Source organism: Blautia sp. HCP3S3_C4 (assembly GCF_052064095.1).
Taxonomy (GTDB): domain Bacteria; phylum Bacillota; class Clostridia; order Lachnospirales; family Lachnospiraceae; genus Blautia_A.
The window spans coordinates 57,672-115,342 of record NZ_JBQHWF010000011.1; the positions used below are offsets into that span (position 1 = coordinate 57,672).

Genomic DNA, 57,671 nt, shown 5'->3' on the forward strand with positions numbered 1-57,671 from the left:
CCGAGAAGATTTGGTAAAACATTGAATATGAGTATGCTGAAAGCATTTTTTGAATTAAACAGTGATAAGAACTGTTTTAAAGGCACAAGGATTTCCAGAGAAGTTTATCTTTGTGAACAATATATGGGAAAGTTCCCTGTGATTTTTATTTCCCTGAAGAGTATCAGCGCGCAAACTTATGAAAAAGCCTGTGATATGGCAATACAGATTGTAAATGGTGAGGCGCGTAGATTTCAGTATTTATTGGACAGTGAATGTTTGACAGAATATGATAAAGACGCGTTCAAATCATTGCTTCTGCCGAATATGAAGGAATCTGTTCTGTGCAGCAGTCTGAGAATTCTGTCAGAACTTTTGGAGAAACATCATGGTCAGAAAGTTATTTTGTTGATTGATGAATATGATGTGCCTCTGGCGAAGGCATATGAATTGGGATATTACAATTCAATGACTCTGCTGATCCGTAACTTGTTTGAAAATGCATTAAAAACAAATGACAGTCTGAAGTTTGCTGTGCTTACAGGCTGTATGCGTATCTCAAAGGAGAGTATTTTTACAGGATTAAATAATCTGAAAGTTTTGTCGGTAGCAGATGTACAGTTTGATGAATATTTTGGATTTACAGACAGTGATGTAAGAAATATATTGGAATATTATGAGCTTTCTGAGCATTATGATGAAATAAAAATGTGGTATGACGGATATCAGTTTGGAAATGTAGAGGTTTACTGTCCCTGGGATGTGATAAATTATTGTGACGAATTGCGTATAAACCATATAGCGCAGCCACAGAATTACTGGTCTAATACCAGCAGTAATGAAGCTGTGAAACGTTTTATTCAGGAGACTGATAAGGGAACTGTTAGAAAAGAAATTGAGAAACTGATAGCAGGAGAAACAATTGTAAAGGAGATTCATCAGGAACTGACATATCAGGATATGTATGCTTCAATTGAAAACCTATGGAGTGTCCTTTTTACTACGGGATATCTCACACAGACCGGAAGAAAAGATGCAAATACGTTCATGCTTACCATTCCAAATATGGAAATACGTAATATTTTTCTGACACAGATTATGGACTATTTTAAGAAAACCGTTTCTGAGAATGGAGAAGCACTTGAAAAATTCTGTAATGCACTAAAAGATGGAAATTCCGAAGTGGTAGAACAAAGTTTGAACAATTATCTGAAAAGGACCATCAGTATTCGGGATACCTTTGTAAAAAAACAGATGAAAGAGAATTTTTATCATGGGATTTTACTTGGAATTCTTGGATTTCAGCAGAACTGGAGTGTGTCATCAAATAAAGAATCAGGTGATGGATACAGTGATATTCTGATAGAAACAGAAGATCAGGAAACAGGAATCATTATAGAAATAAAATATGCCGAAACAGGGAACCTGGAGGCTGTCAGTGAAGAGGCATTAAAACAGATAGAAGACAGACGATATGAAGAGCAGCTGTTGGAAGAGGGGATAGAGCATATTTTGAAATACGGTATTGCATTTTACAAAAAGAAATGCAAAGTAATGGCAGTTAAATAAAGGAATCTCAGAGCATCCTCCTGACAAGATGACGAAAAGAATTAAGTGATGATGATTAGGGGGCACAAAAAATGGATAACATGAAAGTTATATTGCAATTTGCACAAAAAATAGATATAATAAAAAAAACAATTGCGCATAAGGTAGGAAAAAGCTGCTTATATGTAAACTGGTAAGTATGCTGGGATAAAGTATAGACAGTAAAAGTGAAGAATTGCGAAGGAGACAAGAATTATGGGAAAAAGAGCAGCAGGAATTTTAATGCCGGTCAGCAGTTTGCCGTCAGATTATGGAATTGGATGTTTTTCCAAGAGCGCCTATGAATTTGTAGACTGGTTAAAGGAAGCCGGTCAGACTTATTGGCAGATTCTGCCGCTGGGACCGACCAGCTATGGAGATTCCCCATATCAGTCCTTTTCTACATTTGCAGGAAATCCGTATTTTATTGACCTGGATACACTGGTGGAAGAAGGGGTTCTGGATAAAAAAGACTGTGAGAAAGTAAATTGGGGAAAGAAGCTTGATGATGTAGATTATGAAAAAATCTACAAAGGCCGTTATCCGCTTCTGAGAAAAGCTTACGAGAACAGTGAAATCAGTAAGAATCCTGATTATCAGAAATTTGTAGCAGAGAACAGCTGGTGGCTTTCTGATTATGCTCTGTTTATGGCAGTAAAGGATCGCTTCGAGGGTGTAGAATGGACAAAATGGGCTGAGGATATCAGACTTCGTTGGAATAATGCTATGGATTATTATCGTGAGGAGTTATATTTTGATATTGAGTTCCAGCAGTATATGCAGTTCAAATTCTACGAGCAGTGGATGAAACTGAAATCCTATGCAAATTCAAAAGGAATCCAGATCATCGGCGATATTCCTATTTATGTGGCAATGGACAGTGCAGATGCATGGGCACATCCGGAATTGTTTCAGCTGGATCAGGACAATGTACCGCTGGCAGTAGCAGGATGCCCACCGGATGGATTTTCTGCAACTGGTCAGTTATGGGGAAATCCGTTGTATCGTTGGGATTACCACAGACAGACAGGGTACCAGTGGTGGATTTCCAGAATGAGCTATTGCTTCAGGCTGTATGATGTGGTAAGGATTGATCATTTCAGGGGATTTGATGAATATTTCTCTATTCCTTACGGGGACAAGGATGCCACAGGCGGTCACTGGGAAAAGGGACCGGGGATTGATCTGTTCCGCAAAATCCAGCAGGCTCTTGGATGGAAAGAGGTTATTGCAGAGGATTTGGGATATATGACAGATTCTGTACGCCATCTGGTATATGAAAGTGGTTTCCCAGGTATGAAGGTTCTGGAATTTGCGTTTGACTCCAGAGATTCCGGATGTGCCAGTGATTATCTGCCTCATAATTATCCGGAGAACTGTGTGGCATATACAGGAACCCATGATAATGAAACGATCGTGGGATGGTGGAATAGCATCACAGCGGCTGAGAGAAAATTGGCAAGAGATTATCTGTGCGATCATGCCACACCGGAGGAGGAACTGTACAAATGTTTCATCAGTCTGATCATGCGCAGTGTTGCGCGTGTGTGTGTCATCCCGATGCAGGACTATATGGGACTGGATAACAGATCACGAATGAATCAGCCTTCTACAGTTGGTACGAACTGGAAATGGAGAATCAAGAAGAGAGAGCTTACAAAAAAACTTCAGAATGAAATCCATGATGTGACATTGCGTTATGGACGTAAGAACTGGGATTAAATACATAATGAAATAATTGGAATGATGACAGCGTTTCGGATATAAATAATATCCGGAACGCTGTTTTCGGATAAAAAATGCATTGATTTTCGGGTAATGTCTGATAAAATATTAACCAGAAAAATAATCAATTAAAACATAACCTGTCAGGAGGAGATGCAGATGAATTATAATAAATTAGAAACCAGTCTGATAGATGTAATTAAAGAAGAACAGGCGAAGCTTGGATATAGGAAGGAGAAGATTAGTCTCTATTATCCGCTTAGTTCCCTGAATCATTTCTTTGGCGGTGAGGCAGATGCAACAGGCATGATGGAGATTTTAAAAGATTTTCCTTCTTATATAGAAGAGAAATTTGGTGAAGTAGCAGTATCACACAGAGGAGATCGTTTCTGCTTCACTGTTTCGGAAAAAGCTTCCGAATATGTACATAATAATATGAAAGAGAATGAATTTATCAAGGCATTGATTGAACTGGTGGGCAGACATGGATGTACAATAGATGAAATTAAAGAACTGTTTCATTCTTATTCAGATAAAATCATTACTGAGCCGATGGATAACGGGGAATTTGATGTGATGATCCGCTTTGATGACGGATCAGATCCTTACTATTATTGTTTTAAGGACGAAGGATGCCATATCATTTACCATAGATTTCTGCCGGAAGACTATGCAGATTTTGGATTCTGATAAGAAGGAGTGAAAAAATTGTCGATTGCTGGATCAGCAAAAATATATGTGACATTTGCTATAAAAGTATGTTATTTTTTGCAAAATACTGACAAAAATAAGTCGAAATTCTATATTGACAGATAGTCTCAATAATGGTAATTTTTACTTGACTCCATGTTTTTATTTATAGAAACGAGTAACATTTTATTACATTATTTTACAGGAATAAATACTACATAAAATTGAATTGACAGTTGGAGGGAAAGATAGAATGAGAAAAACCAAAATTATCTGTACAATGGGACCGTCTACTGATAAAGGTGATGTTATGGAGCAGCTTGTGAGAGAGGGAATGGACGTAGCACGTTTCAATTTCTCACATGGACCTCACGATGAACAGAGAGGCCGTATCCAGAAACTGAGAGAACTTCGCGAGAAATATGACAGACCTGTTGCAGCACTTCTTGACACAAAGGGACCGGAGATCAGACTTGGATGTTTTAAGGAAGGAAAGGTTTCCCTGGAAGAAGGACAGCTCTTTACATTTACCAATAAAGATATAGAAGGAACTAACGAGCATGTAAGTATTACCTATAAAGAACTTTATAAAGATGTACAGCCAGGCGGACACATTCTGGTTGATGATGGTCTTGTAGATCTGGAAGTTCAGGATATTCAGGGAAGAGATATTGTATGTAAAGTTATTAATGCAGGCGTAATCGGTGATAAGAAAGGTGTCAATGTTCCAGGGGCAAACCTGAAGATGCCGTTTATCAGCAAAAAAGACCATGATGATCTTCTCTTCGGTATTCAGGAAGGATTTGATTTCGTTGCAGCATCCTTTACACGTACTGCAAATGATATCCGCGAAGTAAGAAAAATCCTGAAAGAAAACGGCGGTGAGGAGATCCAGATCATTGCAAAGATTGAGAATCAGCAGGGTGTTGACAATATTGATGAGATTATTGAAGCAGCAGATGGTATCATGATCGCCAGAGGTGACATGGGTGTTGAGATTCCGCCGGAATATGTACCGGTTATCCAGCAGAAGATTATCCAGAAGGTTTACACAGCAGGCAAACCGGTTATTACTGCAACACAGATGCTGGATTCCATGATCTCTCATCCAAGACCAACCCGTGCAGAGGCTTCTGACGTAGCAAATGCCATTTATCAGGGAACAAGTGCTACTATGCTTTCCGGAGAAACTGCAGCAGGTAAATATCCGGTACAGGCACTTCAGATGATGAGCCGTATTGCAGAGCATATGGAACAGAATATTGATTATAATGCAATTTTCAAGAAAACAGACAGAAATGAGAATCCGGATATTACAAATGCGATCGCACATGCAACCTGCCTGACAGCAATTGACCTGAAAGCCAGTGCAATCCTTGCAGTGACAAAATCCGGAAGCACAGCTCATATGATGTCCAAACACAGACCAGGATGTCTGATCGGTGCATGCACAAGCTCTGAGAGAGTTCTTCGCCAGCTGAATCTGTCCTGGGGTGTTTACCCAATGCTGATCAAAGAAGAATACAGTTCTGAGATTCTTTGCCTGAGAGCGATCGAAGCAGCACAGAAGCATAAACTTGTAAAAGTTGGTGACACTGTTGTATTCGCTGGTGGTGTACCGCTGGGAATTCCGGGAAGAACCAACCTGATCCGTGTCTGCACAGTTGATTAACCGAATTAATCAACCGAATTAATCAACCGCTTGACTAAAGACATAATTGCCGTAGTAACTATTTGAAAAAGTAGTTATTGCGGCTTTTTATGTTAAGAATCCCACATTGCAGGTTAATAGGGAATGTGATATACTGAAATCTGACTAAATCAGAGCAGCTCTCTGCGAGGACTGTTACAGAATAATATACAAAAGTCAATATTTGGAAAAAACGGGGGTTGGTTATGAAATATGCGGTGGCAATTGACGTTGGAGGAACGAATACAAGAGTAGCACTTGTGAATGAGCGGCTGGAAATCACAGACAGACAGCAGTTTTCTACGAATCCCGAAAATCCTGGGGAAACTTTGAGTAAGATTTCAGAGGTAATACGGGATTATGGAGAAAAAATCGTAGGTGTGGGAATGTCCTGTCCAGGACCGCTGGATCTTATTCATGGACAGATTTTAACTCCTCCAAACCTGCACGGAGATTGGCAGCATTTGTTTGTAGCCAGAGAACTGAGTACTCTTACCGGACTGCCGGTATATCTGAACAATGATGGAAACCTGGCTGCCCTTGCTGAGGCAGTTGCCGGAGAAGGAAAGGATTACCGCTATGTACAGTTTTTGACGGTATCTACAGGAATCGGTTCTGGGTTTGTAATTGACAGACAGATTTATCAGGGGGCTCATGGATGGGCGAATGAGGTAGAGAATACTGTTATGTGGGAAGGCGGACCTTGTCATGGCACGATCCTGCCCGGAGGTATCGAAGGAATCAGCAGTGGAACTGCGATTACCACCAGGGCAAAAAAAGCAGGATTGCAGGTAAAGCATGCAGGAGAGGTAAACGATCTGGCAAAGTCTGGAAATGAGGTTGCTGAGAAGATCATGACAGATGCAAAATTGCATCTTGCTAATTTTATTGCCGGAATATATAATCTGACAGATCCGGATATTGTAATCCTGGGAGGCTCTGTAGCGATTAAGATAGAGGGATTTGTAGAGGAAGTAGAGGTATTGGTGAAAAGTAAGGTTTATGAAGCACAGAGAAGCTTTATTAAAGTCAGAAAATCCATATTAAATGAGGATTCCGGACTGATCGGTGCGGCATATCTTGCTTTTTCAAAGGAAAAATAGAGCATTGTCTGAAGAGAAGGGGAAAAGTAGAATAAAGGAACAGTGAATGAAAATGGATATTTTACAGAAGTTGAAAAGATACAGAAAAAAATCTGGCTGTTTTTTCTGCTGACTGTTTTTTGTGTGGAGCCTGTAGAACTGCCTATGTGACCGGAGCCAGATCCGGACATGTTACAATCAGGGAACTGGATAGCCTGCAGCTGGAAGACTGCACCAAACTGATGGTTGTGGCACATCCGGACGGTGAGACTCTCTGGGGTGGTGCCCATTTATTGGATGGAAAATACTTTGTAGTATGTCTGACTGATGGATATAACAAGGTCAGGAGACGGGAGTTTTTGAATGCGATCAAAGAATCCGGGAATAAGGGACTGATTCTCAGATATCCGGATAAGGTTCGTGGAGAGCGCTCCAAATGGGTAGGAGATAAGAAAGATATTATCAAAGATTTGGATACAATCCTTACCTATAAACATTGGAATATGGTGGCAACTCATAATCCTGAGGGAGAATATGGACATATCCATCATCAGATGACCAGTCAGCTGGTCACACAGGAATATTATCGTAATTATCAGATAAATAACCTGTATTATTTTGGAAAGTACTATAAAAAGAAAGTTCTTCCGGATATTGCGGATTCGCTTCCGAGAATATCGGCTAAGAGTGAATCAGCTAAAAGAGAACTGCTGCTTAACTATAAATCTCAGAAAAAAGTTGAAAATATGTTTGCCCATATGATTCCTTATGAGGACTGGAGCCAGTCAGGGGAGATCTGGGCAAAATAAAGGATCGTTCAATGTCTTTATCATAAGATTTTGAACTGTGATAAATAATAATTGGAGAACAAAGAATGCTGAATCAATTTTCTAGAACAGAGCTTTTGCTTGGAAAAGAAGCTATGGACAAATTACAGAATTCCAGAGTAGCCGTGTTTGGAATCGGCGGGGTAGGAGGATATGTGTGTGAGGCACTGGTCCGAAGTGGAATAGGTGCCTTTGACCTGATCGATGATGACAAAGTATGCCTGACTAATCTTAACAGACAGATTATTGCTACCAAAAAGACGGTAGGCCAGTATAAGACAGAAGTAATGAGAGACAGGATTCTGGAGATTAATCCCAAGGCAGAGGTGATAATCCATAATTGTTTTTATCTTCCGGAGAATGCAGATGATTTTGATTTCAGCGAGTATGATTATGTGGTGGATGCGGTGGATACTGTAACTGCCAAGCTTGAATTGATCATGCGTGCCAAAGAGTCCGGGACTCCGGTCATCAGCAGTATGGGTGCCGGGAATAAGCTGGATGCCAGTGCGTTTCGGGTGGCGGATATTTATAAGACGAAGGTTTGTCCGCTGGCGAAGGTTATGCGCAGGGAGTTGAAGAAGCGTGGCGTGAAGAAGCTGAAGGTTGTTTATTCGGAGGAGCAGCCGATCAGACCGGTTGAGGATATGGCGATCAGCTGTAGGTCGCATTGTATTTGTCCTCCGGGGGCAAAGCATAAGTGTACGGAGCGCAGGGATATTCCCGGCAGTGTGGCGTTTGTGCCGTCTGTGGTGGGATTGATTATTGCGGGAGAGGTTGTTAAGGACTTGACTGCGGAGTGCAGGAGATAAAAATGTTTATGTGGATGTGTATTGTATCAGAGATGGTATGGTGCACATCTTTTTTTGTTTGGGGGCGGGGGACGCGCAGAAAAATAATTCATTTTGTGTGCGGTTTCGGACACAAAATGAATTATTTTTCTGCGCTGTGCACTGGCAGTGGAAAAAAATGTAGGTCTTAAAATTTTGTGTGCACACAAAATTTTTGCGGGGTGTTGAGGTGGGGAGAGGGATGGAGATGGAATAGAAGTGAAAGTTGGCTGCTATTCGGAGAAGTGTGGTGATGAGAAAGGGTCAACAGAGAGGGAATGTGTTGACTATCATAGGGTTTCAAAGTATAATGATGGCTGGTGAATTGGGCGGAAATATAGGGTGATTCATCAGATGTAGGCGATTGATTTTTAAGAGATAAAGGCAGGTTATATATGAATACAATTAGTGTGGAAGAGTTGGAGAAGATTGATGCTTCTGAGATTACGATCGTGGATGTGCGGCCGGCGGATCAGTATAGTAGGGGGTCTTTTCCTGGGGCGGTGAATATTCCGCTGGATGAGTTTGATGAGAAGATGGAGGCTGTTGATAAAGATAAAACAGTATATGTTCTCTGCCATACGGGGGACAGAAGCCGGGATTGTGTGGAGAAGCTGAGTGATGCAGGGTATGAGGCTGTGAATATTGAAGGTGGATATCGTGCCTATCTGAGACTTTCTCTGAGCCGTTTTATGGAGAATGATGCTAAGGAGCAGAAGGAACTGAAGACGAAAGAGATTGAGCACAGTATTATCAAGACGTTCAGAAAGACAGTCTGGAGACCGTTTACTAAGGCTTTGAATGAGTATCAGCTGATTCAGGAGGGGGATAAGATTGCTGTCTGTATTTCAGGTGGTAAGGACTCTATGCTGATGGCGAAGCTGCTTCAGGAGCTGAAGCGTCATGGGAAGATTCATTTTGAACTGGTGTTTCTGGTAATGAATCCGGGCTATAATGCAGATAACTGGAAGATTATTCAGGATAATGCAGAGCTTCTGGGAATTCCTCTTACGGTTTTTGAGAGTGATATTTTTGATACAGTGGCAGAAATTGAGAATAATCCCTGTTATCTTTGTGCGAGAATGAGACGTGGTTATCTGTATTCTCATGCCAAGGAGCTGGGATGTAATAAGATTGCGCTGGGACATCATTTTGATGATGTGATCGAGACGATCCTTATGGGTATGCTGTACAGTGGTAAGGTGGAGACTATGATGCCGAAGCTGCACAGTCAGAACTTTGAGGGAATGGAATTGATCCGTCCTATGTATCTGATCAAGGAATCTGCGATCAAGGCATGGAGAGATACCAATGGGCTGCACTTCATTCAGTGTGCATGCCGTTTCACCGAGAACTGTGTAAGCTGTGGGGGCGGACGTGGTTCCAAGCGTGATGAGATGAAAGAGCTGGTTGCACAGTTTAGAAATACAAGCAGCGTGATCGAGACGAATATCTTTAACAGTGTGCGGGATATTAATCTTCGTACTGTTATGGGATATCATAAAGATGGAGAATACTACAATTTCCTGGATGACTACGATCAGCGTGGAAATAAGGGCGCTGGTAAGGAAAAAGAATGATAACAGCAAAATCTTCATTTGTGGAAGAGAAATACACTGCTCAGTATTATAGTGGGAACGGTTGTCTGTATGTTTCTGGTGCAGGTGGTGTTCTAAAAGGAGGAATCCATGACCTTACAGGAGATTCTTGAAAGTGTAAAAAGTGGTTCTGTATCTGTAGAAGAGGCAGAGAGAATCCTTAAGAAAGAAAGTTATGAAGAAATGGGATATGCGAAGCTGGATACAAGCCGCAAGGCAAGAACCGGTTTCGCAGAAGTAATCTACTGCAGTAATAAGGCAGATGAACATCTTCTGAATATTTTTGAAAGATTATACAGAGAAGACGGCGAGGTATTCGGAACCAGAGCTTCCCAACATCAGTATGAACTGGTGAAGGAGAAGTTTCCGGAAGTGGAATATGATCCGATCTCACGCATCTTAAAGGTTGAAAAGAAAGATAAGAAGCGTATTGGTAAGATCGCCGTGTGTTCAGCAGGAACTGCAGATATTCCGGTTGCTGAGGAAGCTGCACAGACAGCGGAATATTTTGGCACAAATGTTGAACGGATTTATGATGTGGGAGTCAGCGGAATGCATCGTTTATTCTCCAGACTGGAGACGATCCAGAGTGCGAACTGTGTAATTGCAGTTGCGGGAATGGAGGGAGCTCTTGCCAGTGTGATGGGCGGTCTGGTGAGCAGACCGGTGATCGCAGTACCGACTTCTGTGGGTTATGGTGCAAGTATGCATGGTCTTTCGGCACTTCTTACCATGATCAATTCCTGTGCGAATGGGATTGCTGTGGTGAATATTGATAACGGCTACGGTGCCGGCTATCTGGCAACACAGATCAACCGTCTGGCAGCAGGTACAGATGAGAAAGGAAATTGATTATGGGAAAAACATTATATCTGGAATGTTATTCAGGGATAAGTGGTGATATGACGGTTGCGGCTCTTCTTGATCTGGGGGCTGACCGCTCAGTGCTGGACAGGGTGCTGAAGAGTCTTAAGGTATCAGGATTTGAGACAAAGATCAGCAGAGTTGTAAAGTCCGGAATAGATGCATGTGATTTTGATGTTGTGCTGGATAAAGAGCATGAAAATCATGACCATGATATGGAATATCTGCATGGACATCATCATGAAGGTCGTGAGTGCAATCACGCTCATGGCACAGGAACAGCGCAAGACCATCACCATCACGAACACCGTGGAATAAAAGAAATTACCTATATTATAGAGCATAGCGCAATGACTGAGAATGCAAAGAAGATCGCATTGCGTATATTTGAAATTCTTGCAGAGGCAGAGAGTAAAGCACACAATGTGCCTGTGGATCAGGTGCATTTTCATGAGGTGGGAGCAGTGGACTCTATTGTGGATATTGTGTCTGTGGCGGTCTGTCTGGATGATCTGGATGTTACAGAGGTTATCGTTCCTGTTCTCTGTGAGGGACGTGGAACTGTCCGTTGTCAGCATGGAATCCTGCCAATCCCGGTTCCGGCAGTTGCAAATATAGTAAGTGCCAATCATTTACATCTGAAAATGACAGAGGTAGAAGGTGAACTTGTAACGCCTACAGGTGCGGCGATAGTGGCAGCAGTAAAAACAAAGGATAAACTTCCGGAAACATTTGAAATCCAGAAGATTGGAATCGGTGCAGGTAAACGCCAGTATGAGTGTCCGGGAATCCTAAGGGCAATGATTATCTCACAGAGCGCAGAAATAGATGAAGAAAAGGCTCAGACAGAAGAATTCAAAAACCCGGAAATCGGAAATAATCCGAAAGCTGAAAATCAGGAAACCAAAGATACGATTATCAAGATGGAGACAAACATTGATGACTGCAGTGGAGAAGTTCTGGGATTTGTCATGGAACGTCTGATGAAAGCCGGTGCCAGAGATGTGCATTATGTGCCTGTTTTTATGAAAAAGAACAGACCTGCATGGGTTCTGAATGTGATCTGTAAGGAAGAAGATATAGAAGCGCTTCAGAATATTATTTTTGAAGAAACTACTACGATTGGAATTCGTTATAGCATAATGGAACGTACGATTCTTCCCAGAGAAACGAGAACCCTTCCGACTCCATGGGGAGAAGTTCAGGTAAAGGTATGCACTTTGAATGGAAAAGAGCAGCTTTATCCGGAATATGAGAGCGTCGCACAGTTGAGCAGAGAAAAAGAGATTCCGTTTACAGAAATTTACCGTTATATTGTTTTGGCAAATAAAGACAAAGAATAACAATGTAAAAGAAAACAGTCACATACTTGAGTGAATATCTCAATATTCATCAGATGCATGTGACTGTTTCTTTTTATTTTTTATGAGGTGACATCTCGTTCAATTCTAACTGCTGTCTGGTAATTCCTGCAATTGAGGCAGATAAATCTGATTGATTTGGTTAAATTACAGAGCACTTACTCCGTCATCATCATAACGGTCATATTCAGCTCCCTCATATCCGATCATGCGGATAGTAGCAGGATCGATATCTTTTACTGTCTGTGCAACATCAGCAACCGAGATTGCTTTTCCCTTGCGGATGAACAGTGGAACTTCATTCAGAGCAACTTCTACATAGTGATGTCCTTTTTCAAGGATTTCCTGAGAGATGGTTCCATCCGGCAGGAATTTTACGAACATCATTTCTTCCGGCAGATATACATAGCGGCCTTTTGCATTCTGTGTATAAACAGGTGCGATCATGATTTCGTTTCCGAGAAGAAGCTGATCTTCTACCTGAGTTGCGAATGCATCCTCTGTGTAGTCGAATGCCAATGGGCGGAACATCATGTCATCGTTTAATGCAGCTTTCATGTATTCACTGTACAGATATGGAACAAGGCGATATCTGACACCGATCACATGACGGAAGTCTTCGATATTTTCAAACTGGTAAGCTTCCTGTTCTCTGGTTCCCAGAGCGGAGTGGTTTCTCATAAGAGGTGTGAATACACCCAGTGCCAGCCAGCGAAGTACCAGGTCACGTGTGGTATCTGCGCCGAATCCGCCCAGATCTGCACCTGTGTAAAGGAAACCGCACATATTCAGGGATGGAAGCATCTTTAAGTTCAGAAGGATGTGTGACCACCAGGATTTGTTGTCTCCCATCCAGATTCCGCCGTATCTGTGCATTCCCACATAGGAGGAACGGGAGAACATCAGAAAACGTTTGCCAGGTGCGATTTTTTCAAATGCTTCACCTGCTGCACGGGTCATGTTATAGCCAAACAGGTTATGTACCTTGTCGTGGCGGATTTTCTGACCGTTTACATTGTGATAGAAGCGTTTGTAATCTTCCGGATTATTTGCAAGGGCGTTTACTTTATCACCGAGTGTAAATCCAGGTGCTTCTTCCTTGTCCATGAAGTTGTCTTTGATGTATTCTTTTAATTCAGCAACGCCTTCCGGTGTACAGAACATTGCAGGTTCGTTCATGTCATTCCAGAAACCGTCGATTCCTTTGGAAATGAGACGTTCGTATTTCTGTCCGAACCATGCTCTGGCATCTGCGTTCAGGACATCCGGGAAATGAGTCCAGCCCGGCCATACAGCGGAAACGAAATCACTGCCGTCTTCACGTTTGCAGAAGTAGTTCTTCTCAACGCCTTCTTCATAAACATCATAGCCAGCCTCTACCTTGACACCTGCATCGATGATCGGGACAAGATGGATGCCTTTTTCTTTCATTTCATTGACATAGGCCTCAAAGTCAGGAAAGTTTTCCTGATTGACTGTGAAATCTTTGTAGTCTTCCATGTAATCGATATCCATGTATACCATATCGATTGGAATATTGTTTTCACGATATCCGTCAGCAGCTTTTCTGAAGTCGTCAGCAGTTGTATATCCCCAGCGGCTCTGACCGAAACCAAATGCGAATTTAGGCGGGATATAGCTTCTTCCGATGATTTTCCGGAACTGTTTTACGATATCGTAAGGGGTTTCACCCTCGATCACATACAGATAAAGATCTGCATCCTCACAGGTGATCTTTAACTGGGAAGAGAGTGTGTAACCGATATCAAACTTCAGTTTTCCGGGATAATCAACGAAGAGACCGAAAGTCTGTTTTCCGGAGATTACGATGAAGTTGTGTGCTCCGTAGAGGGAGATTTTATCTTCTGTATGGTTTGGCTGGTCGGAACAGTTGCTTTCATAAACGTATCCACGTTTGTTGATTCCGCGGTTTGATTCGCCCAGACCATAGACAACATCGTTGTCATCCATGTCATAAGCAAAAGAGAAGCCGTTCTCTGTGGAGATAGTTCCGTATGCAGGAGTTCCCTCAGAAGTCGGGATAGAAGTTACGATGGCATCGGTTTCAAACGGGGTTCCGTAAGTATATTTCTGAATCATTTTGTCATATCCTCCTTAGGTTGAAAATGGTCAAGCGGATAAAATCATCCGCTTTGCTATGCGGCGCTACACCGAATAACTGAAACGCTTAAGTACTGTTAGAAAATACATAGGTGTTTTCCTTGATTTCATATTTACAATAATAGAGGTTTGAGTGGGGAAATGCTACTGAAATTATGACAAATTTATACGTTATTTTGACTTTTTAACCGAATCAAGTAAGTCCCCTGCTTCAATTACGAAAAGCAATGAGCAGTGGAGTGGATAATTTTAGCTGCTTGCGCTGGCAACTTGTTGTGCTTTAATGCTTTATCTTAATAGAATTTTTCTGTACATACGGTGAAAAAAGTGCTAAACTGTTATTATTACACGAAAGAAAGGTTTATTTAACATGCTTCAGACAATTGAATCCATCAATAACGTCGTAAATAATTTTATCTGGGGTGTCCCGGCTATGATTTGTATTATCGGCGTAGGGCTTTACCTGAGCTTGCGGACCGGTTTTGTCCAGATCCGCAAATTCCCGTATGCGCTTAAAACCACACTGGGAAGAATTTTTAAGAAGAAGGAGGCTTCTGACGGTTCCATGACACCTTTCCAGGCAGTCTGTACTGCGTTGGCAGGTACAGTAGGTACTGGAAATATCGCCGGTGTTGCCGGAGCTATCGCCATCGGCGGACCGGGAGCTGTATTCTGGATGTGGGTTTCCGCGCTCCTTGGAATGTGCACGAAATTTACAGAGGTTACCCTTGCAGTACATTTCCGTGAGAGAAACAGACATGGAGATTATGTAGGCGGACCTATGTATTATATTAAGAATGGTCTGGGAAAGAATTGGAGGTTTCTTGCAGTTCTTTATTCTGCATTCGGTGTACTGACTGTATTTGGAACAGGTAATGCTACTCAGGTAAATACTATTACAACAGCAATTGATACAGCTCTTATTAATTTTAATGTGATTTCAGAGTCTTCCACAGGCAGACTGAATCTAATCCTCGGAATTGTGATCACGCTGCTGGTTGGTATGGTACTGCTGGGTGGTATCAAGCGAATCGGAAGTGTTTCCGAGAAGCTGGTGCCCTTTATGGCATTGTTTTATATTGTACTTGCATTGGGCGTTGTGATCTTAAATATCGGAAGAGTTCCGGCAGTTTTCCGTGATATTGTTTATGGAGCCTTTAATCCGTCAGCAGTGACAGGCGGTGTGATCGGAAGCTTTTTCCTCAGTATGAAAAAGGGTGTTTCCAGAGGTATTTTCTCCAATGAAGCCGGACTTGGTACAGGCTCTATCGCTCATGCCTGTGCGGATACAAGCAAGCCTGTAAAACAGGGTATGTTTGGTATTTTTGAGGTATTTGCAGATACGATCGTGATCTGTACTCTGACAGCACTTGTAATCCTTGTAAGCGGCGTGCCGGTAAATTACGGTGCAGCGGCAGGTGCAGAACTTACAATTTCCGGATTTACTTCTACATACGGAGGCTGGGTTTCCATCTTTACGGCAGTTGCCATGTGCTGCTTTGCATTCTCAACGATTATCGGATGGGGACTTTACGGAGCACGCTGCATTGAATTCTTATTCTCTGCAAAAGTTATCCGCCCATTTATGATCGCATATTCATTAGTAGCAATCCTTGGCGCAACTGTAGATCTGGGGCTTCTCTGGAGCATTGCTGAGACATTCAACGGTCTCATGTCAATCCCCAACTTAATTGGTGTATTTCTGCTTTCAGGAACTGCCATTACACTTACGAAAGAATATTTTGCACAGAAGAAATAACAATAATAGCCCGGAGAGTTATTTTTCCGGGCTATTGTTTTATCAAAAGGTAAAAAGGAGAATAATACAATGATTCCAATCGCACATATAGAAAATGATTTTCCAACCAAATTCGGTATTCCCAGGCAGAGTGGACGTGTAGGGGCGCTTAAAGCGAGAATCGTATTCGAGCCGGAATATCGAAATGTGGATGCATGCCGTGGTCTGGAGGAGTTTAGTCATATCTGGCTGATCTGGGAGTTTTCGGAGGCAAAGAGGGCAAAGTGGTCACCGACTGTCCGCCCGCCCAGACTTGGGGGAAATGTGAGAAAAGGAGTTTTTGCCACAAGATCGCCCTTTCGTCCCAATTCCATAGGATTATCCTGCGTGAAGCTTGAAAAAGCAGCTCTGGATGAGCCGGACAGCCCTGTACTCTATATAGAAGGTGCAGATCTGATGAATGGAACACCGATTTTCGATATTAAACCATATATTCCTTATGCGGATTGCCATCCGGAAGCAACAGGAAGTTTTACCGAATATTCCAAAGATCATCATCTGAATGTAGAATTTCCCAAGGAGCTTCTGGAAAGAATACCCGGGGAAAGCAGAGAGGCCCTGATCGCAGTGCTTGCAGATGATCCCCGTCCTGCTTATCAGAATGATCCGGAACGGTCTTACGGAATGCCTTTTGGCGAGAAGGATATTCATTTTCGGGTGGATGGAGATATCCTTCGTGTTTATAATGTGACAGATTTTGTAAAAAAACAGCAGGAATCTTCGGCAGATTGTGGAAAATAACCATTTTCGGATATTTCTGTAAGAAAGGCTTGCAAAATTGGCGTTTATTCAATACAATATTAAACAGACTTTATGTTGGTAGAGTGACAAAGACTGATGGGAGATCGGTCTGAAAATATTTAGTGACATATGAGGAGCAGGAAAATGAAGAAAATTGTTAAATTCGGAGGAAGTTCTCTGGCAAATGCAGAACAGTTTCAGAAAGTAGGGGAGATCATCAGAAGTGATGAGAGCAGACGTTATGTGGTTCCGTCCGCTCCCGGAAAGAGATTTGACGGAGATACAAAGGTTACAGATTTACTTTATAAATGTTATAATACTGCAGTTGAAGGGGAGGATTTCATACCCATCCTGCAGGAAATCAAGGGAAGATATTATGAGATCATCCGCGGACTGAACCTTGATCTTTCTCTGGAAGACGAATTTGTTCAGATCGAAGCTGATTTCAAGGCACAGGCAGGCACAGATTATGCAGCATCAAGAGGAGAATTTCTCAATGGTAAGGTGATGGCAGCATATCTGGGTTATGAATTTGTTGATGCAGCAGATGTGATCCGTTTTGATAAGAACGGAAATCTGGATGCTGAGAAGACAGACAGACTTCTGTCCAAAAAGCTGGCAAAATGTGAACGTGCCGTTATCCCTGGATTTTATGGCGCTGGTGAAGATGGAAAAGTTAAAACTTTCTCCAGAGGCGGTTCTGATGTGACAGGTTCTCTTGTGGCAAAGGCTATCAAGGCAGATCTCTATGAAAACTGGACAGATGTTTCCGGTTTCCTGGTAACAGACCCACGTATTGTTAAAAATCCGGAAGTGATCGAGAGCATTACCTACAGAGAACTCAGAGAGCTTTCTTATATGGGTGCAACTGTTCTTCATGAAGATGCAATTTTCCCGGTTCGTAAAGAGGGAATTCCGATCAATATCAAAAACACAAACAGACCGGAAGACAAGGGTACTTTTATTGTTGAGAGTACATGCAAGAAACCGAAATTTACAATTACAGGTATTGCAGGTAAAAAGGGATTCTGCTCTATCAATATTGAAAAATCCATGATGAACAGTGAGGTTGGTTTCGGACGTAAGGTACTTCAGGTATTTGAAGATCAGGGAATCAGCTTTGAGCATGTTCCATCAGGAATCGATACAATGACTGTATATGTACATCAGGATGAATTCGAAGAGAAAGAGCAGCAGGTAATCGCAGGAATCCATCGCGCAGTACAGCCGGATTTCGTAGAAATGGAATCTGACCTTGCACTGATCGCTGTTGTAGGACGTGGTATGAAATCCACCAGAGGTACAGCAGGAAGAATCTTCTCAGCACTTGCCCATGCAAATGTAAATGTGAAGATGATCGACCAGGGTTCCAGTGAGCTGAATATCATTATCGGTGTGGAGAACAGAGATTTTGAAACTGCGGTAAAGGCAATTTATGATATCTTTGTAATTACTCAGATCTAATTGAGAATTGCAGGAGCTCCTTCACAGCGGAGCAATTTGTGGATATGATGTTTACCAATTATAGGATAAATAAAATAATGGACCGTCAGAAATCAGCATAGAGATTTCTGGCGGCTTTTTATATTATAGGAAATTACTCCGTAATGTTCCTATAACATAAAAAAGCCCTCCGGGCAGGATCGCACTGCGACGGAGCGGAATTATGTCGCTGAAGCGACCTGTTGCAGGCGGAGAATCCTGCAAGGAGGATTCTTTCTTGAATTCAGGAGTTTTTACATGATGATGAATTCTGTGTTATAATGAACGGACGATGTTGGGTAACTATTTGATAGCTATTGTTGCGTGAGGTGTTTTCATATGGATAAGCCGGTGGTTCGTATTTCCGTCAGAAATCTGGTGGAGTTTATATTAAGAAGCGGGGATCTTGACAACCGGGGAGGATCTTCTGACAGAGAAGCAATGCAGAAGGGCAGCAGACTGCACAGAAAAATACAGGGCAGGATGGGAAGCCATTATAGAGCGGAGGTTTCTCTTAAATATAAAACAGAATATGAAGATGTAAGTATCCAGGTAGATGGCAGGGCTGACGGAATCTTCACAGAAGATGGACAGTATTGGATCGATGAGATCAAGGGTGTTTATGCAGATGTCAGTCAGTTGGAAAAGCCTGTGGAGGTTCACCGTGCACAGGCAATGTGTTATGCCTGGATCTACGCACAGGAGCAAAAACTGGAGAAGATCGGAGTGCAGATGACATATGGGAATCTGGACACAGAGGAGCTTAAGTTTTTCAAAGAGGAATATACTCTGGAAGAGCTCAGTCTGTGGTACCAGGAGCTTCTGGACAGATATCATAAATGGATCGCATACCAGCTTGCATGGAAAAAAGAACGGAATGCGTCCATGAGTGATCTGGAGTTCCCTTTTGAATATCGTGAGGGACAGCGAAAAATCGTATCCGGTGTATATCACACTATATCCACAGAAAGACAGATTTTTGTCCAGGCACCTACAGGAGTAGGAAAGACCATGTCCACGATCTTTCCGGCAGTGAGAGCAGTTGGTGCAGGACTGGGGGAAAATATTTTCTATCTTACAGCAAAGACCATTACCAGGACTGTGGCTGAAGAAGCTTTCTCTATATTAAAGGAGCATGGACTGAAATTTAAAGTGATCACCATTACTGCGAAGGAAAAGCTGTGCTTCTGCGATAAAACAGAATGCAATCCTGAGAACTGTCTGTGGGCGAGAGGACATCTGGATAGAGTGAATGATGCTGTTTTTGAACTGTGGACCACACAGGACAGCTATGACAGGGATACTCTGCTGGAATATGCGAAGAAATGGCAGGTGTGTCCCTTTGAAATGTGCCTGGATCTGGCAGTCTGGGTGGACGCTGTAATCTGTGATTATAATTATGTATTTGATCCCAATGTTTATCTGAAAAGATTTTTCGGGGAGGGTACTTCCGGAGAATACATTTTTCTGATCGATGAAGCTCACAATCTGGTGGACAGAGGAAGGGAAATGTACAGTGCCTATGTGGACAGAGCGGATGTGCTGGAGGCGAAGAAGCTGGCTGCTGATTACAGCAAAGGTCTGGTGCGAGCACTGGAAAAAGTGAATCGACAGCTTCGAACTCTGGAAAAGGAGTGTACAGAGTACAAAATCCTTCCAAATCCCGGAGCGGTTTCCTTGGGAATGCTTCAGGTGATGGGGGAGATGGACAAGCTTCTGGAGGAACTTCATGGAAAGGAACTTCCGGAGCAGCTGCTGGAATTTTACTTCTGTGTGAGAGATTTCCTGAACATTGATGAACTTCTGGATGAAAATTATGTGGTTTATACAGAAATGGGAGAAGGGGGAAAGGTGATTTTGCGGCTTTTCTGTGTAAATCCTGCAGCAAATATTCATAGATGTCTGGAAAAGGGAAAAAGTACGGTGTTCTTTTCTGCGACCCTGCTTCCCATGGATTATTACCGTGCACTTTTAAGCACCAGAAAGGATGACTATGGGATTTATGTGACTTCTCCTTTCAGGCAGGAGAACAGGTGCATTCTCACAGGACGGGATGTGAGCAGCAGGTATACCAGAAGAGGATATGAGGAATATCACAGGATCGCATCTTACATTGCCAGAACTGTATGGACAAGAAAAGGAAATTATATGGTATTCTTTCCTTCTTATAAATTTATGGAAGATGTTCTGGAGGTGTATGAGAATGAGTTTTCGGCAGAATGGGTTCGTTGCATTTCGCAGACATCGGGAATGAATGAGAGGGAGAAAGAGGAATTTCTGGAGGAATTTTCTGCATCAGAGGGAACGCTGGTAGGATTTTGCGTAATGGGCGGGATTTTTTCAGAGGGGATTGACTTGATGGGAGAGAAGCTGATCGGAGCGATCATTATAGGAACTGGTCTTCCTCAGATCGGAACAGAAAGGGAGATCCTCAGGCAGTATTATGATAAAAAGGGTGTGAATGGATTTGATTATGCATACAGATATCCGGGGATGAATAAGGTGCTGCAGTCAGCCGGGCGTGTAATCAGAACCCAGGAGGACACAGGGATCATACTTCTGCTGGACGAGAGATTTACAGGAAAAGATTACAGGAATCTGTTTCCTGCTGAATGGTCTGACAGGGGAAACTGTACTTTAAATACTGTGGAAGAACAGCTGGGAAGCTTCTGGAACAGGATAAGAGAAAAGAACTGAACACTGATACTGAGATTCTGGTCTTTGCTGGAAAAAAGATAAAAATCTTGCTATCCTGAATAAAACAATATATACTTTGCTTACTGTGAATGGGATGTGAAAAGAAACCGTAAAAGGAGTTTTGCATGAGAAAAAATAGACAAACAGCGAAATATCATATTAAAAGTTATATCATAGCCGGAAGTCTGGCCGGAGCCATTTCCATGGCACTGGCTTTGGCGGTTCCTGTTATGGCTGTACAGCAGAGCCTTGCATCTGTCACCGGGCAGGCACAGATTCAGCCCATGGGAGACGGAAGTGGCAAATATATGATGAAGAGTGACGGATTTTACTGTCTGGATGTGAATGGCGCCGGAAGTAACCAGACAGAGATCCATTATTTTCAGGATTATGAGATAGACGGAACTGTATTTGACGGATATTATTACCATGATGCAGATGGGAAATTCAAAGCCTGCAGTCCTCATATGGAGCATCTGAAAGGTGTTGCAGTGTTTGGGGATAAGACAGATGAGGAATCTGATACACAGAATGCCCAGGAGGCAGAGAAATTTGACGGATATTACTTTGTGAACAATCTGGGGCGTCTGTCAGCAGCACCGCAGGTAAGGTATATTGACAATCTGGCAATAGACGGGATTACTCTGAACGGATATTATTATTTTGATGAAAATGGCAGACTGGTAACAGAACCTGGCATCCATTCGCTTGAAATGGACTGTTATGAGATGAATTTTGACGGGAGCTATTATTTTGGCGGTACAAATGGCGCCCTGCTTCAGGAAAGCACAGTGACGGATGATGGTTTTATTGTGGATGATACGGGAAAGATCGTGAATATGGATGATCTTGGGATAGATAATCTGAAGCCCCAGCTTGAGAAGATGCTGTCCGGATATCAGGGAACCTGGAGTGTTTATGTGAAAGACCTTAATGAAGAAAAGGAAATCCTGATCAATGATACTTCCCTTTATTCTGCAAGTCTGATCAAAGCCTTTGTAATGGCAAAGACCTATGAGGATATGGAGCAGGTAAAGGCAGATGAGGCAAAGAAATTAAATACTGCAGATACAAAAACTGTAGATGTAAAATTAAATGACCTGCTGTGGAATATGATCACAGTCAGTGACAATGAATCCTGCAATGAACTGGTGAAGCTTCAGACAGATTTCCTTGATTTCAAAAAAGGTGCGGAGGATATTAACAAATATCTGGAAAAAGAGGGCTATACAGAGACAAGTGTGCAGCACACCCTCCATCCTGCAGCATCCGCACAGGAGAGTCTGGGTGGCAGAAACATGACTTCTGTAAAAGATTGCGGCACTCTGCTTGAAAAAATCTACAAGGGGGAATGTGTCAGTAAAGAGGCGTCAGAAGAAATGTTAAATCTTCTGTCAAATCAGGAAAACACCTGGAAAATCCCCCAGGGACTTCCGGATGGAATAAAATCTGCCAACAAGACCGGCGAGACAGATCAGGATCAGCACGATATCGCAATTGTCTATGGCGAAAAGACAACATACATTCTGTGTATTATGTCAGAAGGCTGTCCGGAGGAAACGGCGGTGACGAACATACAGAATATTTCAAAGATTGTATATAATTATTTGAACCTGTAGCCGCCAGACCTGCGCGGAATGATTGATTTTTACAGGAAAATCATGTATAATACCAATGAACTGTGCCTATAGAAAAAAGTTTAACCGAATCAGGCTGTGAAACAACTATTCAATTATGAGCAGATAGTCATGTGGATGATTTTATCCGCTTGATTCAGGAAAGTCAGGAGGAAGAATTTAAATGCGAGTTGATGCGGACGATTTTGCCCGACCTTGCAGCTGCGGCAGGGAACACCAGATTGCAGTGAAAGAGATTTTGATAGAAGCCGGAGCTGTAGAGAAGCTTGAAGAAGAGATGTCAGAGGGAATGCTCAGAGAGTACATATCCCCGCTGGTCATCTGCGATACCAATACCTATGCGGCAACAGAGGAACTTATGGAGGATATCTATGACAGGTGCCAGGTACTTGTTCTGGATGCAGAGGGACTTCAGGCAGACCGGCATGCAATAAAAATTGTGGAGAACAACATGGAAGAGGATATTGACCTGATCCTTGCAGTAGGAGCAGGCACGATCCATGATATCAGCCGTTATATTGCACATAATTACAAAGTACCTTTCATTTCAGTGCCTACCGCAGCAAGTGGAGATGGATTTGTAACAACAGTAGCAGCAATGACCCTGGATGGAGTAAAGAAGACTGTGCCTTCAGTAGCTCCGATCTGTGTATATGCAGATACAGATATTTTTTCAAAAGCACCACAGCGCCTGACTGCAGCCGGGATTTCAGATCTGATGGCGAAATACATCTGTCTTGCAGACTGGAAGATCGCGAACCTGGTCACCGGAGAGTATTTTTGCCACGAAACTGTAAAGCTGGAAGAGAAAGCGTTAAAAACTGTGAAATCTTCGATTCAGGATATTACAGAGGGAGAGGAAGATGAATGTGAACAGCTTATGTATGCACTGATTCTTTCCGGACTTGCAATGCAGATGATCGGTAATTCAAGGCCTGCTTCCTGCGCAGAGCACCAGGTCACACATCTGTGGGATATGGAAGTGATCAATGGCCCGCTGGATGCACTCCATGGTGAGAAGGTTTCTGTAGCAGCACTTCTTGTACTGGAAGAATACAAACGTATCGCTGTAGCCATCACACAGGGACGATGTCACGCAAAACCCTATGAGAATGAAGACGAGGAGCTTCTGAAAGAAACTTTTGGGAAAAAAGGACTTCTGGAAGAAATAAGAAAAGAAAACGAGCCGGAATTGTTAAAAACTATTTCACCACAGCATCTGGAAAAATGCCTGAACGGGATAGAGGAGATTATTGATGAGCTTCCCAGTGAACAGACTATGTTCCATTTGCTGGAGAAAGCCGGATGCGCGAAAACCGTTTATGATATCGGACTCGATGAATCGGCTGTTTTGCCAAGCCTCAGACTTGCTCCTTATACAAGGAGACGGTTAAGCTTATTGAGAATCAGCAAGATGCTGGATATAAGAGGAGAATGATTATGCGTGTTGGAATGGGATATGATGTACACAGACTGACCGAAGACAGAGATCTGATCCTGGGTGGTGTGAAGATAGACTGGGAAAAAGGTCTCCTGGGACATTCAGATGCAGATGTACTGATCCATGCAGTTATGGATGCACTTCTGGGAGCTGCTGCACTGGGCGATATCGGAAAACATTTTCCGGATACAGACCTTGCATATAAAGGAATTTCCAGTATTCTGCTGCTGGAACATGTGACGAAGCTTTTGAGAGAGCACCATTATGAGATCGGAAATATAGATGCAACGATCATTGCACAGAAACCAAAGATGGCACCTCATATTCCACAGATGAGAGCCAATATGGCAAAAGCAATGGGAATCAATGAGTCTCAGCTGAACATTAAGGCCACTACAGAGGAAAAACTGGGATTTACGGGAAGAGAAGAAGGAATTGCATCTCAGGCGATCTGTCTTCTTAATGAAAGAAAAGAGAGTTAATGATAGAGAAAACTGGAGGAATAAAACATGAAACTTTTTAACACACTGACACGTAGAAAAGAAGAATTTGTACCTCTTGAAGAGGGAAAAGTTCGTATGTATGTCTGCGGTCCGACTGTATACAACCTGATCCATATCGGAAATGCACGTCCGATGATCATCTTCGATACCGTACGCCGATATATGGAATACAAAGGATATGAAGTAAACTATGTTTCCAATTTTACAGACGTAGATGACAAGATCATCAAGAAAGCAATTGAAGAGGGCGTAAGCGCACAGGAAATTTCCGAGCGTTATATTGCAGAGTGTAAGAAAGATATGGATGGCATGAATGTAAAACCTGCCACAACCAATCCACAGGCAACACAGGAAATCGACGGAATGATCAGTATGATCCAGACTCTGGTTGATAAGGGATATGCTTATCCGGCAGCAGACGGTACTGTTTATTTCAGAGTTAAGAAGTTCAAAGAATATGGCAAACTTTCGCACAAGAACCTGGATGATCTGCAGTCCGGCTTCCGTTCTCTGCAGGTATCCGGTGAAGACCAGAAAGAAGATCCACTGGATTTTGTTCTCTGGAAACCGAAGAAAGAGGGAGAACCATCCTGGCCTTCACCATGGTGTGACGGACGTCCGGGATGGCATATTGAGTGTTCTGTTATGGCGAAAAAATACCTTGGTGATGAGATTGATATCCATGCAGGCGGAGAAGACCTGATCTTTCCTCACCATGAAAACGAGATTGCACAGAGTGAATGCTGCAACGACAAAATCTTTGCAAAATACTGGATGCACAATGCATTCTTAAATATTGATAACAGAAAAATGTCCAAGTCTCTTGGAAACTTCCGTACTGTTCGCGAGATCAGTGAACAGTATGACCTGCAGGTGCTTCGTTTCTTCATGCTGAACGCACATTACAGAAGTCCGCTGAATTTCAGCGCAGATCTGATGGAAGCTGCAAAGAATGCATTAGAACGTATCACAGATGCAGCAGCAAACTTAAAGGACAGAAAAGCAGCAGCACAGACAGAAACTGCAACAGATGTAGAGAAAGAACTGCTTGCACAGGCACAGGAATTCGTAAAGAAATTTGAAGAAGCTATGGATGATGATTTCAACACAGCAGATGCACTGGCAGCCATTTTTGAATTGGTTAAATTTGCAAATACAAATGTATCAGAGGCAAGTTCCACAGAATTTGCAGGAGCACTTCTTGACACAATGGTGAAATTATGCGATGTACTTGGTCTGAAGGCTGTGAAAACAGAAGAAATCCTTGATAAAGAAATCGAAGACCTGATCGCAGAGCGTCAGGAAGCAAGAAAAGCAAAGAATTTCGCAAGAGCAGATGAGATCAGAGATGAGCTTCTGGCTAAGGGAATCATCCTTAAGGATACCCGCGAGGGAGTAAAATGGAAACGAGCTTAAATGATATGAGTGAAACAAACGGACTTAATGAAGAGAATTTGAGTAGTTTGAAAGGCATGCTTCATCAGTTGTTTCATTTGGAAGATAAAGACTTGCGAACCTATTCTCCGCTGACATTGGCGTATATCGGAGATGGCGTCTATGAACTGGTAATCCGCACGATCCTTGTAAAAAAAGGCAATTGTCCGGTGAACCAGCTTCACAGAAAAGCCAGCAGTCTGGTTAAGGCAGGAACCCAGTCTTCCATGATGGAAGTGATTGAACCCATGCTCACAGAGGAGGAACACAGCGTTTACAGAAGAGGAAGGAATGCTCATTCTCCTACAATGGCCAAACATGCAACCATGGCAGACTACCGCAGGGCAACAGGGTTTGAAGCTCTGATGGGCTATTTATATTTAAAAGATGATTTCAGCAGGATCATAGAACTGGTCCGTGCAGGGATCGGAGAGGATAAGATATGAGTGAACAGATAGAAGGACGCAATGCGGTTCTGGAAGCCTTTCGTTCCGGCAAATGTGTAGATAAGCTTTTTATCCTGGACGGATGCCAGGACGGACCGGTCCGCACTATTGCCAGAGAGGCAAGAAAAAAAGATACGATTATTAACTATGTGGCAAAAGAACGTCTGGATCAGTTAAGCGAGACAGGCGCACATCAGGGCGTAATCGCTCAGGTGGCAGCCTATGAATATGCAAGTGTAGAAGATATTCTTGCGAAGGCAAAGGAAAAAGGAGAAGATCCCTTTATCTTTATCCTGGATAATATTGAGGATCCTCATAATCTTGGTGCGATCATCCGTACAGCAAACCTTGCAGGTGCACATGGGGTGATTATTCCCAAGAGAAGAGCAGTTGGCCTGACTTCCACAGTTGCCAAGACTTCAGCAGGTGCATTAAACTATACACCTGTTGCAAAAGTTACCAATCTGGGACATACCATCGATGAACTGAAAGAACAGGGCATGTGGTTCGTATGTGCAGATATGGGCGGTGAAACCATGTACAATCTTAACCTGACAGGTCCGATCGGCGTAGTGATCGGCAATGAAGGTGAAGGTGTAAGCAGACTGATCCGTGAGAAGTGTGATTTCGTGGCATCTATTCCTATGAAGGGTGACATTGATTCCCTCAATGCATCTGTGGCAGCCGGAGTACTTGGATATGAGATTGTACGTCAGAGACTGCAGAAGAAATAAAATTATTCCACAATATTGTTATGTTATAAGAAGCCCTCTGGGCGAATGATAGAGATTTTCAGAAAAACGGAAGGGTTAAATTGATGAAACAGTATGACGGAATTAAAGATGAAGAATTAATTTCCCATTTCAAAAACGGGGAATCAGAAATCCTCGACTATCTGATGGAAAAATACAAGAACATGGTCCGCAAGAAAGCAAGGACCATGTTCCTGATAGGTGGGGAGAACGATGATTTGATACAGGAAGGTATGATCGGACTGTTTAAGGCAGTCCGCGATTACCAGCCGGACAGAGATGCTGCATTTCAGACCTTTGCCAGTATATGTGTGGACAGACAGATCTACAACGCCATCCAGAGTTCCAACAGGCAGAAACACCAGCCGCTGAATTCCTATATTTCTCTCAGCGAACAGGATGGGGAAAATGAAGAACATCTTGGAGATAACTGGGGAGAGAACCCGGAGTCTATTATTATTGACCAGGAGAATGTCCAGGATCTGGAGCAGGAGATAACAGCAACGTTAAGTCCAATGGAGAACCAGGTTCTTGAATATTATCTGGCAGGAAACGGATACGGAGAGATTGCCCGGATCATGGGAAAAACACCCAAGTCCATAGATAATGCATTACAGCGCATCCGAACCAAAATCAGAGAGCAGTTGGAGCAATATCAAAAATAGAAAGATATCAGTATAAAATAAAAATCAAAAAGTTAAAAAATAGGGATTGACAATACAAACAAGTTCTGGTAATATATTCAACTGTGAGCGGTAAATCCGACACAATGCTGATGTGGCTCAGAGGTAGAGCACTTCCTTGGTAAGGAAGGGGTCACGGGTTCAATTCCCGTCATCAGCTTGCTAAGAATGGCTTATTTACTGGGTTTGTGAGGTGCCAGTAAATCAAAGTTACTCAAAAAGTTACTCAAGATAATCAGGACATAGGTTCTGATTATTTTTTTGTGCAATTTGCAGTTCCGGGATACTGCTCAGAATTGCAGTTTTTGTACTGAGACTCTTCCTATTCCTGAAATAATGATTTTAGGATGATATACTCGAATAAACCCAGTATTATTTTATAAACTTCTAAGAACTGTTTGTACTTCCAGAATGACAAGAGATATGTTATACTTACAGTGTTGTCCAACCGATACCCGGCAACACTAACCTGGCAGTTTCTTGTCTGCCATAAAAAATAAGAAGAAGCCCCCAGTATTCGCACTACTGAGGGCTTCATTCTTTTTGTCTACATGGACTTGCTATTTCTTTTCGCCTACTGGCATTATAGCATATGCAGATCAGGAAATCAATATGCAAGTGATTCTGAAACATTCTGAAACAAATAAAAAAGAGTAAACTATCTCCCTGGTTTATGCCTTATTTTTCAAAAATGGCTCAGTTGATAGGTTTATTCTTTTTAGCAGTCTGCATCCATGTCTATTGCTGGTGTACCGACAAGTTGATTTCTCGAACAATCTTGCGTCTAAATTTCTTATTTCCGCGTTGTCGTCGGTCACCGTAGCCACCGCTACGCCTCCTTCCTCCGCCTTGAAATAAGAAAATTTATCCTGCAAGATTGTTTCAAGAATCAACTTGTCGGCACACTAGTACATCGTTTCGTAAATAACTATACCAATCGCGTAGGATGCGGATTCGAGTGTGCTGGTATAAAAACGCAGGCGTAGCGGGCTACGCTGAGGCTTTTAGACCTGTGCAATCGGATTCGCAGACAAGTGAGTGGTATAGTTATTTCGAAAACGATGTACTAGTTTTGCAATGGAATGCGAAAAGGAATCGAAGGGAGCGTATTTATATTTCCTATGATTCTACGAAACAGAAGAAACGTATTATCAAAAAAGAGCAGATGCAGCAGCACCTACTCTTTGTAGTGTTAATATTCACCAATGTCGAACAGCTCGTCAAAGGTTATCTTCAGATTCGGAAACATAACCAGATGTAAATCTTCTTTATTCTGGGCTGTGACAGTCTTATAAAGATACGGATAACCAGTGCCATCTTCTTTGAAATCGAAGAGATAAATCTCTACAGATTTTTTTCTCCAGTCAACGATCCAATACTCAGAGACGCCGACCTTGCAATAAATATCCATCTTTTCATGTCGATCATATTCTTCTGTGGCATTGGACAAAACTTCCATCACAAAGCGGGGAATGCCAGTGAAAGAAATGTTCTTACGGTCTCTCAGGTTACAGATGATTGATACGTCAGGAATGATTACTTTATCATCATTTTCACGCCATTCATACTGAACACCATCACCAAAGACACGACATAAGCTGTCTTTGATTTGGCTGCCGATCTTGATAACAAAGTTATTGATAACCATAGAATGTTCCAGGTAAGTTTTACTTAAATCTTCAATTGGTAGTGCATTACTCATATTGCCGCACCTCCTTGATATGTTGATATAATTATAATATTTTGCAAGATGTTAGTCAAGGATATGAGCTGCTGAAAGAGAGTGCAGATGAGTCTGAGAAATATAAGGCCTGTCACTGTTGTGTAAACGGTTGACAGATGGAATTTCCAATGATAATATAAATTCATTCGACATAAAAAATATTCAGTTGTATTTTTTATATATAGATGTGTGAAAAAACAGTATAAAATACGACAACAGGAGGGAAAAAGATGGAGAACGAAACAGTTTCCAAAAATTTTATTGAGAATATCATTGATAAAGATTTAGCAGAAGGTGTTTATGACACCGTGCATACGCGTTTCCCGCCGGAACCGAATGGATATCTTCATATCGGTCATGCGAAATCTATTCTTTTAAACTATGGTCTTGCACAGGAATATAACGGCAAGTTCAACATGCGTTTTGATGATACAAACCCGACCAAAGAAAAGAGTGAGTTTGTAGAATCCATCAAGGCAGATATCAAATGGCTTGGCGCAGACTGGGAAGACAGACTGTTTTTTGCATCTGATTATTTCGGACAGATGTATGAAGCAGCTGTAAAGCTGATCCAGAAAGGCAAAGCCTATGTATGTGACCTGACTGCAGATCAGATTCGCGAATACCGCGGAACTCTTACAGAGCCAGGTAAAGAAAGCCCATATAGAAACAGAAGTGTAGAAGAGAACCTGCAGCTTTTCGAAGAGATGAAAGAGGGCAAATATGCAGACGGAGAGAAAGTGCTCCGTGCCAAGATCGATATGGCATCTCCGAATATGAATATGCGTGACCCGGTTATCTATCGTGTTGCTCATATGACACACCACAGAACCGGTGACACATGGTGCATCTATCCAATGTACGATTTCGCTCATCCTATCGAAGATGCCATTGAGGGAATCACACATTCTATCTGTACCCTGGAGTTTGAGGATCACAGACCGTTGTACGACTGGGTTGTAAAAGAACTGGAATATCCGCAGCCACCGAAGCAGATCGAGTTTGCAAAACTGTATCTGACAAATGTAGTTACAGGTAAACGTTATATCAAGAAACTGGTAGAGGAAGGCATCGTAGACGGATGGGATGATCCGCGTCTGGTTTCCATCGCAGCACTGCGCCGCCGTGGATTTACACCGGAATCCATTAAAATGTTTGTGGAGCTCTGTGGTGTATCTAAGGCAAACAGCTCTGTTGACTATGCAATGCTTGAATACTGCATCCGTGAGGACCTAAAACTGAAACGTCCACGTCTGATGGCTGTTCTTGATCCGATCAAGCTTGTGATCGATAATTATCCGGAAGGTGAAGTAGAATATCTGGAAGCTCCGAACAATATGGAGAATGAAGAACTGGGAACCCGTAAAATACCGTTTGGCAGAGAACTCTATATTGAGAGGGAAGACTTTATGGTAGATCCGCCTAAGAAATATAAGAGAATGTTCCCAGGTACAGAGGTTCGTCTTATGAACGCATATTTCGTAACCTGTACAGGATATGAAGCTGATGAAGATGGAACTGTACGTGTTGTGCATTGTACTTATGACCCTGCAACAAAGGGTGGCAATGCACCGGATGGCAGAAAAGTAAAAGGAACCATTCACTGGGTGGAAGCAAGCCAGGCAGGAAAAGCAGAAGTACGTCTCTATGAGAATATTGTAGATGAGGAAAAAGGCGTATATAATAAAGAGGATGGTTCTCTGAACGTAAATCCGAATTCTCTGACAAAAGTTACCGCATATGTAGAGCCTGCACTTATGGAAGCAAAAGGCTATGACAGCTTCCAGTTTGTAAGAACAGGATTTTTCTGTGCAGATATCCATGACTCCAAAGAAGGTGCTCCGGTATTTAACCGCATTGTATCTCTGAAGAGCTCATTCAAACTGCCGAAAGCCTGATAAGGAATGTGCTTCATAGTAAGAACTTAAAGTTGAAATAACTATTATATAATGAAATAGCTATTATATAAATAAAACGGATCAATCTGAATAGTATCAGACGGATCCGTTTTTTTTATGTTGTTATGTTATTCTGCGTCAGTATCTGCTTTAACGTCAGCTTTGGTATCTGTTTCAGTATCCTGAATAGTGCCAGTTTTTACATCATCAGAGCTTTCAGCCTCTTCGTCAGTTTCGGCATCATCAGAGCTTTCGGCCTCTTCGTCGGTTTCAGTGATGTCACCCTGGTCTAAATCAGCGTCCCAGGATTCGAAATCTTCAGCACTTTCCTGCGGAGCTTCTTTTTCCTCTTCTTCATCGGAGTCAAAGGCGATATCAAATGCATCGTCAAAATCCTCTGTAAAATCCTCATCTTTTGTATGAGGATGGTTTTTTATGATTACTGCTGCCACTGCACCGGCTGCTGCCGCGGTCAGGGCACCTACTGCTACAAATCCCCAATATTTATTAAGCTTTGCCATAATAATACTCCTTTCTGATATTAGTCAATTCGCATATGAATAAAGATATTTTAATACATTTCTGTCAAAAAGAAAAGGGGTAAGTTTTGGCTTGTTCACGATCCGACAAAAAGCAATAAAAATCGGTTGCGTCAGAGAAAGATACAAGGTATACTATGACAGGAAAGAAGAGGATACATTATGAGAAAAATTATTTTGGCATCTGCTTCCCCGAGAAGACGGGAGCTGTTGACTCAGGCAGGAGTGACCTTTTCAATCATACCTGCTCACGGGGAGGAGAAGCGGACTTCGGATGAGCCGGGAGAGGCAGTACAGAAGCTGGCTTTTGATAAGGCAGCATCTGTGGCAGAAGAGCTTGGGGAATGCGAGGAAAAGACACTGGTCATCGGTTCGGACACAGTTGTGGTTTTTCAAAACCGCATTCTGGGCAAGCCGGCAGATGAGGAGGATGCAGTTCATACTTTGCAAAAGCTTCAGGACAATACACATCAGGTGTATACGGGAGTGACGGTACTGGAGAAAAAGCAGGGACAATGGATAGAACATACCTTTTATGAGAAAACAAATGTGGAATTTTATCCGGTGTCTGAGAATGAAATCAAGGCTTATGTATCTACCGGAGAACCTATGGATAAAGCCGGAAGTTACGGAATCCAGGGCAGATGGGGAATTTATGTAAAGGGAATCTGCGGTGACTATAATAATGTGGTGGGACTGCCTGTGGCAAGGCTTTTCCATGAAATGAAGAAACTGGGAATCTCCCTTGTGGATTAAAATACAGACAGAATAAAGAGGATGATACAAAATGATAAAAGCAGGTATATTTGATCTGGACGGAACTCTGGCATATACACTGGATTCCATGGCATATATTGCAAATGAGGTAATGAAGAAGCTGGGACTTCGCCCTCTTCCTCTGGATAATTTCCGCTATTACTGCGGAGAGGGTGCGGATATGCTGGTGCGCAGGGCGTTGAAGGATGCGGGAGATCCGGAGCTGGTTCATTATGAAGAAGCACGGAAAATGTACAGAGAGAGGTTTGACGAAGACCCGCTGTATAAGGTGACCAGGTATGATGGAATGCAGTCAACGGTAGAGGAACTGAGAAAAAAAGGAATGAAGCTAGCTGTATGCTCCAATAAACCCCATCCAGCAGCACTGAAGGTAATGGATTACCTTTATCCGGGAATTTTTGACCTGGTGATTGGACAACAGGAAGGAATCCGCCGTAAACCTGCACCGGATGCACCGCTTCTTGCAGCAAAGAAGCTTGGGGTAAAGCCGGAAGAGTGTATGTATATCGGGGATACCGGTACAGACATGCAGACTGGCAAAGCGGCTGGAATGTTTACCATAGGTGTATTGTGGGGCTTTCGTGACCTGGAGGAACTTAATGCCAACGGAGCTGATCTGGTGGCAGAGAAACCGACAGATTTATTAAAGATATGTGAGGAATACCAAAATGATTAAACTGATCGCCAGTGATCTGGACGGAACCTTACTTTTGAACAAGGCCCAGACCCTGCCAGAGGATCTTTTTCCTTTGATCAGGGCACTGAATGAGCTGGGAATCCGGTTTGTGGCAGCCAGTGGACGCCAGTATCCCAATATGAAGAGATTGTTTGCACCGGTTGCTTCGGATATTTCTTTTATCTGTGAGAATGGCGCACTGGCAGTGGAAAAGGGGCAGGTTCTTTATCAGGATCGATTTGATAAAGAATTGGCAAATGAGATTCTTACTGCAATTATAGAAAAAAAAGACGCAGAATTCACCTGTTCTGCTAAGGATTATCATTATCTCATGCCAAAAACAGAAAGCTTTCGCCATTATATGGTGGATCTGGTGAAAAATGAGTGCAGGATCATAAACAGTCTGGATGAGATCACAGAACCTATTATGAAGCTGGCGGTATATGAATCTGCCGGTCTGACAGATGAATATGTACGTTACTGGACTGGACAGTTTGGACAGAGATGTACAGTAGTGACATCAGGCAATGACTGGGTGGATTTTATTCCTTTTGGTACGAACAAGGCGAAGGGAATCCGGGAGTTCCAGGAAAAATATGGAATTTCCCCAGAGGAGTGCATTGCATTCGGAGACGAATATAATGATATAGAGATGCTTAAGGCAGTGAAATATGGCTTTGCCATGGCACATTCCAAGGAGAAGGTGCGGGAATCGGCGGCATTCACTGCAGACCGGGTACAGGATATCCTGAAAAAGGTGATCAGGGCGAAAGGAAATATGGAGGGGGTAATTTAAAATGTACACAGAAGAATGCATCAACACATTTCTGGAAAAGCAGGGACAGCTTTTTCCGCAGCCGGTAGCGGAGTCTTTTGAGGAAGCAGAGGCTTTTCTGGAGGACTGCATGGCTGCAATGGTAGATTCTATTGACGAAGTGAGGGAATACCTGGATGACATGGGAGCTGATGTAGAAGGCATGTCAGACGAAGAATTGGAAGAGGCCAGTGAGGTATTTGCACTTCCGGACGGAAAATATCTCATTGTGGAAGGCTGAACAGAAATTTGATATAGAATAAATAAAAAGAGGAAGAAGCTATTTCAAAGAGCGGTTCTGCAAAATAGAACTATGCAGATTGAAACAGCTTCTTTCATTTATGCACAGAAGCAATATGAAATATGCGAATTACATTTGGAAAAACCACAGTGTTATAATAACACTGTATAAAGAACTGCCGATCAAAAATAAAACGGTAGTTATAAAAAGATATATAAATGATAAATAAAAGGAGGATGGCACATGAGGAAAAAAAGAATTCTTGCAGTGCTGATGGCTGTGCTGATGATCGTTACCCTTCTTCCATCCATGGCTTTTGCAGCGGAAGCCGGAGAGCTTGGAGGCAAGCTGAAGGTAAAGGGACTGCCGGCAGTGGGAACAGTACTGAGTGCAGATTATTCCAAGGTGACTCCTGAGGGAGTGACAGATGATGATGTTATCTTTTCCTGGTCCAGACAGACCGGAGAGAAGGAGCTTACCCAGGTAGGTACAGAAAAAACTTACACAGTGACTCAGGATGATCTGGGCTATGTGCTGGTGCTGGATATCACACCGGCAGAGAAGTCAGAATTTACCGGTAAACTCCAGGCTAAGACTCTGGAGGTGACAGCTACTCAGGAGGAAGCCCAGGCTGTTGCTGATAAGAAGGCTCAGGAGGAGCAGAATACAGAAGCCCAGCTGGAAGGCTCTGAAGAGGATGCGGAGTCGGAAGATGCTGAAGATGTCCAGCAGACAGAGGATGACAGTACAGAAGGGGCAGTTCTGGCTGAGGAGAATGAGGCAGAGTCTCCGTCTCAGACAGAGGAAGATGATACACAGAATCCGGAACAGACAGAGGAAATGCAGATTTATACCCAGTCTGAGCTTCAGCCTGACGGCACAGAGAAAACTACAGATAAAACAGAGGATGTTCAGGAGACAGAAGCGCCGGAGGATGCAGAGAACACGGATGATGTGGAAAATGCACAGCAGGAGTTGTCCTATGAAGCAGTAGCTTCTGTAGAAGGTCAGGAAAATCCGGTGTGTGATTTTGGAACTATCCGGGCAGAATCCGGAGATAACGAATCCCAGACAATGTTTGTAGATATCCAAAATACCGGAACAGGTGCTCTGAATTTCAAGGCGATCAGCCCGGAGCATTTTATGGTAGCGGACATAGAGGGGCCTCTGGCAGCAGGAGAGTCTGTCAGTGTATGGATTCAGCCAAGGAAGGAACTGGAGAAAGGTACTTATGATGATACCATTACCTATGAGACGGAAGAGGGGGCTGAGGTTTCCTTTGAAGTGAAGGCTGTGGTGGAAGCGGAAGAAGAACCTGTTCTTGAACCTGATGATTCTGAAGCTCCTGATGATTCTGAGAATCCGGAAACTCCGGACAATACGGAGGAACCAAGTGCAGAACTTGGAAAGTTATCTATATCCACAGATCCAGCGGTACTTTCCTTTGCTGATCTGACAGAAGGCTATACACAGATCAGTGAGAGCCAGACAGTTACTGTGACGAATACAGGAGATGAGACAGTTACATTGAAACTTCCGGAGTCGGAACATTTTGATATTGCACCGGTAGATACACAGGCGGTATATACTCTGGAGAAAGGAGCATCCTGTAGCTTTCTTGTTCAGCCAAAGGCAGGATTAGTCCAGGGTGATTACAGTGATACACTTGTTTTTGGAATTGAAGAGGATGAGAGTGCTGTGGCTCAGGCAGAGGCCGGAGTCAGTGTAAAAGCAGAGGAGAAGCCACAGGTTTCTCTGAAAGCAGATCCTTCCGAGATTATTTATGACCCGATGGAGGAGGGATATAATACTCCGGAGTATGTGTATCGGATTACGCTTACTAATACTGGAAATGCAGCAGTGGATCTGACTCAGCCGCAGGCTCAGTATTTTGAAATCGGAGAGCTGTCTGCAACACAGCTGGATCCCGGAGCAGAAGCAACCTTTACTGCAGTGCCAAAAACCGGTATGACAGCAGGTGAGTACAGCGAATCTGTTCAGGTTACAGCCACAAATACAGACAGTCAGATTTCTGCAGTGGCCGATATCAGTGCTTCATTCAGTGTGACAAAACCGGCATGTAGAATTACAGGAATCCAGAATCCTTCCCACGTGAAGGGAGTAAAGAATGGTGTAGAGAAATCTGCTAAGGCATTGGGACTTCCTTCAAAGGTAGTTATTAATACTACAGAGGGGGAAATGAAGGCGAAGGTAAAATGGAATGTGAAGGAATGTACGTATGATCCATCTGTAAAGCAGGAGCAGACCTTCAAAGTGAATGGAACGGTAGTGCTTCCCGATGGAGTTGAAAATCCAGATCAGATCAGCCTGATCACAGCTGTAAAGGTAACTGTAAAAGCCGGACGTACTGCGCAGATTGCGGATCCGGCAAATAATAAGATCACAGGAATCAGCGCTGACGGATATACCACTCAGTCCAAGATTACATTTACAGCGGTAGGTGCAGGAATGGACAATGAAAGTCCGGGAAAGGGAGATGTGCGTTATGTTCCGGATCACTGGACAGTCATCAATACAAACAGCTGGAGCCAGGCTCCGTATACAGCTACTTTTGGAATTACCAAAGAAGGCACATATAATCTGACTGTTGTATTTAATGCTCAGCAGTATGATGGTAAAAGCTGGAAAAATACGGGAAAACAGGATACAAAGCAGGTAAGCTTTACGATTTCACAGCCAAAGGTTGTAATTACAGCTACTCCTACTCCTGTGCAGCAGAATCCGGCTGCTAATCAGAAGAAGGCAGTGCAGACCGGAGATACCACCAATATCATGCCGTTTGTACTGATTCTTGCCATTGCAGCAGGTGCTATTGTGGGAGTTGTAGTTTACAAGAAAAAGAAAAAATAAATAGGTAAGACAGTTAAATGTCAATGAATTATTAGCACTCATTTTAAATGAGTGCTAATTTTTGCTTGACTTTTAGACCATAAGGTATTACTATATCTTTCAGAGTTACAGAAAATCTAAAAGATATAAAAGGAGTGTGGACAGCATGGCTGTAAAACATGGAAGTTTGTCAATTAACAGCGAAAATATTTTCCCGATCATTAAAAAGTGGCTGTATTCAGACCATGATATTTTTGTAAGAGAGCTGGTATCCAATGGATGTGATGCCATTACCAAGCTGAAAAAGCTGGAGGTAATGGGCGAATATACATTTCCGGAGGGATATAAGCCGGAGATTCAGGTAATCGTAGATCCAGATGGAAAAACTCTGAAATTTATTGATAATGGTATCGGTATGACTGCGGATGAGGTAGAGAATTATATTACTCAGATCGCTTTTTCCGGTGCGACTCAGTTCCTGGAGAAATATAAGGATAAGACAACAGATGACCAGATGATCGGTCATTTTGGACTGGGATTCTATTCTGCATTTATGGTGGCAGATGAAGTACATATTGACACCCTTTCCTATACAGAGGGAGCGACACCTGTGCACTGGTCCTGCGATGGCGGTACAGAGTACGATATTCAGGAAGGCAACAAAACGACTGTTGGAACAGAAATCACACTTTTCCTTAATGAAGACTGCCTGGAATTTGCCAACGAATACCGTATGCGTGAAGTACTGGAGAAATATTGTTCCTTTATGCCGGTAAATATTTATCTTTCTAAAGCAAACGCACCTCAGGAATATGAGACTATAGATGAATCAGAATTAAAAGATGATGATGTAGTGGTAGAGCATATTCATGAGGATGCTAAAACTGAAGAAAAAGAGAATGAAAACGGAGAGAAGGAAGTAGTTGAGATCTCTCCTGCAAGGGAAAAAGTGAAGATCAATAAACGTCCGGTTTCTCTCAGTGATACCAATCCGCTTTGGATGAAGCATCCCAATGAGTGTACAGATGAGGAGTACAAAGATTTCTACCGTAAAGTATTTATGGACTACAAGGAACCGCTGTTCTGGATTCATCTGAATATGGATTATCCGTTTAACTTAAAGGGAATTCTGTATTTCCCAAAGATTAACACAGAGTATGATTCTATTGAAGGAACCATTAAACTGTACAACAATCAGGTATTTATTGCTGATAATATTAAGGAAGTTATTCCTGAGTTCCTTCTCCTGCTTAAAGGCGTGATCGATTGTCCGGATCTTCCTCTGAACGTGTCAAGAAGTGCACTGCAGAATGATGGATTTGTCAAGAAGATTTCTGAGTATATTTCAAAAAAGGTAGCGGATAAGCTTACCGGAATGTGCAAAACAGACAGAGAAAGCTATGAAAAATACTGGGATGATATCAGTCCGTTTATTAAATATGGTTGTATTAAAGATACCAAATTTGCAGAGAAGATAGGTGATTACGTACTCTTTAAGAATCTGGATGGTAAATATCTTACTCTCAAGGATTGCATAGAAGAGAATAAGAAGACAACAGAGACAGCTGAGGAAGCAGCAGATCAGACTGAGTCAAAAGAGGCTGATGCAACAGCAGACACAGACAAAGCAGAAGAGAAAGAGCCGGAGAAGACAACAATTTTCTATGTAACGGATGAAATCCAGCAGAGTCAGTATATCAATATGTTTAAGGAAGCCGGCAAGGACGCCGTGATTCTGAAACATAATATTGACAGCCCATTTATTTCCAGCCTGGAGCAGAAACATCAGGATGTACAGTTTAAGAGAATTGATGCGGATCTGACAGAAGAAATGAAGGGTGAGGGTACTGCTGACGAAGCGACCGCCAAAGAACTGACAGAGCTTTTCCGTAAGAATCTGAATAAGGATAAACTGGAGGTTCATGTAGAGAATCTGAAGAATGAAAATGTATCTGCAATGGTTACCCTTTCCGAAGAAAGCCGCCGTATGCAGGATATGATGAAAATGTATGGAATGGGCGGTATGGATCCGAATATGTTTGGCGGACAGGAAACACTGGTACTTAATGCGAACCATCCACTGGTAAAATATTTGGCAGAAAATAAGGATTCAGATAAAGCCCCTGTAATCTGTGAACAGCTTTATGATCTGGCAATGCTCAGCCATAAGCAGCTTTCACCTGATGAAATGACAAAATTTGTACAGAGAAGCAATGATGTGTTGATGATGCTTACAAAATAATGTGCAGTGATTTTGTGGTTTACTGTCCGTTGGGGAGAGTAGAAGCAGTTTTGTGAAAAATTACGATAGTCCTGGAAAAGTTTCGAAACATGGCGAAAAAACATGGAGAGAACAACCGGGACTATCGTTTTTAGTACTTTTATATTGACAAATGGCGTATAAATTTTTATCATTAATTTGCTGGTATTTTAATAATTGTATATGATTTCTCTTTATAAGTGACAATATTTCCGAAAAACTGAGTATGTCGTAAAAACGCTAAAGGTGTATTACAAAAAATGCAAAAAGGACGACTGTCCAGTTAAGGAGGAAAAAAATATGAGTGAAGTGTATGGACTGATCAGAAAATTGGGAGCGACATCTAAATATAAGGGATATTATTATGTCGCGGAAGCGGTGAATATGGCGAAAGAACTGCAGGAGCGGCCGATGAAGATCACAAAGGATATTTATCCTATTCTTGCAAGAAAATACAGGTCAACACCATCTAATGTGGAACATAATATCAGGACATTGGTAAATATCTGCTGGATCAATCACAAAGAAGATCTGGAACTGATCGCAGGATGTTCCATGGAGGATAAACCTACAAACAGTGAATTTATTGATATTCTGGCATATTATCTGAATAAAACAGAGGAAATGTCAAAATAGCAGGGACTTATAGTCTCTGAAACGGAATATGATTTCCTTCAAGAAATCTGCACAGCATGTCGTCCCAGAGATGTTCGGACTTTTTGTCCAGGGAAAAGGAGGAGTAGGAAACGCCGGCGGTACATAACAGAGATTTGCTTTTGTACTGAATGTTAAGATAAAAATTACATACTGAGGTTGTGGATTGTCTTCCCAGATTCTTCAAAAGGTTCTGTGCCTGAAAAGGAGAGAGCTGGAACACGATTTTGAAGTTCAGTGGTGTGCGCTTACCGCGGATGATGGAAAAACAGTAAGGTTTGACATCGCGCCACAGGGAATATTCCACAGCTTCTTTTTTATATTCCTCTACAGTGTCTGTGTCAAAAAAATCCTGCTGGAGATGTCCGTCAATGGTGAAGGTGTTAAATGTAGTGACGGAAGCTTCAACCAGAGAAAAATTGTCAAATACTTCACCGATAAGCAGCTTATTCATAAAATCCTTAACATCTGAAATAGTTAATGCAAGCATAGAAATCCTTTCATGACTCCTGAAATTACTCTGTTGTCAGTCCTGTAATATCTATAGATATTACAGGTTTGGACAGAATTGTAGGAGTATTTTATTATTATAAAACAGATTGAAAAAAAAGAACAGAGTTTTTGAGAAAAAGGCTTTTCAAAAGGAAAACAGTATGATAAGATATATCTGGTATTCGAAACTACATATAATGGAAAAGAGGACGATATAATTGAGATATAAGATTGTCATAGATAGTTGTGGAGAACTTTTGGATGAATGGAAACAGGATGAGCATTTTGAATCTGTTCCCCTGACGTTAATGGTGGGAGCAGAACAGATTATAGATGATGAAACATTTAAACAGGGCGAATTTCTGCACAAGGTAGCAGAGTGCCCGGAGTGCCCAAAATCAGCATGTCCTTCTCCGGAGAGATATATGAGAGCCTATGACTGTGAGGCAGAGCATGTATATGCGGTTACATTGTCAGCAGAGCTGAGTGGCTCTTATAATAGCGCACTTCTTGGGAGAAACCTGAGTCTGGAGGATCATCCGGATAAAAAAATTCACGTGTTTAATTCCAGATCTGCTTCCATTGGTGAGACATTGATCGCACTGAAGATTCAGGAATGTGAAGAAAAGGGAATGAGCTTTGAGGAAGTAGTTGCTACAGTGGAACACTATATTTCAGGACAGCATACATTCTTTGTTCTTGAAAATTTGGAGACATTACGTAAGAATGGAAGATTGAGTAAGGTAAAAGCACTGGTTGCCAGTGCTCTGAAGATTAAGCCTGTAATGGGATCTACAGAAGAGGGAACAATCTGTCAGCTGGATCAGGCCAGAGGAATGAACCGTGCCCTGATTAAAATGGTTGAGCAGGTGATTGAAAAAACTGCAGATAGTGCGGATAAGGTTTTAGCAATCAGTCATTGCAACTGCCCGGCCAGAGCACAGGTGCTCAAGGAAGCATTTCAGGAGAGAATGAAGCTTGCCAAAGTTGTCGTATTGGACACAGCAGGTGTCAGCTCCATGTATGCTAATGACGGCGGTGTGATTGTTGCAGTGTAATATGTGAAAAAACTGTGTCAAATTCAACCAATCAGGATTCTCTATTTCATTTTAGAAAAAGATGTGCTATAATTGTTTAGCCGATGAAAGGAAATATGAGAAGCAAAGGAGATACATCATGAGTCAGAAGAAAGTTGATGCCTATAAAGCTAGGAAGAGCACACGGGGAAGAGCAGATAAGAAGGAAAAAATAATGTTTACCCTGGAAATGTTTGCCTGGGCATTTATATGTGTTGTAGTAGTTGCCTGGATTGGATATTCTGCATATGTAAAAGTGGCAGGAACCAAAGCAGAGGTCGTACAGAATACCGTACTGGATACCAGTGCGCTGGATAATTATATTTCTGGTATTGATACTGATGAGGATGCAGACACTACAGAAGAGACTGCAGATGAGACAGATGCTGCTGATACAACAGAGGATGAGAATGCAGAGGCAGCAGACGATACTACAGCCACAGAGGATACAGCAGATGACAGTGCAGAGACTGCAGATGATACTGCGGCAACAGAAGAGACTGGAGATTCTGCAGCAAAATAATAAATGAGAATAAAAAAATCCCCCGGAAGATCCGGGGGGTTTTTTTGAGGTCTATCCGTGTTAAAAGTGCGGAATTCAATCCTCTTACGTTAACGGAAATTATAAATTATAATTTTGTAACGTTTGCAGCCTGCATGCCACGTGCGCCTTCTGTTAAGTCGTATGTTACAGCCTGGCCTTCTTCAAGGGATTTGAATCCTTCACCATTGATAGCGGAGAAATGTACAAATACGTCTGCACCGTCTTCACCAGTGATAAATCCGTAACCTTTTTCTGCGTTGAACCATTTTACAGTTCCCTTGTTCATGTTGTTACCTCCATAAAAAATAAAAAAGTTAAAAAGCTTCTGGCAAAAAAAATCACCAGATTTTACAGATTATATGAAGTAATATAATCTCTAAAAACCAGTGATTATATAATTTGATAATCCAGATATGAACTGATTATATATCCCGTATTTTAAAATGTCAAGCATAAAACAGAATGTTATTGTTTATTGATTTTAAAAGGGGAAAAAAAGACTTTATTAAATAGGCAGTTTCGTGTATTATGTATATTAGGTATGCTATAATGTTGACAAGATCCATTCAAGATACATTGTAAGTAAATAATATATTGAAGTGATGAAGGGAGAGAATTACATGGGGATTCTTATTCGTGGCGGCCGTATCATAGATGCAGCAACCGACACTGATAAAATCGGTGATATTTATCTGGAAGACGGAATGATCAAAGAGATTGGCGATCAGCTGACAGCGAAAGAAAAAAGTGACAGAGTGATCGATGCAAAGGGCTGTCTGGTTATGCCTGGTCTGATCGATCTGCACGTACATTTCAGAGATCCCGGACAAACACAGAAGGAAGATATAGAAACTGGTTCACGGGCGGCAGCCAGAGGCGGAGTGACTACAGTGGTAGCTATGCCAAATACTTCCCCGGTGATCGACGGACCGGACCGTGTAAACTATGTACATAATAAAGCAGCCCAATTGTCCGGTATCCATGTGCTTCAGGCCGGAGCTATTACACAGGGAGAGAAAGGACAGGAGCTTTCTGATATAGAGGGAATGGTAAAGGCGGGAATTCCTGCTCTTTCTGAGGATGGCAAATCTGTTATGAATTCTTCTCTGTGCAAAGAAGCTATGGAAATTGCCAGAGATCTGGATATCCCTATCTTTGCACATTGTGAAGACATTGATCTTAGAGGAAAGGGCTGTATGAATGATGATGAGAATGCAGTCAGACTGGGATTGCCGGGAATCTGCAATGCAGTGGAGGATGTGATCGCAGCCAGAGATATTCTGCTTGCCAGAGAGACCGGTGCCAGACTTCATCTGTGCCACTGCTCTACAGAGGGAGTAGCCAAAATGATGAAGATGGTGGAGAAAGAGGGGCTGAAAAATATCACAGCCGAAGTGTGTCCGCATCACTTTATACTTACCTCAGATGATATTAAAGAAGATGATCCGAATTACAAAATGAATCCGCCTCTCCGAACACAGAAGGATGTGGATGCACTGATTGCAGGCCTGAAGGATGGTTCTTTTCAGGTGATCAGTACAGATCATGCACCTCATACAATGTCTGATAAGGCAGGTTCTATCCGTAATGCAGCATTTGGAATAGTGGGAATTGAAACCAGCTTTGCGTTGACTTATACAGCACTTGTAGATAAAGGTATTCTTACATTAAAACAGCTTGTGGAAAAAATGAGCTGGAATCCGGCGCAGATATTAAAGAGCGAGCGGGGAACTCTGCAGGAAGGACATCCGGCAGATGTGATCATTGCAGATGTGGATCACGAATATGTTATTGATAAAAATGAATTTGCATCCAAAGGACAGAATACCCCGTTTGACGGCTGGAAGGTAAAGGGAAAGATTCTCTGTACCATCAGTGATGGAAAAATTGTATATCAGGATAAATTATAAAACAGATATCAGGAGGAAAAACCATGATTAACAAACTTGTTGAAAAAATTCAGAAAACAAACGCACCTATCGTAGTGGGACTGGACCCTATGCTTAATTATATCCCGCAACATATCCAGGATAAAGCTTTCCGGGAACTGGGAGAAACTCTGGAGGGTGCAGCCGAAGCAATCTGGCAGTATAATAAGGGGATTGTAGATGCAATCTGTGATCTGGTACCTGCAGTGAAACCACAGATTGCCATGTATGAGCAGTTTGGAATTCCCGGAATGATGGCATACAAAAATACAGTAGATTACTGTAAGGAGAAAGGTCTGGTAGTGATCGGCGATATCAAACGTGGTGATATCGGTTCTACTTCTGCAGCTTATGCAGTAGGTCATTTGGGCAAGGTGCAGGTAGGAAGCAAGAAATATGCAGGCTTTGACGAAGATTTTGCCACAGTAAATCCATATCTGGGTTCTGATGGCGTGAAGCCATTTATTGATGTATGTAAAGAAGAAAATAAGGGTATTTTTGTACTGGTAAAAACTTCCAATCCTTCCAGTGGAGAATTCCAGGACAGAATGATTGACGGACGTCCTCTTTATGAGTGGGTTGGCGAGAAAGTTGCCCAGTGGGGCGAGGAACACATGGGAGACAGCTACAGCTATGTAGGTGCAGTAGTAGGTGCTACATATCCTGAGATGGGGAAAGTTCTCCGTAAGGTTATGCCAAAGGCTTATATTCTGGTTCCGGGATATGGGGCACAGGGCGGCAAGGGCGCAGACTTGGTACACTTCTTTAACGAAGACGGACTGGGCGCTATTGTGAATTCTTCCCGCGGAATTATTGCGGCATACAAGCAGGAAAAATATGCTTCTTTTGGAGAACTGAATTATGCAGATGCTTCCCGTCAGGCTGTTAAAGATATGATTGAAGATATCAGTAGTGCGTTAAACAACCGCTAGGAGGTCTGCTATGAGTGAGAAAAAAAGAGAAAACTGTACAGTTGTAAGTCAGGAATGTATTGCTGCAGGTATTTACAGTTTATGGATCCAGACTGAAAAAATTGCAGCAGATGCGAAACCGGGACAATTTGTTTCTATGTATACAAAGGATAAAACAAAGCTTCTCCCCAGACCGATCAGTATCTGCGAGATTGATAAGGAACAGGGGCGACTTCATCTGGTATACAGAGTGACAGGAGAAAATACAGGTACAGAGGAATTTTCACGTCTGCAGCCTGGAGATACCCTGCCTGTGATCGGACCTCTGGGAAATGGCTTTCCGGTAGAAAAAGCAGAAGGCAAGAGAGTGTTCCTTATGGGAGGTGGTATTGGTGTTCCTCCGATCCTGGAGCTTGCCAAGGAGATGAACTGTGCAGAGAAGCAGATTGTGGTCGGATATAGAGATTGCCATACTTTCCTGCGTGAGGAATTTGAAGCAGCAGGGACTTTATACATTTCTACAGAAGATGGCAGTGTGGGTACAAAGGGAAATGTTATGGATGCGATCAGGGAGAAAAAGCTTCAGGCAGATATGATTTATGCCTGTGGACCCACTCCTATGCTTCGTGCGATTAAGCAATATGCCGAAGAAAATAATATTGAATGTTATATTTCTCTTGAGGAACGTATGGCTTGCGGGATTGGCGCCTGCCTTGCCTGCGTTTGTAAATCCAGAGAGAAGGATGCTCACAGCAATGTGAATAATAAAAGAATCTGTAAGGATGGTCCTGTATTTCTTTCTACGGAGGTGGAAATCTGATGAATATGAGCGTAAATATTGCCGGCGTAGAATGGAAAAATCCGGTAACTGTAGCATCCGGAACCTTTGGCTCCGGAGAAGAATTCTCTGAATATGTGGATCTGAACAAATTAGGTGCGGTGACTACCAAGGGTGTGGCAAATGTCCCATGGGCCGGAAATCCTACACCCAGAGTAGCTGAGGTTTATGGTGGTATGATGAATGCCATTGGCCTGCAGAATCCGGGAATTGATCTTTTCTGTAAAAGAGATATTCCGTTTTTAAAAAAATATGATACCAAAATAATAGTTAATGTATGTGGCCATGCACCGGAGGAATATCTGGCTGTGGTAGAACGTCTGGCAGAGGAACCTATTGATATGATGGAAATCAATATTTCCTGCCCAAATGTAAATGCCGGTTTCCTTGCATTTGGACAGGATGCCCGTCATGTAGAGGAGTTGACTGCCCAGATTAAGAAAATTGCCAAACAGCCGGTGATCATGAAACTTACCCCTAATGTGACAGACATTACAGAAATTGCCAAGGGAGCAGAGGCTGGCGGAGCAGATGCAGTTTCTTTGATCAATACTCTTACAGGTATGAAGATTGACATTAACAGAAAGACCTTTGCACTGGCAAATAAGACAGGTGGTGTTTCGGGACCGATTGTGAAACCGGTCGCAGTGCGCATGGTTTATCAGGTGGCGCAGGCTGTGAAAATACCTATAATTGGTATGGGCGGTATTTCCTGTGCTGAGGATGCGATTGAATTTATTCTTGCAGGCGCCAGCGCAGTGTCTGTGGGAACTGCCAATTTCCACAATCCTGCAGTTACCATGGAAGTGATCGATGGAATAGAAGCTTATATGAAGAAGAATGGCTTTGAGTCAGTTAAGGATATGGTTGGTATTGTAAAATAATGTAACTGTGAAGAACTGTACAGCTGCAAAAATGAAATTCAGGAGGTACAAAATGGAACAGTATAAAAAAGAATTTATTGAATTTATGGTAGACAGCCAGGTGCTGAAATTTGGCGAATTCACTCTGAAAAGTGGAAGAAAATCCCCATTTTTTATGAATGCAGGAGGATACGTGACAGGTTCTCAGTTAAAGAAACTGGGAGAATACTATGCACATGCTATCCATGACAAATATGGCGATGACTTTGATGTGCTTTTCGGACCTGCATACAAAGGAATTCCGCTGAGTGTAGTTACAGCCATTGCTTTCAGCGAATTATATGGAAAAGAGATCCGTTATTGTTCAGACCGTAAAGAAGAGAAGGATCACGGTGCTGACAAGGGAAGCTTTTTGGGAAGCAAACTTCAGGATGGCGACAGAGTGGTAATGATCGAGGATGTTACTACATCAGGAAAGTCTATGGAGGAGACAGTACCTAAGGTAAGAGGAGCTGCCAATGTAGAAATCGTTGGTCTTATGGTATCTCTGGACCGTATGGAAGTAGGCAAAGGCGGTGTAAAATGTGCACTGGATGAAGTACATGATCTGTATGGATTTGAGACCAATGCGATCGTTACCATGGCAGAGGTAATTGAGCATCTTTACAATAAAGAATATAAGGGTAAAGTGATTATTGATGATACATTAAAGGATGCTATTGATGCATATTATGCGCAGTATGGTGCAAAATAAGCAAATGAGCAGGGAGGAATGACCATGAACGAAAAACTTTATAAAACCATGTCTTCCACAGGTGCATGCAGTCTGGCAGTGGGAATTATCATACTTGCCACAGGAATAACTGCCGGTATTATGATGATCATAAATGGTGCAAGACTGCTGAAGAAAAAATCTGAAATACTTTTATAGTTGGTAATGTTGCCGTCTGGCAACATATCCGTTTAGACTGTAAAGCCGCGCGGAAACCGGATGTATACGTTCCGTTCGGCTTTTATGTAGAAATAGGGGCAAATAAAATTTTGAAAAAAGAAACAAAACATATTATCAGGGGACTGGGGCTGGTTTCTTTTACTCTGTATGTACTGGCATTGGTTTATTTCCTCTTTTTTTCGGAAAAATATGGAAGAGCAGTTGTGACAGAACAGGAATTCAGATATAATCTGGTACCTTTTGTGGAAATACGGAGATTCTGGGTATACAGAAAACAGCTTGGGTTTGCAGCAGTATTTACGAATCTGGTGTGCAATGTGGCAGGATTTTTACCCTTTGGATTTATTCTGCCTGTTATTACAGAAAAAATGCGAAGTGGTCTTCTGATCACTCTGGCAGGATTTGGATTAAGCCTGACGGTGGAGGTGATTCAGCTGATAACCAGGGTAGGATGCTTTGATGTGGATGATATGATTCTAAATACAGCAGGAGCAGCACTGGGATATCTGCTTTTTTTTATCTGTGATCATCTGAGGAGAAAGATTTATGGCAAAAAGATATAGATATGCTTTTGTGAAAAAACAGGAAGCCCGAAAGGGAAAACTGTCCACAGGACTGGCGGCAGCTTCATTGGTTCTGTTTTTGGCAGCAGTGATGCTGGCCTGTGTATTTGATGGTAAAATGGGATATATTGTAGGAGGCATCAGCCTTTTTGCAATGCTGCTGTCTGTGTATGGTTTTATTATGGGGCTGCTGAGTTTTTCGGAAACAGGCAGAAATCATCGTACCAGTATGATCGGATCTATTTTAAATGGTATGATCATGATTGGTTGGCTGGGGATGTATCTGCTTGGAATGACTAAAATTTAAGGAGATGAAGATTTGGACGAATGGGTTATGGAACGGTATAAACTGGCGAAGGAAAGAATCGTACAGATACCTGAAGAAAATATAGTAAAAATGCCATATCAGGATTTTTTTATAAAAGAGGCAGAATTTCTACAGAAAGTAATTTCTGTGATGGATGAAAATCAGGAGCAGGATAAGACTTTGGGGGAGCTGCAGGCACAGAACTATGAACTGTATCAGGATGTGCTTCCGCAGAATTATGAAAAGTCCTATGGAAATCCTGTTTATGCACAGAAAATGCTGGGAGAATATGGAAGAGCTTTTACTTTCCTTTATACAGAACTGCATGGAAGCATTGGCTATGCTTTTGAAAAAAAAGTCTGGGATATTACAGTAGGTCTGGAACTTTTTCTGGAAATGTATTCTGCGTTTTCGGAAGAGGAACTGCCGGCTGAGAAGCAGGTGAGAGAAATCCTGCTTTCCTATGTGAATGATTATTGCCAGGATATGGTAGAGACCAGGATCAGGGAAGGGGTTGACCCTGAAGAAGATTTTGCTGTAAATATTATTATGAAATCTGATCTGAATGATCTGCGATATCTGTACAGATTTGGAGAATACATCTCAGAGAGCCAGCTGGAGACTGCCAGATTTTTAAACTCCATGTCCCAGGAAGAAATAGACAGTATGGCAGGTACTTATACAGAAGGGTACCGTATGGGCTTTGTTACAGGCAGAAAAGATATCAGGAAGAAGAAGACAGTAAATATCCGTTATGAGCTGGGATTTGAACGTATGGTTAAAGCTGCCATACTGCAGTTTGAGGAAATGGGACTGAAGGCTGTGATCTATCGTCATGCACTTCATGCAGTGAACAAAAGAAGTCAGAATCGTGTTGGTTTTACAGGTGCAGTTGCCAATCCGCAGTTTGATTATGACCACAGGCAGGATAGTGCTCTGTTTATGGATTCTGATTTTGTTAAACGCAAGCTTCGCGCAATGCAGACCTCCTATGATGAATATGCAGACCTGGCAGAGGTTCATGGTGGTCCTGCAGTGATCGAGACTTTTGGGGAGAAACCATTTTCGCCGGTGAACAAGGAAGAGTGCTGGACCTTTAACGAAGCACAGCAGAAATTACAGGTGGAGCTGGATAACGAATCCGGGCAGATCGTGAATCGATATATTAAAGGTGAAGAGAGAAGCTTTACAATTATTGCTTATCCCATCCCTGAAATTGGAGAAAATTTCCAGGACATTTTCCGCGAGATTGTAAAAATTAATACATTGGATTATAAAAAATACCAGAAAATCCAACAGACTATCATTGACACTCTGGATACCTGTGAATGGGTGGAAATCAAGGGAAAAGGAGATAATGAGACAGATTTGCTTATCCATCTTCATACCCTTACAGATCCTCAAAAACAGACAAATTTCGAGAACTGTGTGGCAGATGTGAATATACCGCTGGGAGAAGTGTTTACATCTCCGGTGCTGGCAGGAACCGGCGGTATCCTTCATGTTTCCAAGGTATATCTTAATGGCTTGCAGTTTTGTGACCTGAAACTGGTATTTGACTGTGGCCAGGTTATTGATTATACCTGCAGCAATTTTGATACTGAGGAAGAGAATCGGAAATATATTGAAGATAATATTCTGTTTCATCATCCCAGACTGGCTATGGGAGAGTTTGCAATCGGTACCAATACCACTGCCTATGTGGCAGCACAGAAATATGATATTGCAGACAAATTACCGATTCTCATTGCAGAGAAAATGGGACCTCATTTTGCAGTGGGAGATACTTGTTACAGCTGGGCTGAAGATACACCTGTATATAATCCTGACGGCAAGGAGATTATCGCCAGGGACAATGAGATCTCAGAGATGCGTAAGGATGATGTAAGTCTGGCCTATTATGGATGTCATACGGACATTACTATTCCTTATGATGAGCTGGGAAGTATCTGTGCAGTGGATGATGACGGCGATATGATCCCTGTCATTGAGGACGGACGATTTGTGCTTCCGGGTACAGAAGCATTGAATGAAGCTTTCGGAGAATTGTAATTTTTAGGTTACTGACGTTATCTTTGTTGACAGAACCGGAGAATCTTAGTAGAATCTACCATTAGAGAGAGTTGAAAGCAAATATCTTTCTAACGAATGAAGCATCTAAAGAGAAAAGGAGAATAATTATGGCAAAAGTAGGAATTGTGATGGGTAGCGACTCAGATATGCCGATTATGAGCAAAGCAGCAGCTATTCTGGACAAGCTTGGAATTGATTATGAAATGAAAATTATTTCCGCACACAGAGAACCGGATGTATTCTTTGAATATGCGAAAACCGCTGAGGAGAAAGGATTTAAAGTAATTATTGCCGGAGCCGGAATGGCAGCACATCTGCCTGGAATGTGCGCAGCAATCTTCCCAATGCCTGTAATTGGTATTCCCATGCACACCACCTCACTGGGAGGCAGGGATTCCCTTTATTCTATTGTACAGATGCCATCCGGAATTCCGGTAGCTACCGTAGCGATTAACGGTGGAGCGAATGCAGGACTTCTGGCAGCAAAGATTCTGGCAACTTCAGACGCAGAGCTTCTTGACCGGTTAAAAGCATATAGTCAGGAACTGAAGGAGCAGGTAGAGGCAAAGGATGCCAGACTGCAGGAAGTGGGATATAAGAATTATTGATCAATAATGAACTGAAAATAATAATATGAAAGAGCCAGTACAGAAACTGGAGCTTATGGAGGATGATTATGGATTACAAGACAGCCGGAGTGGATATTGAAGCAGGATACAAATCAGTAGAGTTAATGAAGGAACATGTAAAGAGAACTATGCGTGAGGAGGTTCTGGGAGGCCTTGGCGGATTTTCCGGAGCTTTTTCCCTGGCTAAGATCAAGGATATGGAAGAACCAGTTCTTTTGTCAGGTACTGACGGTTGCGGAACAAAGGTAAAACTTGCCATGGTTATGGATAAACATGATACCATCGGTATTGATGCAGTTGCCATGTGTGTGAATGATATTGCCTGCGCAGGTGGTGAGCCATTATTCTTCTTGGATTATATTGCCTGCGGAAAAAATTATCCGGAAAAAATTGCTGCTATTGTAGGCGGCGTGGCAGAGGGATGTGTACAGTCTGAGGCTGCCCTCATTGGTGGCGAGACAGCGGAACACCCGGGACTTATGCCTGAGGATGAGTATGATCTGGCTGGTTTTGCAGTGGGAGTATGTGATAAAAAAGAAATGATCACAGGTGAGAAGCTGAAAGCAGGGGACGTACTGATCGGTATGGCTTCTACAGGTGTGCACAGTAATGGATTTTCCCTGGTGCGCAAGGTGTTTGAGATGACAAAGGAATCTCTGGATACCTATTATGAGGAACTGGGAATGACTCTGGGAGAAGCTCTTTTAGCACCTACCAGAATTTATGTAAAAGCATTAAAGAGCATCAAAAATACAGGTGTCTGTGTACATGCATGCAGTCATATCACAGGAGGCGGTTTCTATGAGAATATTCCGCGTATGCTTAAAGAAGGCACCCATGCAGTAGTTGAAAAAGACAGCTATCCGGTACTTCCAATTTTTAAACTTCTGGCTCAGAAGGGAAATATTGATGAGCAGATGATGTATAATACATATAATATGGGATTAGGAATGATTCTGGCGGTAGATTCTGCAGATGTGGATAAAACTATGGAAGCAATCAAAGCAGCAGGAGATACTCCATATGTGGTTGGACGTATTGAGAACGGAGAAAAGGGAGTGACCTTATGTTAAAGGTTGGCGTACTGGTTTCCGGCGGAGGGACCAATCTCCAGGCAATCCTGGATGCCATTGATAATGGAAAAATCACAAATGCAGAGGTTTCTCTGGTAATCAGTAATAATCCAAATGCCTATGCACTGGAGAGAGCGAAGAATCATAACATAGAGGCAGCATGTATTTCACCGAAGAAATTTGAAAGCAGAGAAGAATTTCATAAGGCGCTGCTGGCAAAACTTCAGGAAAGTGGTGTGGAACTGGTGGTGCTGGCCGGATTTTTGGTAGCAATTCCTCCGATGATAGTGGAAGCTTTTCCTAACAGGATCATCAACATTCATCCGTCATTGATTCCAGCTTTTTGCGGCGTGGGCTTTTATGGTCTTCATGTTCATAAAAAGGCGCTGGAAAGAGGGGTCCGTGTAACAGGGGCAACCGTGCACTTTGTAGATACCGGTACAGATACAGGACCTATTATTTTGCAGAAAGCAGTAAAGATCAAGCAGGGAGATACTCCTGAGATTCTGCAGAGAAGAGTAATGGAAAAGGCAGAATGGAAAATTTTACCAAAAGCTATTAACCTTATTGCAAATGGCAAGGTATCTGTAGAAGACGGAAAAGTACGGATAAGTTAAGCATAGGCAGAATACTGGCTGAAGAAACGTAGAGATTATCAGATGGACAAATAGAGTTCCGGGGCTTTTTCCGGAACTGACATAGATAAGGAGCAGATAAAATGAAGGTTTTGATCGTAGGCAGCGGCGGAAGAGAGCATGCTATTGCGTGGAGCGTGTCTAAAAGCCCAAAGGTAGATAAGATTTACTGTGCACCAGGAAATGCAGGAATTGCAGAGCTGGCTGAGTGTGTGGATATTGGTGCCATGGAATTTGACAGACTGGCAGATTTTGCCCAGGAGAAGGGGATTGATCTGACTATTATTGGTATGGATGATCCGCTGGTGGGTGGTATTGTAGATGTGTTTGAGGCAAAAGGACTGAGAGTATTCGGACCTCGTAAAAATGCAGCTATCCTGGAAGGCTCCAAGGCTTTTTCCAAGGATCTGATGAAGAAATATAATATTCCTACTGCTGCATATGAGAATTTTGATGATCCTAAAAAGGCTCTGGAATATCTTCGTACAGAAGCAAAGTTTCCGATTGTGCTGAAGGCTGACGGTCTGGCTTTGGGCAAAGGTGTGCTGATCTGTAAGGATCTGCAGGAAGCCGAAGATGGTGTAAAAGAAATCATGGAGGATAAGAAATTTGGTACTGCCGGAAACACCATGGTTATTGAGGAGTTTATGACAGGACGTGAGGTATCTGTTCTTTCCTTTGTGGATGGCAGCACCATACGTACCATGACTTCTGCACAGGATCATAAGCGGGCTCAGGATGGTGATCAGGGCTTAAATACCGGCGGCATGGGTACTTTTTCTCCAAGTCCCTTCTATACAGATGAGGTGGATGAGTTCTGCAGAAAATATGTTTATCAGCCTACAGTGGATGCTATGGCTGCAGAGGGAAGACCTTTTAAGGGGATTATTTTCTTTGGCCTGATGCTTACTGCGGATGGGCCGAAAGTGTTGGAATATAATGCGCGTTTTGGAGATCCGGAAGCGCAGGTAGTGCTGCCGCGTATGAAGAACGATATTGTAGAAGTAATGGAAGCCTGTATTGACGGCAAACTGGATCAGGTGGATCTGCAGTTTGAGGATAATGCAGCTGTATGTGTGGTTCTGGCCAGCGATGGATATCCTGTGAAATATGAAAAGGAAGTTCCGATGTATGGATTTGAAAACTTTAAAGACAAAGAAGGCTATTATTGTTTCCATGCAGGAACAAAGCAAAAGGATGGTCAGATTGTAACAAATGGCGGTCGTGTGCTGGGAATTACAGCAACAGGTAAGGATCTGAAGGAAGCGCGAAAGAACGCTTATGCAGCTACAGAGTGGATTTCCTTTGCCAATAAGTATATGAGACATGATATTGGAAAGGCAATTGACGAGGCATAAGGACAACCTTTACAATTTGAGATTATGAAAGAGAGATTGTCAGGATGGCAATCTCCTTTTTTATGCATATTAAGCACTTTTTACATGAATTACCTTTACTTATTAGATATTTTGTTATAAAATATAAAAGAATTGCAGTGAATGAATATCCGCTTGACTCTGCTCCATGGATAGCGGGGTATTGCAGATTATAATAGAATTGAGACAGAGAGGGTAAGACAATGGCAATCAGTAAAGAAGATGCAATTAAGGAATTACAGAACAGAGATATGGTATATGTGGCTTATTCACAGTTTACCAAGCTTCCATATGTGAAATGCGATGAGGAAACTTTTAATGATCAGGCATGGATCTTTTCCACAGAGGAAGGAATTAAAGAATTTGGAAAAAAACTTCTGGATGATAAGGTCCTCCTTATGGGTATGCGTTATGAGAAAAAAGATTATCCAAGGTTATATGGTACTTTTTATGCAATTGGTGTGAATACAGTAATGTGGGTAGATGGTGAGGAACAGGTAGAAATTGATCTGCCGGATATTGCAAAGCAGCATGATCTGAGCAAGATTCCGGAGGAGCATAGACCCCTTTTGAACCCTACACTGGAGTTATCTGGTATTTATTTTATGCAGGAGCTTCGCCGTCCGGTAGAGAAGGAACAGCATGGTAATCTCCGCGAACTTGAGGAGGAACTACTGGTAAATATGCGTAAATCACAGTATCTGGTTGCTATGGAAGTAAATGAAGAGGATCCGAAACAGATCCGTATTCCATATCTTAAGAATAAAAATGAGGAAATATTGCAGCCTGTTTTTACAGATGTGATGGAATTGGAGAAATTTACTAAGGGACGTAAGCTTCGGATTGCTAAAGTTCCGTTAAATAAGCTTCCGGAACTGATGATTCAGCAGGCGAAGGCTTATGTAGTGAATCCTATGGGATTCAATCTGGTACTGACAAAGGAACAGCTTGAAAAAATTATTGGATAATAAATGTAAAGAAAGTATCTGACACAGGGGATGCCAGGTGGAATATAAGATGCACATTATGCTGATGGTAAGCATAATGTGCATTTTTGGGTACAGATATACACGTCTGCTTATTTTGCGTCCGGTCACACATAATAAAAGAGGTTGAGAAAAAAGGTCTTTGCAAAACTGGTGGTTTGTGCTAGTATATGTGTAACATAAAAAGGAGTCGTATATGTATGGTGATTGAGATAGATTTCAACAGTGATGAAGCAATATATATTCAGCTGACCAATCAGATCATCATGGGGATTGCCACAGCCAGGCTGCAGGAGGGGGATACACTTCCTTCTGTGAGACAGCTGGCAGATACTGTTGGCATTAATATGCACACAGTAAACAAAGCCTATTCACTGCTGCGGCAGGAAGGTTTTGTAACCATTGACCGCCGAAAGGGTGCAGTGATCTCTATTGATGTGAATAAGCGGAAGGCATTGGAGGATCTGAAACAGAATTTATCTGTGGCTCTGGCCAGAGGATGCTGCAAGAATGTGAGCCGTGAAGAGGTTCACCAGTTGATCGATGAGATATTTGATGAATATAAGATCTGAAAATTTGACTTGAATAAATAGCTATAAATTGGAGGTAATATGGATAATAAATTTACCAGACAGGCACAGAATGCCTTAAAACTGGCAAAAAATACAGCAAAATCCAGTGGACATGGTTATATTGGAACAGAACATCTGCTGGTGGGTCTAGTTAAAGAGCAGGAGGGAACTGCGGGAAAAGTTCTTCAGGAGTTTGAAGTGGAGGAAGACAGACTGATGAAACTGATCAGTGAGCTGATTGCTCTTCCTCAGGGAGAAAACCTGACAAAGGAAACGGAAATTCTCAAGTACAGTCCCAGATCAGAACGGATTCTGAACCAGGCACATACAGATGCTGAAAATATGGAATGCAGTACAGGTACAGAGCACATTCTGATGGCTTTATTAAAAGAGACAGATTGTGTGGCAACCAGACTTCTGTATACTATGGGAATAAACATTCAGAAGCTTTTTGCTGCTGTGCTCAGTGCTATGGGATTTGACGATGATGCGATTGCAGAGGAATTCCGTTATGTGCAAAATGCCCGGAACAGAAAAGTAACAGCTACTCCAACACTTGACCAGTACAGCAGGGATCTGACAGAGCTGGCTGCTGCAGGCAGACTGGATCCGGTAATCGGACGTGAGAAAGAGATTAACCGTCTTATACAGATTCTCAGCAGAAGGACCAAAAACAATCCATGTCTGGTAGGTGAACCCGGAGTGGGTAAGACTGCCATTGCAGAGGGGCTTGCCCAAAGAATTGTTATGGGAATGGTGCCGGATACTGTGCGGGATAAACGTCTGGTAGTGCTTGATCTTTCAGGAATGGTGGCTGGCAGTAAGTACCGTGGGGAATTTGAAGAGCGTATCAAGAATGTGATCCAAGAAGTAAGGGAGCATCAGGGAATTCTTTTGTTCATTGATGAAATCCATACTATTATCGGAGCAGGTGGGGCTGAAGGTGCTTTGGATGCCTCTAATATCTTAAAACCCGCTTTATCCAGAGGAGAGATTCAGCTTATTGGAGCAACCACTTTGGATGAATATCGCAAGCATATTGAGAAGGATGCTGCCCTGGAGAGACGTTTCCAGCCTGTGACTGTGGAAGAGCCTTCTCCTGAGGAGGCTTATGAGATCCTGAAGGGTCTTAGGCCATATTATGAGAAGCATCATGGGGTAAGGATTGAAGATACAGCGTTAGAGGCTGCAGTAAAAATGTCCCAGCGTTATATTAACGATCGCTTCCTTCCTGATAAAGCTATTGATGTGGTGGATGAGGCTGCTTCTAAAATACAGCTGGCAGGCTATAAGTCTGAACCGGAGTTGGAAAATCTGGAACAGCAGCTGGAGGCAGTGAAGGATGAGAAAGAGGAGGCAGTGAAGGCTGCAGATTTAGCCAGGGCAAAGGAAATTCATGCCCGGCAGCTGGAACTGGAGGCACAGATTGAGAAGCTTCATATAAAAGTGGAAC

53 protein-coding genes and 1 tRNA gene (2 of these 54 cut by a window edge) are annotated in these 57,671 nt (G+C 42.4%); 49 read left to right on the plus strand and 5 right to left on the minus strand.

Going from position 1 to position 57,671, the window contains the following annotated elements; genetic code table 11:
• From ACTNC6_RS11000 to larC, 11 genes are all read left to right on the plus strand, one after another.
• Window positions 1–1,548, plus strand: the 3' portion of a protein-coding gene (locus ACTNC6_RS11000) for an AAA family ATPase (protein WP_441044111.1). Its footprint begins 141 nt before the window's first position; only the last 1,548 of its 1,689 coding nucleotides appear in the window; the start codon falls outside the window, past its left edge; the stop codon is at window positions 1,546–1,548.
• A gap of 234 nt (window positions 1,549–1,782) precedes the next feature.
• A complete protein-coding gene (gene malQ / locus ACTNC6_RS11005) occupies window positions 1,783–3,288 on the plus strand; it encodes a 4-alpha-glucanotransferase (RefSeq protein ID WP_441044112.1) in 1,506 nt (501 codons plus the stop codon).
• A 162-nt stretch (window positions 3,289–3,450) separates the two neighbouring features.
• Window positions 3,451–3,981: a DUF3877 family protein gene (locus ACTNC6_RS11010; RefSeq protein WP_441044113.1), complete on the plus strand. Its 531-nt coding sequence runs from the start codon at window positions 3,451–3,453 to the stop codon at window positions 3,979–3,981.
• A 253-nt stretch (window positions 3,982–4,234) separates the two neighbouring features.
• Window positions 4,235–5,653 carry a pyruvate kinase gene (gene pyk, locus ACTNC6_RS11015; RefSeq protein WP_441044114.1) on the plus strand — a complete coding sequence of 473 codons (1,419 nt, stop codon included), beginning with the start codon at window positions 4,235–4,237 and terminating at the stop codon, window positions 5,651–5,653.
• 224 nt (window positions 5,654–5,877) lie between these two features.
• Window positions 5,878–6,774, plus strand: coding sequence for an ROK family protein (locus ACTNC6_RS11020; RefSeq protein WP_441036623.1), 897 nt, complete (start codon window positions 5,878–5,880; stop codon window positions 6,772–6,774).
• A 119-nt stretch (window positions 6,775–6,893) separates the two neighbouring features.
• Window positions 6,894–7,562: a PIG-L family deacetylase gene (locus ACTNC6_RS11025; RefSeq protein ID WP_441044115.1), complete on the plus strand. Its 669-nt coding sequence runs from the start codon at window positions 6,894–6,896 to the stop codon at window positions 7,560–7,562.
• A 65-nt stretch (window positions 7,563–7,627) separates the two neighbouring features.
• Complete coding sequence (locus ACTNC6_RS11030; protein ID WP_441036621.1) at window positions 7,628–8,392, plus strand: tRNA threonylcarbamoyladenosine dehydratase; 765 nt, start codon at window positions 7,628–7,630, stop codon at window positions 8,390–8,392.
• Window positions 8,393–8,805: 413 nt separating this feature from the next.
• On the plus strand, window positions 8,806–9,990 hold the full coding sequence (locus ACTNC6_RS11035; RefSeq protein WP_441044116.1) for an ATP-binding protein: 1,185 nt from the start codon (window positions 8,806–8,808) through the stop codon (window positions 9,988–9,990).
• Complete coding sequence (locus ACTNC6_RS11040; RefSeq protein ID WP_022380740.1) at window positions 9,987–10,121, plus strand: hypothetical protein; 135 nt, start codon at window positions 9,987–9,989, stop codon at window positions 10,119–10,121. The genes ACTNC6_RS11035 and ACTNC6_RS11040 overlap by 4 nt, the downstream gene beginning before the upstream one ends.
• The gene (larB, locus tag ACTNC6_RS11045; RefSeq protein WP_025580512.1) at window positions 10,099–10,860 is read left to right on the plus strand and encodes a nickel pincer cofactor biosynthesis protein LarB; all 762 of its coding nucleotides are present in this window, start codon (window positions 10,099–10,101) and stop codon (window positions 10,858–10,860) included. Before ACTNC6_RS11040 ends, larB begins: the two co-directional genes overlap by 23 nt.
• Window positions 10,861–10,862: 2 nt before the next feature.
• Window positions 10,863–12,215: a nickel pincer cofactor biosynthesis protein LarC gene (gene larC / locus ACTNC6_RS11050; RefSeq protein WP_441044117.1), complete on the plus strand. Its 1,353-nt coding sequence runs from the start codon at window positions 10,863–10,865 to the stop codon at window positions 12,213–12,215.
• Between the two features lie 165 nt (window positions 12,216–12,380).
• On the opposite strand, the gene ACTNC6_RS11055 is transcribed toward larC, so the two are convergent.
• Window positions 12,381–14,333, minus strand: a complete 1,953-nt coding sequence (locus ACTNC6_RS11055) for a glycoside hydrolase family 31 protein (RefSeq protein WP_441044118.1) — start codon at window positions 14,331–14,333, stop codon at window positions 12,381–12,383.
• Between the two features lie 391 nt (window positions 14,334–14,724).
• Here ACTNC6_RS11055 and ACTNC6_RS11060 point away from each other — a divergent pair, with 391 nt between their 5' ends.
• From ACTNC6_RS11060 to ACTNC6_RS11115, 12 genes are all read left to right on the plus strand, one after another.
• Complete coding sequence (locus tag ACTNC6_RS11060) at window positions 14,725–16,113, plus strand: alanine/glycine:cation symporter family protein (RefSeq protein WP_441044119.1); 1,389 nt, start codon at window positions 14,725–14,727, stop codon at window positions 16,111–16,113.
• A gap of 69 nt (window positions 16,114–16,182) precedes the next feature.
• Window positions 16,183–16,893, plus strand: coding sequence for a tRNA (N6-threonylcarbamoyladenosine(37)-N6)-methyltransferase TrmO (gene tsaA / locus ACTNC6_RS11065; protein WP_441044120.1), 711 nt, complete (start codon window positions 16,183–16,185; stop codon window positions 16,891–16,893).
• Between the two features lie 144 nt (window positions 16,894–17,037).
• A complete protein-coding gene (locus ACTNC6_RS11070; protein WP_195567094.1) occupies window positions 17,038–18,357 on the plus strand; it encodes an aspartate kinase in 1,320 nt (439 codons plus the stop codon).
• Window positions 18,358–18,714: 357 nt separating this feature from the next.
• Entirely contained in the window at window positions 18,715–21,072 is a 2,358-nt protein-coding gene (locus ACTNC6_RS11075; RefSeq protein WP_441044121.1) for an ATP-dependent DNA helicase, read from the plus strand.
• Window positions 21,073–21,197: 125 nt separating this feature from the next.
• Complete coding sequence (locus ACTNC6_RS11080) at window positions 21,198–22,691, plus strand: serine hydrolase (protein ID WP_441044122.1); 1,494 nt, start codon at window positions 21,198–21,200, stop codon at window positions 22,689–22,691.
• A gap of 181 nt (window positions 22,692–22,872) precedes the next feature.
• Window positions 22,873–24,147 carry a sn-glycerol-1-phosphate dehydrogenase gene (locus ACTNC6_RS11085; RefSeq protein ID WP_441036612.1) on the plus strand — a complete coding sequence of 425 codons (1,275 nt, stop codon included), beginning with the start codon at window positions 22,873–22,875 and terminating at the stop codon, window positions 24,145–24,147.
• A 2-nt stretch (window positions 24,148–24,149) separates the two neighbouring features.
• Window positions 24,150–24,632 (plus strand): 2-C-methyl-D-erythritol 2,4-cyclodiphosphate synthase, encoded by a 483-nt coding sequence (gene ispF / locus ACTNC6_RS11090; RefSeq protein ID WP_441044123.1) that lies wholly within the window; start codon window positions 24,150–24,152, stop codon window positions 24,630–24,632.
• 27 nt (window positions 24,633–24,659) lie between these two features.
• Entirely contained in the window at window positions 24,660–26,069 is a 1,410-nt protein-coding gene (cysS, locus tag ACTNC6_RS11095; protein WP_441044124.1) for a cysteine--tRNA ligase, read from the plus strand.
• A complete protein-coding gene (locus ACTNC6_RS11100; RefSeq protein WP_022380425.1) occupies window positions 26,054–26,533 on the plus strand; it encodes a Mini-ribonuclease 3 in 480 nt (159 codons plus the stop codon). Before cysS ends, ACTNC6_RS11100 begins: the two co-directional genes overlap by 16 nt.
• On the plus strand, window positions 26,530–27,267 hold the full coding sequence (rlmB, locus tag ACTNC6_RS11105) for a 23S rRNA (guanosine(2251)-2'-O)-methyltransferase RlmB (RefSeq protein ID WP_019161073.1): 738 nt from the start codon (window positions 26,530–26,532) through the stop codon (window positions 27,265–27,267). Before ACTNC6_RS11100 ends, rlmB begins: the two co-directional genes overlap by 4 nt.
• Window positions 27,268–27,347: 80 nt before the next feature.
• Window positions 27,348–27,950 carry an RNA polymerase sporulation sigma factor SigH gene (sigH, locus tag ACTNC6_RS11110; RefSeq protein ID WP_441036611.1) on the plus strand — a complete coding sequence of 201 codons (603 nt, stop codon included), beginning with the start codon at window positions 27,348–27,350 and terminating at the stop codon, window positions 27,948–27,950.
• Window positions 27,951–28,056: 106 nt separating this feature from the next.
• Window positions 28,057–28,128 (plus strand) — tRNA-Thr (locus ACTNC6_RS11115).
• A 1,032-nt stretch (window positions 28,129–29,160) separates the two neighbouring features.
• On the opposite strand, the gene ACTNC6_RS11120 is transcribed toward ACTNC6_RS11115, so the two are convergent.
• Window positions 29,161–29,670, minus strand: a complete 510-nt coding sequence (locus ACTNC6_RS11120; RefSeq protein ID WP_118330050.1) for a Uma2 family endonuclease — start codon at window positions 29,668–29,670, stop codon at window positions 29,161–29,163.
• 251 nt (window positions 29,671–29,921) lie between these two features.
• Between ACTNC6_RS11120 and ACTNC6_RS11125 the strand changes: the two genes are divergently transcribed.
• Entirely contained in the window at window positions 29,922–31,589 is a 1,668-nt protein-coding gene (locus ACTNC6_RS11125) for a glutamine--tRNA ligase/YqeY domain fusion protein (RefSeq protein ID WP_019161076.1), read from the plus strand.
• 128 nt (window positions 31,590–31,717) lie between these two features.
• Here ACTNC6_RS11125 and ACTNC6_RS11130 read toward each other — a convergent pair whose 3' ends face one another.
• Window positions 31,718–32,110: a hypothetical protein gene (locus ACTNC6_RS11130; RefSeq protein ID WP_441044125.1), complete on the minus strand. Its 393-nt coding sequence runs from the start codon at window positions 32,108–32,110 to the stop codon at window positions 31,718–31,720.
• Window positions 32,111–32,290: 180 nt separating this feature from the next.
• Here ACTNC6_RS11130 and ACTNC6_RS11135 point away from each other — a divergent pair, with 180 nt between their 5' ends.
• The 7 genes from ACTNC6_RS11135 to ACTNC6_RS11165 all read left to right on the plus strand — a co-directional run bounded on the left by ACTNC6_RS11135 (window position 32,291) and on the right by ACTNC6_RS11165 (window position 40,382).
• The gene (locus ACTNC6_RS11135; RefSeq protein ID WP_441036765.1) at window positions 32,291–32,884 is read left to right on the plus strand and encodes a Maf family protein; all 594 of its coding nucleotides are present in this window, start codon (window positions 32,291–32,293) and stop codon (window positions 32,882–32,884) included.
• Window positions 32,885–32,915: 31 nt separating this feature from the next.
• The gene (locus ACTNC6_RS11140; RefSeq protein ID WP_441036766.1) at window positions 32,916–33,581 is read left to right on the plus strand and encodes an HAD family hydrolase; all 666 of its coding nucleotides are present in this window, start codon (window positions 32,916–32,918) and stop codon (window positions 33,579–33,581) included.
• A complete protein-coding gene (locus ACTNC6_RS11145; protein ID WP_441044126.1) occupies window positions 33,574–34,377 on the plus strand; it encodes an HAD family hydrolase in 804 nt (267 codons plus the stop codon). The genes ACTNC6_RS11140 and ACTNC6_RS11145 overlap by 8 nt, the downstream gene beginning before the upstream one ends.
• Window position 34,378: 1 nt before the next feature.
• Window positions 34,379–34,636: a glyoxalase gene (locus ACTNC6_RS11150; protein ID WP_173743728.1), complete on the plus strand. Its 258-nt coding sequence runs from the start codon at window positions 34,379–34,381 to the stop codon at window positions 34,634–34,636.
• 243 nt (window positions 34,637–34,879) lie between these two features.
• Window positions 34,880–37,507: an LPXTG cell wall anchor domain-containing protein gene (locus ACTNC6_RS11155; RefSeq protein WP_441044127.1), complete on the plus strand. Its 2,628-nt coding sequence runs from the start codon at window positions 34,880–34,882 to the stop codon at window positions 37,505–37,507.
• A 145-nt stretch (window positions 37,508–37,652) separates the two neighbouring features.
• Window positions 37,653–39,728 (plus strand): molecular chaperone HtpG, encoded by a 2,076-nt coding sequence (gene htpG, locus ACTNC6_RS11160; RefSeq protein ID WP_173743729.1) that lies wholly within the window; start codon window positions 37,653–37,655, stop codon window positions 39,726–39,728.
• A 318-nt stretch (window positions 39,729–40,046) separates the two neighbouring features.
• Window positions 40,047–40,382 (plus strand): sporulation initiation factor Spo0A C-terminal domain-containing protein, encoded by a 336-nt coding sequence (locus tag ACTNC6_RS11165; protein ID WP_441036770.1) that lies wholly within the window; start codon window positions 40,047–40,049, stop codon window positions 40,380–40,382.
• Between the two features lie 7 nt (window positions 40,383–40,389).
• Here ACTNC6_RS11165 and ACTNC6_RS11170 read toward each other — a convergent pair whose 3' ends face one another.
• Complete coding sequence (locus ACTNC6_RS11170; RefSeq protein ID WP_303242408.1) at window positions 40,390–40,890, minus strand: DUF5721 family protein; 501 nt, start codon at window positions 40,888–40,890, stop codon at window positions 40,390–40,392.
• Between the two features lie 220 nt (window positions 40,891–41,110).
• Here ACTNC6_RS11170 and ACTNC6_RS11175 point away from each other — a divergent pair, with 220 nt between their 5' ends.
• Entirely contained in the window at window positions 41,111–41,950 is an 840-nt protein-coding gene (locus tag ACTNC6_RS11175; RefSeq protein WP_441044128.1) for a DegV family protein, read from the plus strand.
• 118 nt (window positions 41,951–42,068) lie between these two features.
• Window positions 42,069–42,491, plus strand: coding sequence for a hypothetical protein (locus ACTNC6_RS11180; RefSeq protein WP_441044129.1), 423 nt, complete (start codon window positions 42,069–42,071; stop codon window positions 42,489–42,491).
• A 106-nt stretch (window positions 42,492–42,597) separates the two neighbouring features.
• Here the strand turns inward: ACTNC6_RS11180 and ACTNC6_RS11185 are convergent, their stop codons facing one another.
• Window positions 42,598–42,798 carry a cold-shock protein gene (locus ACTNC6_RS11185; protein ID WP_008705499.1) on the minus strand — a complete coding sequence of 67 codons (201 nt, stop codon included), beginning with the start codon at window positions 42,796–42,798 and terminating at the stop codon, window positions 42,598–42,600.
• A 334-nt stretch (window positions 42,799–43,132) separates the two neighbouring features.
• Between ACTNC6_RS11185 and ACTNC6_RS11190 the strand changes: the two genes are divergently transcribed.
• The 16 genes from ACTNC6_RS11190 to ACTNC6_RS11265 all read left to right on the plus strand — a co-directional run.
• The gene (locus tag ACTNC6_RS11190) at window positions 43,133–44,422 is read left to right on the plus strand and encodes a dihydroorotase (RefSeq protein WP_173743733.1); all 1,290 of its coding nucleotides are present in this window, start codon (window positions 43,133–43,135) and stop codon (window positions 44,420–44,422) included.
• Window positions 44,423–44,445: 23 nt separating this feature from the next.
• Window positions 44,446–45,372: an orotidine-5'-phosphate decarboxylase gene (gene pyrF / locus ACTNC6_RS11195; RefSeq protein ID WP_019161089.1), complete on the plus strand. Its 927-nt coding sequence runs from the start codon at window positions 44,446–44,448 to the stop codon at window positions 45,370–45,372.
• 10 nt (window positions 45,373–45,382) lie between these two features.
• On the plus strand, window positions 45,383–46,171 hold the full coding sequence (locus ACTNC6_RS11200) for a dihydroorotate dehydrogenase electron transfer subunit (RefSeq protein WP_173743734.1): 789 nt from the start codon (window positions 45,383–45,385) through the stop codon (window positions 46,169–46,171).
• Window positions 46,171–47,073, plus strand: coding sequence for a dihydroorotate dehydrogenase (locus ACTNC6_RS11205; RefSeq protein ID WP_173743735.1), 903 nt, complete (start codon window positions 46,171–46,173; stop codon window positions 47,071–47,073). The genes ACTNC6_RS11200 and ACTNC6_RS11205 overlap by 1 nt, the downstream gene beginning before the upstream one ends.
• 52 nt (window positions 47,074–47,125) lie before the next feature.
• Window positions 47,126–47,806 (plus strand): orotate phosphoribosyltransferase, encoded by a 681-nt coding sequence (pyrE, locus tag ACTNC6_RS11210; RefSeq protein WP_019161091.1) that lies wholly within the window; start codon window positions 47,126–47,128, stop codon window positions 47,804–47,806.
• Window positions 47,807–47,830: 24 nt separating this feature from the next.
• Window positions 47,831–47,983, plus strand: a complete 153-nt coding sequence (locus ACTNC6_RS11215) for a hypothetical protein (RefSeq protein WP_303242403.1) — start codon at window positions 47,831–47,833, stop codon at window positions 47,981–47,983.
• 110 nt (window positions 47,984–48,093) lie between these two features.
• Window positions 48,094–48,567 (plus strand): VanZ family protein, encoded by a 474-nt coding sequence (locus tag ACTNC6_RS11220; protein WP_441036776.1) that lies wholly within the window; start codon window positions 48,094–48,096, stop codon window positions 48,565–48,567.
• Window positions 48,551–48,874: a DUF6142 family protein gene (locus ACTNC6_RS11225; RefSeq protein ID WP_441044130.1), complete on the plus strand. Its 324-nt coding sequence runs from the start codon at window positions 48,551–48,553 to the stop codon at window positions 48,872–48,874. The genes ACTNC6_RS11220 and ACTNC6_RS11225 overlap by 17 nt, the downstream gene beginning before the upstream one ends.
• Window positions 48,875–48,901: 27 nt before the next feature.
• Window positions 48,902–50,926 carry an aminopeptidase gene (locus tag ACTNC6_RS11230; RefSeq protein WP_441044135.1) on the plus strand — a complete coding sequence of 675 codons (2,025 nt, stop codon included), beginning with the start codon at window positions 48,902–48,904 and terminating at the stop codon, window positions 50,924–50,926.
• Window positions 50,927–51,054: 128 nt separating this feature from the next.
• Window positions 51,055–51,555 (plus strand): 5-(carboxyamino)imidazole ribonucleotide mutase, encoded by a 501-nt coding sequence (purE, locus tag ACTNC6_RS11235; protein WP_019161096.1) that lies wholly within the window; start codon window positions 51,055–51,057, stop codon window positions 51,553–51,555.
• Between the two features lie 68 nt (window positions 51,556–51,623).
• A complete protein-coding gene (purM, locus tag ACTNC6_RS11240; protein ID WP_173743738.1) occupies window positions 51,624–52,649 on the plus strand; it encodes a phosphoribosylformylglycinamidine cyclo-ligase in 1,026 nt (341 codons plus the stop codon).
• Window positions 52,643–53,266 carry a phosphoribosylglycinamide formyltransferase gene (purN, locus tag ACTNC6_RS11245; RefSeq protein ID WP_441036778.1) on the plus strand — a complete coding sequence of 208 codons (624 nt, stop codon included), beginning with the start codon at window positions 52,643–52,645 and terminating at the stop codon, window positions 53,264–53,266. The genes purM and purN overlap by 7 nt, the downstream gene beginning before the upstream one ends.
• A 101-nt stretch (window positions 53,267–53,367) precedes the next feature.
• A complete protein-coding gene (purD, locus tag ACTNC6_RS11250) occupies window positions 53,368–54,642 on the plus strand; it encodes a phosphoribosylamine--glycine ligase (protein ID WP_173743740.1) in 1,275 nt (424 codons plus the stop codon).
• 221 nt (window positions 54,643–54,863) lie between these two features.
• A complete protein-coding gene (locus ACTNC6_RS11255; protein ID WP_019161100.1) occupies window positions 54,864–55,628 on the plus strand; it encodes an SseB family protein in 765 nt (254 codons plus the stop codon).
• Between the two features lie 218 nt (window positions 55,629–55,846).
• Window positions 55,847–56,218: a GntR family transcriptional regulator gene (locus ACTNC6_RS11260; RefSeq protein WP_441044131.1), complete on the plus strand. Its 372-nt coding sequence runs from the start codon at window positions 55,847–55,849 to the stop codon at window positions 56,216–56,218.
• Between the two features lie 39 nt (window positions 56,219–56,257).
• Window positions 56,258–57,671, plus strand: the 5' portion of a protein-coding gene (locus ACTNC6_RS11265) for an ATP-dependent Clp protease ATP-binding subunit (protein ID WP_441044132.1). It continues 1,046 nt past the right edge of the window; 1,414 of the gene's 2,460 nt are visible here — the first part of the coding sequence; the start codon lies at window positions 56,258–56,260; the stop codon falls past the right edge of the window.

Excerpts from the sequence above, each read along its gene's own strand:
- malQ (WP_441044112.1), top strand. The coding sequence starts at position 1,783 with ATGGGAAAAAGAGCAGCAGGAATTTTAATGCCGGTCAGCAGTTTGCCG.
- ACTNC6_RS11010 (WP_441044113.1), top strand. The coding sequence starts at position 3,451 with ATGAATTATAATAAATTAGAAACCAGTCTGATAGATGTAATTAAAGAA.
- pyk (WP_441044114.1), top strand. The coding sequence starts at position 4,235 with ATGAGAAAAACCAAAATTATCTGTACAATGGGACCGTCTACTGATAAA.
- ACTNC6_RS11020 (WP_441036623.1), top strand. The coding sequence starts at position 5,878 with ATGAAATATGCGGTGGCAATTGACGTTGGAGGAACGAATACAAGAGTA.
- ACTNC6_RS11030 (WP_441036621.1), top strand. The coding sequence starts at position 7,628 with ATGCTGAATCAATTTTCTAGAACAGAGCTTTTGCTTGGAAAAGAAGCT.
- ACTNC6_RS11035 (WP_441044116.1), top strand. The coding sequence starts at position 8,806 with ATGAATACAATTAGTGTGGAAGAGTTGGAGAAGATTGATGCTTCTGAG.
- ACTNC6_RS11040 (WP_022380740.1), top strand. The coding sequence starts at position 9,987 with ATGATAACAGCAAAATCTTCATTTGTGGAAGAGAAATACACTGCTCAG.
- larB (WP_025580512.1), top strand. The coding sequence starts at position 10,099 with ATGACCTTACAGGAGATTCTTGAAAGTGTAAAAAGTGGTTCTGTATCT.
- larC (WP_441044117.1), top strand. The coding sequence starts at position 10,863 with ATGGGAAAAACATTATATCTGGAATGTTATTCAGGGATAAGTGGTGAT.
- ACTNC6_RS11055 (WP_441044118.1), bottom strand. The coding sequence starts at position 14,333 with ATGATTCAGAAATATACTTACGGAACCCCGTTTGAAACCGATGCCATC.
- ACTNC6_RS11060 (WP_441044119.1), top strand. The coding sequence starts at position 14,725 with ATGCTTCAGACAATTGAATCCATCAATAACGTCGTAAATAATTTTATC.
- tsaA (WP_441044120.1), top strand. The coding sequence starts at position 16,183 with ATGATTCCAATCGCACATATAGAAAATGATTTTCCAACCAAATTCGGT.
- ACTNC6_RS11070 (WP_195567094.1), top strand. The coding sequence starts at position 17,038 with ATGAAGAAAATTGTTAAATTCGGAGGAAGTTCTCTGGCAAATGCAGAA.
- ACTNC6_RS11075 (WP_441044121.1), top strand. The coding sequence starts at position 18,715 with ATGGATAAGCCGGTGGTTCGTATTTCCGTCAGAAATCTGGTGGAGTTT.
- ACTNC6_RS11080 (WP_441044122.1), top strand. The coding sequence starts at position 21,198 with ATGAGAAAAAATAGACAAACAGCGAAATATCATATTAAAAGTTATATC.
- ACTNC6_RS11085 (WP_441036612.1), top strand. The coding sequence starts at position 22,873 with ATGCGAGTTGATGCGGACGATTTTGCCCGACCTTGCAGCTGCGGCAGG.
- ispF (WP_441044123.1), top strand. The coding sequence starts at position 24,150 with ATGCGTGTTGGAATGGGATATGATGTACACAGACTGACCGAAGACAGA.
- cysS (WP_441044124.1), top strand. The coding sequence starts at position 24,660 with ATGAAACTTTTTAACACACTGACACGTAGAAAAGAAGAATTTGTACCT.
- ACTNC6_RS11100 (WP_022380425.1), top strand. The coding sequence starts at position 26,054 with ATGGAAACGAGCTTAAATGATATGAGTGAAACAAACGGACTTAATGAA.
- rlmB (WP_019161073.1), top strand. The coding sequence starts at position 26,530 with ATGAGTGAACAGATAGAAGGACGCAATGCGGTTCTGGAAGCCTTTCGT.
- ACTNC6_RS11120 (WP_118330050.1), bottom strand. The coding sequence starts at position 29,670 with ATGAGTAATGCACTACCAATTGAAGATTTAAGTAAAACTTACCTGGAA.
- ACTNC6_RS11125 (WP_019161076.1), top strand. The coding sequence starts at position 29,922 with ATGGAGAACGAAACAGTTTCCAAAAATTTTATTGAGAATATCATTGAT.
- ACTNC6_RS11130 (WP_441044125.1), bottom strand. The coding sequence starts at position 32,110 with ATGGCAAAGCTTAATAAATATTGGGGATTTGTAGCAGTAGGTGCCCTG.
- ACTNC6_RS11135 (WP_441036765.1), top strand. The coding sequence starts at position 32,291 with ATGAGAAAAATTATTTTGGCATCTGCTTCCCCGAGAAGACGGGAGCTG.
- ACTNC6_RS11140 (WP_441036766.1), top strand. The coding sequence starts at position 32,916 with ATGATAAAAGCAGGTATATTTGATCTGGACGGAACTCTGGCATATACA.
- ACTNC6_RS11145 (WP_441044126.1), top strand. The coding sequence starts at position 33,574 with ATGATTAAACTGATCGCCAGTGATCTGGACGGAACCTTACTTTTGAAC.
- ACTNC6_RS11150 (WP_173743728.1), top strand. The coding sequence starts at position 34,379 with ATGTACACAGAAGAATGCATCAACACATTTCTGGAAAAGCAGGGACAG.
- ACTNC6_RS11155 (WP_441044127.1), top strand. The coding sequence starts at position 34,880 with ATGAGGAAAAAAAGAATTCTTGCAGTGCTGATGGCTGTGCTGATGATC.
- htpG (WP_173743729.1), top strand. The coding sequence starts at position 37,653 with ATGGCTGTAAAACATGGAAGTTTGTCAATTAACAGCGAAAATATTTTC.
- ACTNC6_RS11165 (WP_441036770.1), top strand. The coding sequence starts at position 40,047 with ATGAGTGAAGTGTATGGACTGATCAGAAAATTGGGAGCGACATCTAAA.
- ACTNC6_RS11170 (WP_303242408.1), bottom strand. The coding sequence starts at position 40,890 with ATGCTTGCATTAACTATTTCAGATGTTAAGGATTTTATGAATAAGCTG.
- ACTNC6_RS11180 (WP_441044129.1), top strand. The coding sequence starts at position 42,069 with ATGAGTCAGAAGAAAGTTGATGCCTATAAAGCTAGGAAGAGCACACGG.
- ACTNC6_RS11185 (WP_008705499.1), bottom strand. The coding sequence starts at position 42,798 with ATGAACAAGGGAACTGTAAAATGGTTCAACGCAGAAAAAGGTTACGGA.
- ACTNC6_RS11190 (WP_173743733.1), top strand. The coding sequence starts at position 43,133 with ATGGGGATTCTTATTCGTGGCGGCCGTATCATAGATGCAGCAACCGAC.
- pyrF (WP_019161089.1), top strand. The coding sequence starts at position 44,446 with ATGATTAACAAACTTGTTGAAAAAATTCAGAAAACAAACGCACCTATC.
- ACTNC6_RS11200 (WP_173743734.1), top strand. The coding sequence starts at position 45,383 with ATGAGTGAGAAAAAAAGAGAAAACTGTACAGTTGTAAGTCAGGAATGT.
- ACTNC6_RS11205 (WP_173743735.1), top strand. The coding sequence starts at position 46,171 with ATGAATATGAGCGTAAATATTGCCGGCGTAGAATGGAAAAATCCGGTA.
- pyrE (WP_019161091.1), top strand. The coding sequence starts at position 47,126 with ATGGAACAGTATAAAAAAGAATTTATTGAATTTATGGTAGACAGCCAG.
- ACTNC6_RS11215 (WP_303242403.1), top strand. The coding sequence starts at position 47,831 with ATGAACGAAAAACTTTATAAAACCATGTCTTCCACAGGTGCATGCAGT.
- ACTNC6_RS11225 (WP_441044130.1), top strand. The coding sequence starts at position 48,551 with ATGGCAAAAAGATATAGATATGCTTTTGTGAAAAAACAGGAAGCCCGA.
- ACTNC6_RS11230 (WP_441044135.1), top strand. The coding sequence starts at position 48,902 with ATGGAACGGTATAAACTGGCGAAGGAAAGAATCGTACAGATACCTGAA.
- purE (WP_019161096.1), top strand. The coding sequence starts at position 51,055 with ATGGCAAAAGTAGGAATTGTGATGGGTAGCGACTCAGATATGCCGATT.
- purM (WP_173743738.1), top strand. The coding sequence starts at position 51,624 with ATGGATTACAAGACAGCCGGAGTGGATATTGAAGCAGGATACAAATCA.
- purN (WP_441036778.1), top strand. The coding sequence starts at position 52,643 with ATGTTAAAGGTTGGCGTACTGGTTTCCGGCGGAGGGACCAATCTCCAG.
- purD (WP_173743740.1), top strand. The coding sequence starts at position 53,368 with ATGAAGGTTTTGATCGTAGGCAGCGGCGGAAGAGAGCATGCTATTGCG.
- ACTNC6_RS11255 (WP_019161100.1), top strand. The coding sequence starts at position 54,864 with ATGGCAATCAGTAAAGAAGATGCAATTAAGGAATTACAGAACAGAGAT.
- ACTNC6_RS11260 (WP_441044131.1), top strand. The coding sequence starts at position 55,847 with ATGGTGATTGAGATAGATTTCAACAGTGATGAAGCAATATATATTCAG.